This is a genomic window from Pseudomonas sp. Irchel 3A18, assembly GCF_900187465.1.
GTDB lineage: Bacteria > Pseudomonadota > Gammaproteobacteria > Pseudomonadales > Pseudomonadaceae > Aquipseudomonas > Aquipseudomonas cichorii.
Genome location: NZ_FYDI01000006.1, coordinates 287971 through 343751, shown reverse-complemented (window position 1 = coordinate 343751; position 55781 = coordinate 287971). Strand labels below are relative to the sequence as shown.

The window sequence follows — 55781 nt, the reverse complement described above, 5'->3', positions numbered from 1 at the left end:
CTGGATGGCGGAGCAGGCAACGACTCGCTGTATGGCGGCTCGAGCAACGACATCTACCTGTTCCAGCGTGGCGGTGGCCAGGATCAGATCTCGGACCGTGACTGGACCTCCGGCAATATCGACGTGATCAAGCTGGCACAAGGCATCAGCCCGGGCGATATCAAGGCTTCGCGCGTGGGCGACAATCTCGAACTGGCGATCATCGGCACTTCGGACAAAATCACCGTTCGTGACTGGTTCTACTCCACCGACTCGCAGATCGAGCAAGTCCAGTTCGTGGATGGCACGGTCTGGGATGCAACGGCCCTCAAAGCCATGGTCAAAGGCGTGGCGAGCGAAGGCAACGATACCCTGCAAGGTGAAGAGTCCGTTGCCGATGTTCTCAACGGGCTGGGCGGTGACGACAGCCTTTACGGCTTGTCAGGCAACGACACCCTCAACGGTGGCTCTGGCAAAGACAAGCTCTATGGCGGAGCCGGAGCGGACATCCTCGATGGCGGTGCCGGTGACGACAGCTTGTATGGCGATGCAGGCAACGACACCTACCTGTTCTATCGCGGTGCCGGGCAGGACTGGATAAGCGACTACGACAATACGGCCGGCAACCTGGACGTGATCAAGCTTGCGGAAGGCCTCAAACCTGCCGATATCCAGCTCACTCGTAGCCTGAACGATCTGTATGTCGGCATTGCCGGCACAAGCGACAGGCTGACGGTTTCCGGATGGTTCTCCAATACCGCGAACCTGATCGAACAGATCCAGTTCGCCGACGGGACCACCTGGAATGCCAGCACCATCAAGACGATGAGCAACGGCACGTCCACCGAGGGCAATGACGCGCTTTATGGCGATGATGCTGTGGCCGATTCGCTCAGTGGCCTTGCAGGCAACGACAAACTCTATGGTCTTGGCGGCAACGACATACTGTCGGGCGGTGCCGGGGATGATGAGCTGAACGGAGGCGCAGGCGCTGACACTCTCATCGGCGGTACGGGCAATGACCGGCTGTATGGCGACCGTGGTAATGACCTCTACCAGTTCGAGCGCGGTGGTGGCCAGGACGTCATCGACGACTTTGATCCGGATGCCAACACTGACGTGCTGCAGTTTGGGAGCGGTATTGCTGCCGACCAACTGTGGTTCAGCAAGAATGGCTGGGATCTGGAAGTCGGCGTCATCGGCACGAGCGACAAGGTGACGGTATCCAAATGGTCGTTCTGGGGCGAAGGCACTTGGGAGGATGCCCAGCAGATCGAACAATTCCGCACGGCGGATGGCAAGGTCCTGATGGCTAGTCAGGTTGACCAAATGGTACAAGCCATGGCGGCTTTCGCACCTCCTGCACCGGGAGAAGTGAAGCTGTCGGAAAACTACCAGGCCTCGTTGAATGCCGTGATTGCGGCTAACTGGCAGTAAGTCTGGAAGCAGCCGCGCCTTTGGGCGCGGTTGCTCTTGATCCAATCGAAGTAAAAATCGCTGAACGCACGCCATAGCGTGTGTTCATTGACAGGTTTGCGTCCAAAAATGACGGGTATCTCGTATGACCCATCAAGGCCGGAACCTTTCATGAATATCAAAACCTCACCTGTCCGTTACCCGAAACATCGCTTTTCATCCTCGCAAGCCATCTGCAAGAAGTGCGGCTTTCTCCGAAGGCGTCACATGCTTGCCAGCCCACCTCGCCTATCCCATGAGCCACTGAGCGAGCAAAAAATCGTCAGCGCCCTGTACGCCTACCTGATGAACAGTTGGGAAGAACTGCCTGACCAGAACAAGCGTGCGCTGGGTTTTGATTTTGTCGTGGGCAGTGAAGGCGAGGAAGAGGGGCTTAATCATATGGCGCGGTTGTTTGTGGAGTGTGCGGAGATTTCGTTTCGGCGGGCGTTGGTTGCGAGGCGGAGGCGGCTTGGGGTGGATGAGGTTTCCGTCGATAAATAAAAGCTGGTTTGTGGCGATCATTGTCGCCGAATCTGCAATCTAGTGCAGATGAGCGCTTTGCAGCTCACAACCCCAAACCTCGATGAGGGCTACTGGCGTGACTCTTTTCATCTCACCGTTCGCGATTCGACGGAAGGTTTCCTTTGAGCGTGTTCTATGTGCATGAGCAGGGAGGACGCCAAGCTGTTTCTTCACCTTCATGAAATCCTTAAGTCAGATTTTCCGACGGCAATCTGGAGCCACCCCAGTATCTCGCTGGCCAAGCTCAAAGACCGGATGCAAGCCTTGGGTGTTCTATGAGTTCAAATGTCGCTATGAGAGGCCATGATTTCAGCGCAATGACACGGGAAGAGCTCATTCGCTTCATTGAGAGCAAGCTGGGGCATGGCGAAATTACCATGGGCCAGGCTGTAGTGATGCTCCGAACAATGGTGGCCATAATGGATCAGCGCCTCTTTGCGAAAATGTGCAAAATTTCGATTCGTACCTTGGCGCACATTGAGCATGAAGAAGGTAATCAGACGATCAAGTCGATGAATGCGGTGTTCAAGCCGTTTGGTCTTGAGCTTTGTCCGGTGAGGGTGAAGCGGAGTCAGTATGTGGGAAGAATAGGAAATTAGACCGGCAGTGTGAGCTGGTCAAATGGCCAGCCTATTTGCAACAAGTACTATAAGGATCCACCCCACTCCCCTTCCGATATCCTCGATCACATTAAAGCTTTATGACAGGCTGTTTCCAGCCTGTATAAACACTGGGCATCGATTAGCAGTTAACTACTGCCGAGCTGAAGCTACTGGAGGTAAGCCGTTTGAGCGCAATATCAATCGCCTGATCATCGAACAGCTTGCTTTTACGAGCAGCAGCACCAGTTCCGCCATCCCAATGCCGCAACGCTTCGCGCACGGTAGGAACGGTTGGGGAAACTTCTTCCTGACTGAGCAACCAATCAACCGTTGCCAACAGCTCCATGCCGAACGGTGACTCAAAGCCATCGATCAGTTCGGCGGTCAGTTCCAGAGCTTGGGAATACTCCCTAGCTTCTGTTTTGAGATAGGTTTGCAGAAAAGCTTTACGGTCTTGGTCAAACCAGATCACATCACTGATATCTGCATCACTGATGCGTTTGTCGCAATGCAGATAGCTGCCGTCCAGATTGTCGAGCAGGTGTTCCAATCGGTTGGCATACGGCCCGTATTTATGGGCGACGAACTTGAGATCCAGCGGGTTTTTGGTGCCCGGCAGATTTTTAATGGCTCGCTCTAAGAACCAAGCCAGCTTCTGAATCTCAAGCAGGCTGCATTCCATACCTAAAACCCAGTAACGTCGAACCAGTTCGGCAATGAGTGCGCGAGCAGGCGTGAGCTTTTCCACTCCGCTACGTTTGGCGACATTCAGATACTGACTGGATGGCTCGAATACCAGCACATCGACGTCCAGATCACTCAAAGCATCAACGATCTGCTCACGAACTTCTGGCCATTTCAAGCCACCGTTCCCTGCACCTAGCGGAGGAACCGCCACGGACTTAACATGGTTTTCAATCAAAAAGCGACGTAGATCGTGTAAGCCTTCGGTTATCCACTGCATCTGCGAAGGGGATCGCCAGTGACGTTTGGTTGGGAAGTTTACGATCCAGCGAGGGCCTTCCAGCTCATTGACTGCGGTCACGTGAACTTTGCCTGTTTCTACCTCGCCAGCCTTGCAGGCAGCCGAATAGAGGCGGTAATTCTCCGCAAAGCGCTCTTTGAACATCAGGGCGATACCTTTGCCCATTACGCCTACGGTATTCACTGTATTGACGAGGGCTTCGGTTTTGGCTTCCAGAAGGTTGCCTTGAGTGAATCTGATCATTGGAAATACCATCCCGGACGCGCATGAACAGACAACGTCAGGCCTCTAGCGACCACGTCTTGCTCTATGCGTTCTTTCATTGCATCGGTGTAGCACATGATGCCAAGGAGTCCTGTAATCGGTAGGTGGTGGTGAATCAGCGCTTCGGCCTGATAGCGCTCCATCTTTCGAGGGTCATCAGGATCGCGTTTGAAGTCGCGCCGCTGAAGGATAGGCCAGTCGATCTCGCTGAGATGCGCCAGATCGCTGTAATAGTTTGTCCAATCCGGGTAGGCATGTGCGTTTGTGAAGACGAACGGTAGGCCAAGCTGTTCGACGCGGTGCAGGCTGGATACCAGAATCACAATCTCGTCATTGCTGCGCTGCTGAACGCTCCACCCGGAATGAATATTTTTCATCATCACAGAGAAGGGGGTGAAGTAGAAGGGCACGTAGTCAGCCAACACACCCATTGGAGCAATTGGTACATCGCGAGATCGGCGTTTATCGATCAAGTCAGCGTTACCAATATTTACATATTGCGGTGCTTGCACATCCGAACTGGCGCAATGCAGGCCGTTGTCCAGAATCCAAGGCAGGTTATCGCGGTGGACGATACGCCAAATCAGAGCCTTCTCTGGATTCAGACTGGTGTAGTTCATTGATAAAACATTCTCTGATTCGCGCCGGTGAGTACATTAACACCTGCCTCGCGCATTTTAGCCACGCAGAGCGCTTCGATCTCCTCGCTAGGCGTGAATATTTTGAAGAAAGCGTTTGGTTTCACAACGCCAGGCGCCAAACATTCCGCCATGCAGATGCTTTTGCAGTGCGCGTCGTGATACTCGCGACTGTTCATGACTTCCCAGTCGATGGCTTCGAAACCCTCGTCGTAATCGAGTAACTGGATTGAATCGTTTGCCAGAGGGTGGCGAGGAATGACTTTCCAACCGTTTTTTTGCGCCGTGGACCTGTATACGGAGATCAGGACGAATTTCACATCAGGGTTATTGCGTTGCACACTTCCGTCAAATGGATTTGCAGCGAACCAGTGAAAGGGCACATAGCTGTCAAGCTCAAGGGTTTTACGCTTCTTCAGAATCTCACTGTCAGCTACATCTTTGAAATCGGTGAGTTCAGCACGAGGCTTTAAGCCTGCCTGGAAAATGCCATCAAGGTTTTCAACCGAAGTGAGATGGTATAGAAGCTTTTGTTCCTTGATATTTCTGATGTCTGGCATTGTGGCCTCCTTGACCTGCACAACTATCTAAACCCGCTTTAGCCCTATCTCTTCTGCGCGTTAACAGCGACCTTCCAAGTCGGGCGTACTTCGTGATTCTAGTGTGCCATTATTTTGAGCCGAAAGTGTTGCAGAGGCGGTGGCAGGTTTGCCCAAAACCGATCTCTCACGTCGTCAAAATAATCACGATCCAGCGCCAGCAACCGTAACAGCCGCGATGTAACACCTACTTCATGATCCATCATCAGATGCACCAGTCGTGTGTCATCCACCAACACAATCCCCCTGTCCACCGATTTAGCTAAGTCAGCTGCGTGTGCCGTGAAACCTGGTACCCTCCAACCCCCGTTCGCGTGCCTCCAGCAAAAGCTGGAGCAGGGCTTGGTAGCGGGTGTTGTGGATGGTTTTCACTTGGGTGCGCCGTTTGATGGTCCGGAAATCTGAATAACCCGATTCGGGATTAGCCCAAAGCGATTTCTCTGTTCCGCTTTCAAGACGTGCATATCTCTGGACTTTGGCTGCCCGGCGCAGGCGTCTGACTTTTCACAAGCAAATAAAAAGCCGGCTTGTGGCCGGCTTCTCGGGGACGGTCTTGGTTTATTTTTGGTAAACCGCAATCGCCTTCAACAGGTGCAACCGCAAGGGATGCTAAATAGGTAACAAACCGAACGTGTCGTTCGCCTTGTGTGGCACGGGCCGCGCTGGGCGGTCTGTGCCGAATGGTGGCGTTAGGATACTGATGTTTTCCTCCGATGCCCAGTCTTGAAACACTTTCTCATACGTGGCTGTCCCGGTTTAGCGCAGCAGCATGGCGTTTCGGCGGCTGTTGAGGGTGGACCACCAGAATATCCAGCCCAGGATGCGGATGTTTTCCCGCTCGATTTCTTCGGCGCTGAAGAGTTCGTCGGGGTATTCGCTGTTGTTGTGGCTGCGCAGGCGCAGGCCGCCGTTGGGCAGGCGGTAGAGGTATCTGACGCGCAGGATGCCGCCATGTTCGAGGGCGTACATTTCGCCGTCGATGACCTGGGTCAGGTCGCGGTTGACGCCCAGCAGTGAGCCGTCCTGGATCTTGTCGGCCATGCTGTTGCCGATCATGGCGACGCACATGGTGTTCTTGGGGTCGATGTTCATGGTTTGCAGCACGTGCATGGGCAAACGTATTTTCTGACCGGGCGCTTCGGCCAGTACGGTCTTGCCAATGCTGTTGGTGGATTCGATTTCCTTGTAGATCTGAATTTCCACATCGCCGCGCAGCAGGCTTCTGCCCTGGTGAAGCGTAATCGGGGTGTCGCCGCCATTGTTCTCGTTGGCGGAGTCTGTCGGGTGCTTGGGGCCTTCGCCGGTGCGCAGCCAGCGGGCGTTGACGGTCAGTAGTTCAGCCACTTCTTCCAGCCGCGCCATGGGCACGCCGCGTTTGAACCAGTTGTTCACGTGCTGGGGCGTGACTTTGCGGTTGGCTGCAAAGTCCGTCGCAGAAAGATGGCACTCCCGCAGGAGGATGCGTAGTCGATCACCTGATGTATTCATGAGGCCGAGTTTACGGCGGTCGCGAATCCGTTTAAATGAACGGGGTGTTCAAATACTGCTGTTCCCTTATTGCTTACGGTTAGCGACCTACAGGTACAACAGTTGTTGCGTAGGCATGTTCCGCAATCCGTTTATTTTAAATAAACGCTACGTTCTGCTTTAAACCGATTGTGCGGCGCTCACGGTTTGTTTATCGCGTTTTACAATGAGGGATGTATTTTTATACGTTTGTTTATTGATGATGTTCTGGAGGGGGTGCGAGGCAGGAGCAGTGGGGAGGCGAGGGTTTTGCAGAGGGTGTTCGGAACACCCGGTCAGGTGTTCCGAAGCGGGGAAGCGGGTGATCAGCCTTTGTAGGCTTCAACCGATTTCAGGATCTCGGCGCGTGCTGCGTCAGCATTGCCCCAGCCTTCGATCTTCACCCATTTGCCTTTTTCGAGATCCTTGTAGTTCTCGAAGAAGTGCTTGATCTGTTCCAGCAGCAGGGCTGGCAGGTCGGTGTACTCTTTCACGTCGACGTACAGCTGGGACAGCTTGTCGTGTGGTACAGCGATAACCTTGGCATCGCCGCCGCCGTCGTCGGTCATGTTCAGGATGCCAACCGGGCGAGCGCGGATGACCGAACCTGGAGCAACCGGGTACGGGGTTACGACCAGCACGTCGAGGGGGTCACCGTCGTCAGCCAGGGTGTTAGGGATGAAACCGTAGTTGGCCGGGTAGAACATCGGGGTGGCCATGAAACGGTCAACGAACAGGCAATCGGATTCTTTGTCGATTTCGTATTTGATCGGCGCGTGGTTGGCCGGGATTTCGATAGCGACGTAGATGTCGTTCGGCAGGTCTTTACCAGCCGGAATCTTGCTGTAGCTCATTGGGTTTTGCCCCCGTAGTTGACCAGACAGATATTGGCATTAACGCCAAAAAGTGGGCCGGATTATAGGCATATTCTGTTGGCGTTGACACGCATCGCGTTGGATCAGTGCTGGCTTTGAGACGCGGTGTCGCCCTTTTGCAGGGCCTCCAGGCGTGCCAGGGTGTCCTGGCGGTAAAAGGCCTTCAGTTGCTCATAGACCTCGGGGTAGGTGTCGTGCAGCAGGTCGGGCGCGCTGAAAAAGTACTCGCTGGTCACGGCGAAGAATTCGGCAGGGTCTTCGGCGGCGTAAGGGTCGATGACCGTTTCGATGTCTGGATCGTTGTCCAGTTGCCGGTTGAGATCGTCGTAGGCGTTTTGCATGACGCTGGCCCACTCGCTGATGCGCATGTCTGCGTGCAGCGGCGGCAGGCCGTTGGCATCGCCATTGAGCATGTCGAGTTTGTGCGCCAGTTCGTGGATGACCAGGTTATAGGCATCCCAGTCGCCACTGGACAGCACGCCCGGCCATGCCAGAATCACCGGGCCTTGTTGCCAGGCCTCGCCGCTGTGTTCGCCATCCCATTCATGTTCGATGCCGCTGGCATCGCGATGGCGTTGTGGGCTGATGAAGTCGCCGGGGTACAGGACGATTTCATGAAAACCCTGATACCAGTTCAGGTCCTCGAGGTTGAGCAGCGGCAACTGGGCCTGGGCCGCAAGAAACAGCCGCTGTTCATCATCCAGTTCTACGCCGGGCAGGGCCGTCAGGTGTTTGGCTTGCAGGAACAGTACGCAGGCGTTGCGCAGGGCTTGATCCTGCGCGTCGCTCAAACCGTCCAGAATCGGCAGCCGCTGGCGCACCCGTGCCCACATTTCGGGGGCGACGGGGTTTTTGGCCAGCGTGCGCTGCCTGCGCCAGTTACTGAAAGACCACATGGCTCAGCGTGCGTCCGCCGAGCGGCCTGTGCGACTGCGGATCAGGCCGATGATCATGGGCAGCAGGGAAATCAGAATGATCACCAGCACCAGCAGTGTCAGGTTTTGCTTGATAAAAGGCACATTGCCGAAATAGACCCCCAGCGTGACCAGACTGCCGACCCACAGGATCGAGCCCAGCACGCTGAAGCCCAGGAAGCGCAGGTAGTTCATCCGGCCAACGCCCGCGACGAAGGGCGCGAAGGTACGAATGATCGGCAGGAAGCGCGCCAGTGTCACGGTCTTGCCGCCATGGCGTGCGTAGAACACCTGAGTGCGAATCAGGTAGTCGCGGCGGAAGACTTTCGAGTCCGGGTTGTTGAACAGCTTCTCTCCGGCGGTTCGCCCGATGATGTAGTTGGTGCTGTCGCCCAATATGGCTGCCAGCATCAGAAGCCCGCCCAGCAGAACCGGGTCCATGCCGCCACCGGCTGCTACTGCACCCGCGATGAACAGCAGCGAGTCGCCAGGCAGGAAGGGCATGATGACCAACCCTGTCTCACAGAAAATCACCAAGAACAGGATGGCGTAGATCCAGGTGCCGTAGTTGTCTACCAGCATGTCGAGATACACATCGAGGTGCAGGATGAAGTCTAGGGGGTTGAATTCCATTGGTATACCTGAGGCCAGACCCTTGGAACAGGGCACGTGCGGAAGAAACTACTGTGCGGTACGCGCGGCATTATAGAGGGATAAACAGGTGGGAGTGTTTTTCGCGACTGAAGTCCTACCTGAGTGAGGAGTGACTTCAGTCGCGAAGAAAAGACGCAGAGATCAGTTGATCGGCAATACGTAGTTCTTGAACTGGGTATCTTCCTTGAAACCAATGGACTCATAGACCTTGTGTGCCACTTCGTTGTCGCTGCTGGTGGACACACGCATGCGCACGGCATGGGTTTCCTTGGCCATCTGTTTGGCATGCTTCATCAGGTGGTCTGCGACCAGTTGGCGGCGGGAGTCTTCGGCGACGTAGATGTCGTTGAGAATCCACACGCGCTTGAGCGACAGCGACGAGAAGCTTGGGTAGAGCTGGCAGAAGCCCAGCACTTTAGTGTCGTCATCCTTGGCCAGTGCCAGATAGATCACGGACTCATCGCGGCGCAGACGCTTTTCCAGAAAGTCGCGTGACGAATCCGGGAAGGGCAACTCGCCATAAAATTCGCGATATTTGATGAACAGCGGGCAGAGCAGGTCCAGGTGTTCAAGAGTTGCTTTTATGATCCGCATGATTGGGCCTCAACTTCACTATGGGCGAATGCAGTGTGCTCGGGCGACGGTTCGATGCTGCCGACTGGCTTTAGAAAGCGCAATCTAAAGCGGCTCAACCGGGCCTGCGAGCAGGAAGTTACCCTTGTTATCGGCTGCGTTATCCGATTCCACAGTCTTCAATTCGGCTTCATCCTTGAGGTTCACCCCCGAAACCTGTCGCCGGCAGGCTTCACGCATCAGATAAAGCAAGCGATGAGCCGCCATTGCGTAACTCAGGCCCTCCAGTCTCACATTGGAGATGCAGTTTCGATGGGCGTCGTTCAGGCCAACCTTGGGCGCATAGGTAAAATATAGACCCAGACTGTCCGGGGAACTCAGGCCCGGGCGCTCGCCGATCAGGATCACCACCATCTTTGCGCCCAGTAGTTCACCGATTTCATCGGCGATGGCGACGCGGCCCTGCTCCACCAGAATCACGGGGGACAGCGTCCAGCCTTCGGCGGTGGCCTGTTCTTCCATGCGCGCCAGGAACGGGACGGTATGGCGATGAACGGCCAGTGATGACAGACCATCGGCAACCACGATGGCCAGATCGACGCCGCCGGGATGGGCGGCAGCGTAATCCTTCAACTGTTTGGCCGAGTCTTCGTCCAGGCGTCGTCCCAGGTCCGGGCGTTGCAGGTAGCTGTGGCGATCTGCGGCGGCGCTGTGCACCAGCAGCGTTTCACGGCCTTTTTCTGCCAGTTGGGCGCTCAGCCCTGCATGATCGAAGGGTAAGTGCACCGCGTCCCGGGCCTGGGCGTGGGCGAACTGGAAGTCCAGTTGTGCGTTGGTCGGCAGGCTGGTGCCGGTACGGCCCAGGGCAATGCGCGCCGGGGTCAGGCGGCGCAATTCCAGCCATGGGTTGGGAAGTGTGTCGTCGGTCATGGAAAGTTCACTCATGCCAGGTGCGCCAGAGCCTGGCGAAAGGCCGGTGGCAGGCTGTCGCCAAAGCGCACATGGCCATCGGCCTGGGTGAAGATGCCCATTTTTTCCAGCCAGGCCTCGTATTCGGGGGCAGGGCGTAAGCCCAGGCTCTGCCGCGCATAGAGCGCGTCATGGAAAGAGGTGGTCTGGTAATTGAGCATGATGTCGTCCGAGCCGGGGATGCCCATGATGAAGTTGATCCCCGCCACGCCCAGCAGGGTCAGCAAGGTGTCCATGTCGTCCTGATCGGCTTCGGCGTGGTTGGTGTAGCAGATATCGCAGCCCATGGGCACGCCCAGCAGCTTGCCGCAAAAGTGGTCTTCGAGCCCGGCGCGGATGATCTGTTTGCCGTTGTACAGGTATTCCGGGCCAATGAAGCCGACCACTGTGTTGACCAGAAACGGGTTGAAATGCCGGGCCACTGCGTAGGCGCGGGTTTCGCAGGTCTGTTGGTCCACGCCATGGTGAGCGTTGGCCGACAGCGCGCTGCCTTGACCGGTCTCGAAATACATCAGGTTCTGCCCGAGCGTTCCGCGATTGAGGCTCAGGCCTGCTTCGTAGCCTTCCTGCAGCAGCTTCAGGTTGATCCCGAAGCTGGCGTTGGCAGCCTCGGTGCCGGTGATGGATTGAAAAACCAGATCGACCGGTACGCCGCGATTGATCACTTCAATGGAAGTGGTGACGTGAGTCAGCACACAGGATTGAGTCGGGATCTCATAACGCTGAATGATCGCATCCAGCATTTCCAGCAGTGCGACGATGGACGAGGTGCTGTCGGTAGCCGGGTTGATGCCGATCATGGCATCGCCGTTGCCGTACAGCAGGCCGTCCAGCACGCTGGCCGCAATGCCCGATGGCTCGTCGGTCGGGTGATTGGGTTGCAGCCGCGTCGACAGGCGTCCGCGCAGGCCTACGGTGTTGCGAAAGCGTGTTACGACGCGAATCTTCTGCGCCACCAGCACCAGGTCCTGCACGCGCATGATTTTCGAGACGGCGGCGGCCATCTCCGGCGTCAGGCCGGGAGCCAGGGCGCGAAGGCTGGTTTCGTCGGCCTTGTCGCTGAGCAGCCAGTCACGAAAACCGCCCACGGTCAGGTGGCTGACGGTGGCAAAGGCCAGCTTGTCGTGGGTATCGATAATCAGGCGGGTGACTTCGTCTTGTTCGTAAGGGATCAGCGCTTCTTCAAGGAAGTGCTTGAGGGGAATATTGGCCAGCGCCATTTGTGCGGCGACTCGCTCACCATCGTTTTGCGCTGCAACCCCGGCCAGAAAATCGCCGGAGCGGGCTGGACTGGCTTTTGCCATCACGTCCTTGAGGCTGTCGAAACGGTACGTCAGCGCACCGATAGCCTGGGAAAAGCTTGCCATACAGATTCTCCATGACGTCCCGCCGTTGGCGTCGGACGTGGTCTTTCGGTCAAACCGGTGACGTTCCGGTTCAAGCGACTGTGGGAAGCGATGTAAGCAATTAATACTCCATAGTGAATGGAAGTGCGAATTTGTGGGGTGCCGGGGTGTGATTGAGCGGGCGTTGCCTTAACGCGGGGCGTGGGTTGCCCGGGATTGGTGCGTTGGCTTGTTCGCGGATGAATCCGCCCCACACGGATCGGTGGGAGCGAATTCATTCGCGAACAAAAGGCTCGTTAGAAGAACCCCAGCGGATGGGTGTCGTAGCTCACCAGCAGGTTCTTGGTCTGTTGGTAATGCTCCAGCGCCACTTTATGGGTTTCGCGACCTACGCCGGATTTCTTGTAACCACCGAACGCCGCATGCGCCGGATACAGGTGGTAGCAGTTGGTCCAGACGCGACCGGCCTTGATGGCACGACCGACGCGGTAAGCGCGGTTGATGTCGCGGGTCCATACCCCGGCACCCAGGCCGAACTCGGTGTCGTTGGCGATGGCCAGGGCTTCTGCTTCGTCCTTGAAGGTCGTGACGCTTACCACCGGGCCGAAGATCTCTTCCTGGAAGACGCGCATCTTGTTGTTGCCTTTGAGCAGCGTCGGCTGGATGTAGTAGCCGGTCGCCAGATCGCCTTCCAGTTTTTCCACCTTGCCGCCGGTCAGCAGCTCGGCGCCTTCGGACTGGGCAATTTCAAGGTACGAGAGGATCTTGTCGAACTGCTGCTGCGAGGCCTGCGCGCCGACCATGGTGTCGGTGTCCAGCGGGTCGCCGCGTTTGATCTTCAGGACCTTCTTCAGTACCGCTTCCATGAACTGTGGATAAATGGATTCCTGAACCAGCGCACGGGAAGGGCAGGTGCAGACTTCGCCCTGGTTGAAGAACGCCAGGACCACGCCTTCGGCGGCCTTTTCGATGAACTCCGGCTCGGCGCTCATGATGTCTTCAAAGAAGATGTTCGGCGACTTGCCGCCCAGCTCCACGGTGGACGGAATGATGTTGTCCGCCGCCAGTTTCATGATGTGCGAACCCACAGGTGTCGAGCCGGTAAAGGCGATCTTGGCGATGCGCTTGCTGCTGGCCAGCGCTTCACCGGCTTCGCGGCCATAACCCTGGACGATGTTCAGCACGCCGGGTGGCAGCAGGTCGCCGATCATTTCGACCAGCACGCTGATGCCCAGTGGCGTTTGCTCGGCGGGTTTGAGGACGACGCAGTTGCCGGCGGCCAGGGCTGGCGCGAGTTTCCAGGCGGCCATCAGGATCGGGAAGTTCCACGGGATGATCTGGCCGACCACACCCAGCGGCTCGTGGATGTGATACGCCACGGTATTGCCGTCGATTTCTGCCGCGCTGCCTTCCTGGGCTCGCAGGACGCCCGCGAAGTAACGGAAGTGGTCGACGGCCAGAGGGATGTCGGCGTTCAGGGTTTCACGAACCGCCTTGCCGTTGTCCCAGGTTTCGGTGATGGCCAGTTTTTCGAGGTTGGCTTCGATACGATCTGCAATTTTCAGCAGCGTCAGCGAACGCTCTTGCACTGAGGTCGTGCCCCAGCCTGGCGCGGCGGCGTGGGCGGCATCCAGCGCCTTGTCGATATCCTCGGCGGTGGAGCGGGGGAATTCTGCGATGGGTTTGCCGGTGATAGGTGAGGTGTTGGTGAAGTATTGGCCTTTGACCGGAGCGACGAACTCGCCGCCGATGTAGTTACCGTAGCGTTCCCTGAAGTTGATGAGAGCGCCTTCGGTACCGGGATGTGCGTAACGCATGGTGAAGTCTCCTGATTCTTGTTGTGGGGAATTCAGCGTGGTCAAACCTGTGGCAGAGAGTAGCCAAGAGTAGGCCATTTATACCCGGTTCGGGAATGAAATTCAGGCACGGGCTTTCGCACTACCGGACAAAGACTGGGTGCCATTTCAGCGGTCCTGAGCTACCCTGCGCGGATGTTATAAGAGGTCATCATGCATATTCATATCCTTGGTATCTGCGGCACGTTCATGGGCTCGCTGGCGGTACTCGCCAAAGAGCTGGGGCATCGCGTCACGGGCTCCGACGCCAACGTCTACCCGCCGATGAGCACCCAGCTGGAGGCTCAGGGCATCGAGTTGACTCAGGGCTATGATCCTGCCCAACTCGACCCGGCACCGGATCTGGTGGTGGTCGGCAATGCGCTGTCGCGTGGCAACCCTGCAGTCGAATATGTGCTGAATAAAGGTTTGCCTTATGTTTCCGGCCCGCAGTGGCTGGCCGACCATGTATTGCAGGGCCGCTGGGTGCTGGCCGTTGCCGGTACTCACGGCAAGACCACCACCAGCAGCATGCTGGCCTGGGTGCTTGAGCATGCGGGCATGAGTCCTGGCTTCCTGATCGGCGGCATTCCACAGAACTTCGCGGTGTCGGCGCGTCTGGGCGGCACGCCGTTTTTCGTGGTCGAAGCTGACGAATACGACAGCGCCTTTTTCGACAAACGCTCCAAGTTCGTCCATTACCGCCCGCGTACCGCGATCCTCAATAACCTTGAGTTCGATCACGCGGATATCTTCCCTGATCTGCCAGCCATCGAGCGACAGTTCCACCATCTGGTGCGCACCATCCCGAGCGAAGGGCTGGTCATTCACCCGACCACCGAGCCTGCCTTGCAGCGCGTCGTTGAAATGGGGTGCTGGACGCCAGTACAAACCACAGGCCAGAACGGCCAGTGGCAGGCGCGTCTGTTGAGTGAAGACGGCTCGCGTTTTGAAGTGCTGTTCGAGGGGCAGTTGCAAGGTGTGGTCGAGTGGGACATGACCGGGCAGCACAACGTGGCCAATGCCCTGGCGACCCTGGCGGCAGCGCGACACGTCGGTGTGGTGCCTGCGCAGGGCGTCGAGGCGCTGAGTGCTTTCAAGAGCGTGAAACGCCGCATGGAGAAAGTCGCAGAGGTTCGCGGCATCACTATCTATGACGACTTCGCTCACCACCCGACGGCCATCGCCACCACCCTCGATGGCCTGCGCAAGAAAGTCGCCGATGCGCCGGTGATCGCCATTATCGAACCGCGCTCCAACTCCATGAAGCTTGGCGCGCACCGCGATGGTCTGCCGGAAAGCGTGCAGCAGGCCGATCAGGTGGTCTGGTATGCACCGGCCAATCTGGGCTGGGATCTGGCCGCGACCGCTGCGCAATGTTCGGTGCCTTCGATCGTCAGCGATTCCCTTGAGGGGATCATCGAGCGAGTCAAAAGCCAGGCTCAGCCAGGGACCCATGTGGTGATCATGAGCAACGGCGGCTTTGGCGGCCTGCACGGCAAACTGGCCGAGGCGCTGAAATGAGCGGCCCCGAGCGTATTACGCTGGCCATGACCGGTGCCTCGGGCGCCCAGTACGGCTTGCGCCTGCTGGATTGCCTGGTGCGTGAAGACCGGGAAGTCCACTTCCTGATCTCCAAGGCCGCGCAACTGGTGATGGCGACTGAAACCGACGTGAGACTGCCGCCCAAGCCCGCAATGATGCAGGCGTTTCTGACTGAGTACACCGGCGCGACGGCCGGACAGATTCGCGTCTATGGTCGCGATGACTGGATGTCGCCGGTGGCCTCGGGCTCGGGCTCGCCCAGTGCCATGGTGGTGGTGCCGTGTTCAACGGGGTCTTTGTCGGCCATTGCCAGCGGTGCTTGCAACAACCTGATCGAGCGTGCAGCGGATGTCACTTTGAAGGAGCGCCGCCAGTTGATTCTGGTGCCGCGTGAAGCACCCTTCTCCAGCATTCATCTGGAGAACATGCTCAAACTGTCGAACATGGGGGCGGTGATCCTGCCTGCCTCTCCGGGCTTCTATCATCAACCGCAGACCATCGACGATCTGGTGGATTTCGTGGTTGCACGGATCCTCAACCTGTTGAACATCCCTCAGGACATGCTGCCGCGTTGGGGTGAGCATCATATGGGGAGTGATGAATAAGCTCCTGCTGATCGCCGTCGCGCTGCTCATGACGGGCTGCGCCACGGTCAGGACGCTGGATGCGGCCCAGCCGGGCGCGCCTGTCGTGTATGCCGGTACACGACTTGATCTGTATGCGATGCAAGGCGGTTGCTGCGAGAAGGACCGCTTCGGCGCCGAAGCGCCCGAGTACCCGGCCCTGGATTTACCCGCCAGCGCATTGCTCGATACCCTGTTGTTGCCGTTGTCTCTGCTGACTGCGCTGGGGGTTGGCTATCAGGCCCAGGGAGGGCTCTGATTTTTCGCGAATGACCCCTGTGGGAGCGAATTCATTCGCGAACAACTTCGTCACTTCCCCAACTTGCGCAACTCATCCGACTCAACAATCCGCACACCATCCTGCTCTTCCAGAGCCAGCCGCCACATGGCGCGAGCCAGGCTGCAGGCTTCGATAGCGCCGTATTTGCCGGGCAGCAGTTTGGCAATCGGTGCGGCGAGCTGTTCGGCCCAGCGGGTTTCCGTGCGGTTGCCTACCAGCAGGGCCGGACGGGCGATGGTCAGTTGCGGCCAGTCCTGCGCTCGCAGGGCTTCTTCCATTTCACCCTTGGTGCGGTTGTAGAACACGCTGGACCGGGCATCGGCGCCAATGGCGCTGATCACCAGAAAATGCCGCGCACCCAGTGCGCGGGCACGTTCACCCACGGCCAGTACCATATTCAGGTCGATGGCGCGGAAGGCCTCTTGCGAGCCTGCCTGTTTGATGGTGGTGCCCAGGCAGCAGAACGCGATATCCACTTTGCCGCCGAGGGTGGGTAAAAGACTGTGCAGTTCGCCCACCGGGTTTTCCAGGCGGGAGTGGGCGGCCAATGGGCGACGGGTAGGTGCCAGCACGCGGCTGACGGTAGGTTCGTTGAGCAGACGATCCAGCAAGTGTTCGCCTGTGAGTCCGGTTGCCCCTGCAAGCAGGATGTGTTGCGGCGTCAAGTACATAGTGTTTCTCCCTTGATACTGAATAGCCTAGCGGCTAGTGGAGGTCTTCGCTTCCTTGCGATTCAACGTCGTATTCAGCGCTCGTTCTGCCTGATTCTTGCGTAAGAGTTGCCAGCGGGCAATGACGCCCTTGGGGGCCCATATCTGCGGTTCTGAAGCCTCGAAATCATCTTCGATTTCACGTTGTGCGACATACGCTTTTGCATCGTTGAAAGCTTGTTGCAGGTCATCGGTTTCGACCAGTGCCCTGGCAAATAGTGCATCACCGAAATAGGTGAAGTCAGCTTCCTCCGAACAGCCGAACGATACACGGTCCGCTCGCGAAGCTGTCATGACCAGGGTTCGTTCGTCCTTGAGGTCCGGGATGAACCCACCTGAATAGCAGGAAGAAATCACGATGACCTTGTCGCGGTCTTTCAGCGGTGCCAGTGCGGCGGCCAGTGCATCGGCAGGCAAATCCGCCAGTGACAGACGCGGCTGATCGAGCACCAGTTCATGATCCTGAGTCCCATGGCTGGTCAGGTAAATGAACACCAGGTCTTCCGGACCGCTGCGTTGCGCCAGGGTCTGGGCAGCGCGGCTGATGGATTCGCGGGTCGCCAGTGGACGGTCGATCATGTGGTCGCGATGATTGACCAGGCTGATTTGCCCTGAAGCGCCAAACCGCGACGCCAACAGGTTGTTGACGTAATCGGCCTCGCGCATGAACACGCTCTGCTTGCCGTCACCGGCCACCACCAGGCTGTACAGTTCCAGGCCGGGTGTCGAGGCGGGTACGGCGGCCAGTGCTTTATCCAGCAACGGGCCCTGGGCGAGCAGACCAGCTTCCAGTGGATCGGGCAGCAACTTGCCCTGGGCGTCACGAATCCGCTGACCGTTGGCCCAGACTCCGCGCAGTTCGGTACCGTCGGCGGACGTCAGCACGCCGGGGCCTTGGTAGGTGTCATTGGCGAACTGGCCGACGTAGTGGCTGCCATCAGCCAGTTGCAGATGGCCTTCGCCGGAAAACTGCCAATTGTTGAAGTGGCCTTTGTAGCGGCTGCCGTCCGATCCGATCAGTTCGCCCTGGCCGGTCAGCGCTCCTTCCTTGAACTGGCCGTTCCAGACATCGCCGTCGCTGTTCTCGTAGCGGCCATCGCCGTCGAGCAGGTTGTTGCGAAAGCCGCCGATGTAGTGATCGCCATCGGCACTTGCGAAGCTGCCGTTACCCTGGAGCTGACCGTTGACGAACGGGCCGCTGAACTGATTGCCGCTGGCATCGGTGCGCACGCCTTCGCCGTTGGGTTTGCCCTGGGCGAACTGGCCCTGGAACTGGCTGCCGTCTTCCAGCTCCAGACGTCCAGGTCCATCGTATTGACCGGCCTTGAAATGACCTCGGTAGAGCGTGCCCTTTTCCTGCCAGGTGCCTTCGCCATCCCGACGGCCGAGCTTGAAGCTGCCGACGTAAGTCCCGCCAGCGCTGGTCAGCTTGCCCTGACCCTGAAACAGGCCGTGCTCGAACTGACCTGTGTAAATGTCGCCGTTGCTGGCATGCCATTCGCCACGGCCGTGGCGCAGACCATTCTCGAACTGGCCGGCGTACCAACTGCCATTGGGATAGTCGATACGGCCTTCGCCCTGTAAGCGGCCATTGACCAGATCGCCACGGTAGCGTCCGCCATCGGGCAGCAGGCCATCGGGAGGCAACAGGGATTCGCTGTCGCCGCAGCCAGCGATCAGGAGGGTCAGAGCCAGAGGAGCAAGCGCGCGCATTTAAGATCCCAAGAGAGTTGGTCCGTGACTCTGCTTGAGCAGATGTTCGTGTCACACTGGTGGGAGTATGCCGCAGCGAGTAATAGGGGTGAAACAGTCTGTTACGACTGTTTCATGTTTCAGCGGGATTACACAAAGCACAGGGTCAAAGGCTCTGCAACAAAGGCCGGCTTTTCCTGCCCATCGATCTCCATGGTGGCCGTGGCCTTGAGCAGCCATTGCCCCGGTTTTTTCTCCGTGGCGTCAGTGAGTTCCACTTTCAGGCGCACCCGTGAGTCGACCTTCACCGGCTGAACGAAACGCACGCTGTCCAGGCCATAGTTGACCACCATCTTCAGGCCTTCGGGCACCACCAGCAGGTCGCCCATCAGTTTGGGGATCAGCGATAGCGATAGCAGGCCGTGGGCGATGGTGCCGCCAAAAGGAGTTTGCGCTGCCTTGACCGGATCGACATGAATGAACTGGAAGTCGCCGGTGGCTTCAGCGAACAGATTGATGCGTTCCTGGTCGATGGTCAGCCATTCGGAACGTCCCAGTTCCTTGCCGATGTAGTTCTTGAGCTCTGTAGCAGGTACAAAAGGCATGTCATTCTCCTTGATCTTTCGGTTTTATACCTTGGTGCCCATACCCGTGAGGGATATTGCCTGTCGGGCGAGTGACAAGATCAGCAGAGGGTTGCCGGTTGGTCAAGTGACTCCTTGCAGGCGAATACCTGTCCATAGCGTTGAACGCAGCGTGTTTATAATGGCGCCGTGAATTCACTGGGTTCATTTATCTATTGGAGTTCCCATGCTGTTACGGGGTCTGACATGGCTGGTGCTGTTCCAACTGCTGGGGACGGCGCTCAATCATCTGTTCTTGTCGATACTGCCGGGGCCGATCATCGGGCTGGTCTTCATGATCGTGTACCTGATCTGGCGCGGTGAAGTGAGCGAGCCCATCAGCGTCGCAGCCAGCAGCCTGTTGCGTTACCTGCCGCTGCTGCTGGTGCCGCCTGCGGTGGGCGTGATGGTTTATGCCTCGGCCATTGCCGAAGACTTCTGGGCCATCTTCGGCACCCTCTTTTTGTCGCTGATCATCTCGCTGACCTTTGTCGGCTGGCTGATGCAGAAACTCATCGAGCGTCAGTCGCGCCGTCAGGAGCAGCCATGAACCTGGATTGGCACGGGGCCTGGATGTCGGTGATTCATCACCCTCTGTTCGGCATCGCTATCACGTTGGGCGCTTATCAGCTGGCGATGGCTGCTTATGAGAAAACCCGCTGGCTGTTTCTGCAGCCGGTGCTGGTTTCGATGGTGGTTGTGATCGGCATCCTGTTCAGTTGCGGCCTGGATTACACCGAATACCGCAAAAGCACCGAGATCCTGGGCATTCTCCTTGGGCCTGCCACGGTGGCGCTGGCAGTGCCGCTTTATCTGAATCTACGGCGGATTCGTCAGTTGTTGTGGCCAACCTTAACTACGCTGGTGATTGGTGGTGTTTTTGCCACCGGCCTGTGCCTGTCCCTGGGTTGGTTGCTGGGCGCCGATCACATGATCCTGATGACCATGGCGCCCAAGTCGGTTACGTCTCCGATTGCGATGCTGGTGGCCGAGCAGATCGGTGGCGTTGCGGCGCTGGCGGCGGTGTTCGTCTTGATTACCGGTGTGTTCGGTGCCATTTTCGGACCGGGCCTGCTGTCACTGGCGCGGGTGCACAATCATGCGGCTCGCGGCATGGCGCTGGGTCTTACCGCTCATGCGGTGGGAACCTCGCTGGCCTTGCAGGAAGGAGAAGAGGCGGGCGCTTTTGCTGCTCTGGCAATGAGCCTGATGGGTGTTGCAACTGCATTGTTTCTGCCGTTGGCCGTGTCTTTGGCTGTTTAAGGGTACTTATTTATGACGTTGCCGCTGTTTCCACTCAATGCTGTGCTGTTCCCCGGTTGCGTGCTCGACCTGCAGTTGTTCGAGGCGCGCTATCTGGACATGGTTAGCCGCTGCATGAAACAGGGAGAGGGCTTCGGCGTGGTGTGCATCACCCATGGCAGCGAAGTCGGCCTGGCCCCTGAAGGTTATTCGCTGATCGGTTGTGAAGCGCTGGTCACCGATTTCCAGCAGCAGGAAAACGGCCTGCTGGGGATTCGTGTCGTCGGTGGGCGGCGTTTCCGGGTGACCGACGCCACTGTGCAGCGTGACCAGTCGTTGCTGGCCGAAATCCAGTGGCTGGACGAGCAACAGGAGCGGCCGTTGCAGGAAGAGGACGCCGATCTGGTCGCCTTGCTCGAAGCCTTGGGCGAGCACCCGATGGTCGCGTCCCTGAACATGGGGCTTGAGGCCAGCGGTCAGCAATCACTGGCCAACCAACTGGCCTACCTGCTGCCCTTCACCGAGCAGGACAAGATCGAACTCCTGGAAATCGACGACCCCGAAGAGCGCCTGGATGCGATCCAGGAACTGCTCGACGAGATGCAAGGCGATTTACAGGCCTGATGTTGTGGGAGCGAATTCATTCGCGAAAGCCACTCCCTCAATACTGATACCGCAATGTTGCATGGGCCAATGCATTGACTGCAAACAGGCCCAGCAGACCGGTGATGGCCGGTACGATCAGCCACCATACTTTTGCCGACATCGCTGGCAACGGCGTCTGATGCTGGATCAGGGTCAGGCTTGCGGCGCAGATACAGAACGCCAGCATCATCCCGGCCAGGATATCCGTTGGCCAGTGGACACCCAGATAAACCCGTGACAAGGCAATCGCCAGCGCCGGAACGCCGCCCAGCAGCAGCCAGGTCAGGCGCAGTCTGACGGGCTGCCCGCGTCCGGCCAGCACCGCCAGAGTCATGAACAGTGCAAATGCCGCCGAACTGTGTCCGCTGGGCATGCTGTAGGTGGTCAGCGGGTCGAGCAAAACCTCAGGCCGGGCGCGGCCAAAGAATGCCTTGAGCGTGCCGTTCGCCACGGCTGTGCCCAGTGTGGTGGCGAGTGCGAAGGCTGCATGGCGCCATTGCCGGGCGATCAGCAGGACAATGATCAGCAGCGCCGCAGCCAGCAGTTGTGCCTTGAAGTCGCCAATGCTGGTGACCAGCAGGACGATATTCTGTGCGGTCGCGCTGCGATGTTCCTGGACCAGCGTCATCAGGCCCTGGTCGAAATGGTTCAGGTACGGCCAGCCGATCAGCAAGGCCGCCAGCATCACCACGCTCAGACCTGCAATCACCTTGGTCGCATGACGCTGTTTGCGCATGCTGGCCTGGATGCTCAGCCCGAACAGGATGGCCAGGCCTGCACCGACGAAGGCCGCTTCGCTCCAGAACCCTTCAGGCAAAGGCAGGCGAATGGCGGCGCCCGCAGCCCAGCCCGGCATCAGGTAAACGATCGACCAGCCGGCGGCGGCGATGATGCTGACAATGGCAAAGCGCGGGAAGGGCATGTCGAACATGCCGGCAATCATCGGCAGCATCGGGCGCAGCGGGCCGATGAAGCGGCCCACCAGCAGGCTCGCGATGCCATAGCGATGGAAATAGGTTTCTGCACCCGTCAGCCATTCCGGGTGCTGACGCAGGCCCGGCAACTGGCGGATATTCTGATGGAAGTGCTTGCCGATGAAGTACGACACCGCATCCCCCAGCAGGCCGCCCAGAAAGCCCAGCAGCAGGACTTCGCTCAACGACAGAATGCCGCTGCCTGCCAGGGCCGCGATGGCGAACATTAGAACGGTGCCTGGCACGACGATCCCGGCAATGGCGACACATTCGATGAATGCCACCACGAATATCGCTATCGCCACCCAGGACGGGTTAGCAGTCAACCAGCCGGTAATGCCATCGAGCAGTTCGCCCATGGATCAGTTTCCTTGAGGGATTAGAAAATAGTCGCGGCCTTCGACCTGACCGCGACGTAGTGGGTTCCGCGTGCAGAAGCGGGCGTATTCGGCATCGACGAAGCGGTACATCAAGTGCTCGTCGCGGCCATGGGGAATCCCCAGACGTGTTGTTTGAACGATGAGTTTCGGTGTCGGGCCAACGTCTTCGACCAGCAGCTTTTGCGGATCGAAGCGCTTGGCGTCCCACACAGGTACTTTCAGGCCCAGCGCTTTGCACAGCAAGGTCTGGCCCGCACACAGACGCTCCTGCGGGCGAATGGTCCCGCTGGCATCCGGGTTGTTGAGTTGCATCTGTGCCAGGGCATTGGCATCGCTGAGTTCATCGACCCAGGCAAAACCGGACTTGATCAGCACCGCATTGCCCGGTCCGTGGGCGCTGAAATTCAGCGAGTCCCCGCCACGGGCGTAATACATGTAGATGTGCCCACCGTCCAGAAACAGCGCCTTGCGTTTTTCGGTGTAGCCCAGCGAAGCGTGGCTGCCCTTGTCGGCGCAGTAATAGGCTTCAGTCTCAATGATCCGCGCTGCCAGCCATAGCTCACCGACCTTGTGCCGGATGACCTTGCCCAGCAGGTCGCGGGCCAGGACCTGGGCATCTCGGTTGAAAAAGCTGTCGGCAAGAGCAACGGGCATAGGCGGACACAGGAAGTGAGAGGGCGCAAATCATAGCAAGCGCTGTCTTAAAAGCACCTTAATGTCATTTGGCTGCCAACTTTGTTGTTTCTGGACATGACAAAAATACAGGCTCACTCGCAATCTTTCATCCTGAGAGGCACTGTGCTGGCGAAATGGGCGCTGCATGGTCATTTTTTGCACTGTTATCGACCATCCGCTTGTCTGCGCTGTCGTTCGGGCGGCGCGACAGCTATAATCGGCCGCTTTCTTCTCTGCCAAGACCTCTGAGACCATGACTGAGTCCGTTCTTGACTACATGACCCGCCTGGGTCGCGCCGCCCGCGAAGCTTCGCGAGTGATCGGTCGTGCCAGCACCGCGCAGAAAAACCGCGCCCTGCAGGCCATTGCCGCCGCTCTGGACGAAGCCCGTACCGAGCTGTCCGCCGCCAATGAGCTTGACCTGAACGCAGGTCGCACCAATGGCCTGGCCCCCGCCATGCTCGAACGCCTGGCCCTGACCCCCGCACGTATCGACAGCATGATCGTCGGGTTGCGTCAGGTTGCCAGTCTGCCCGACCCGGTAGGTGCAATCCGCGACATGAGCTACCGGCCTTCAGGTATTCAGGTCGGCAAGATGCGCGTGCCGCTGGGCGTGGTCGGGATCATCTATGAGTCGCGCCCGAACGTGACCATCGATGCCGCAAGCCTGTGCCTCAAGTCCGGGAACGCCACTATCCTGCGCGGCGGCTCCGAAGCCATTCATTCCAACCGTGCGGTGGCTGCCTGCATCCAGCGCGGTCTGGCCGAGTCCGGGTTGCCTTCCGGTGTGGTACAGGTTGTCGAAACCACCGATCGCGATGCCGTGGGCGCGCTGATCACCATGCCTGAATACGTGGACGTCATCGTTCCGCGTGGCGGCAAGGGGCTGGTGGAGCGGGTCAGCCGTGATGCCCGGGTGCCGGTCATCAAGCATCTGGACGGCATCTGCCACGTGTATGTCAGCGCTTACGCCGATTTGCCCAAGGCCCAGAACATCGCCTTCAATGCCAAGACCTACCGTTACGGTATCTGTGGTTCGATGGAAACCCTGCTGGTGGATCAGGCCGTGGCGGCCGAGTTCCTGCCTGCAATGGCCGCCCGCTTTCATGAAAAGGGCGTCGAGTTGCGTGGCTGCGAGCGTACCCGCGAGCTGATCGACGCGATTCCTGCGACCGAAGAAGACTGGCACACCGAGTACCTGGCGGCGATCCTGTCGATTCGTGTAGTGACCGGGCTGGATGAAGCCATCGAGCACATCAATCACTATGGCTCGCATCACAGCGACGCCATCGTTTCCGAGCAGCAGGGCCAGATTCGCCGCTTCATGGCGGAAGTCGACTCCAGCTCGGTGATGATCAATGCCCCGACCTGCTTTGCCGATGGCTTCGAGTACGGTCTGGGTGCCGAGATCGGCATTTCTACTGATAAGCTGCACGCCCGTGGCCCTGTCGGCCTGGAAGGCCTGACCTGCGAGAAGTACATCGTGGTCGGTGACGGTCAATTGCGCGGCCAGGAGCCAGCCTGACTTGAGCGAGCCCGTAGCAGCCTTGCCCAGACGTATCGGCATGCTGGGGGGAACGTTCGACCCGGTACATATAGGTCATTTGCGCGGCGCACTGGAAGTGGCCGAGCTGCTTGAACTCGATGAGTTGCGCCTGACGCCCAGCGCCAGGCCTCCCCATCGCGACATGCCCAGCGTGACTGCGCAGGACCGTCTGGCGATGGTTCAGTGTGCGGTGGCTGGTGTGTCACCCTTGACGGTGGATGACCGTGAGCTGAAACGGGATAAACCGTCGTACACCATCGACACCCTGGAATCGATGCGGGCCGAACTGGCCGCAGAGGACCAGTTGTTTCTGTTATTGGGCTGGGATGCCTTTTGCGGGCTGCCCACCTGGTATCGGTGGGAAGAACTGCTGGAGCACTGCCATATCGTGGTGCTGCAACGCCCGGACGCGGACAGCGAGTCGCCGGATGCCATGCGCAACCTGCTGGCGGCACGCTCGGTCAGCGACCCCAAGGCCCTGAAAGGGCCGGGCGGACACATTACATTCGTCTGGCAGACGCCGTTATCGGTGTCTGCCACCCAGATCCGTCAACTGCTGGCCAGCGGTAAGTCGGTACGTTTTCTGGTGCCAGACGCGGTACTGGCCTATATCGATGTGCACGGACTGTACTGTGCGCCGAAAACTGATGGATCGCCCTGAAGCTGCTTTTATAGATAAGCGTTTGGGCGTTTCCACACATATGAGTTGAATGAGTTTTTTATGACAAAGCAGAAAATGAGTAGTGAAGAAGTCGTGGCATTGGCAACGGCTGCACTGGAAGACGTCAAAGGGTCGGACATCCTGGCGCTCGACGTGCGTGACAAGACCAGCATCGCCGATTACATGCTGATCTGCACCGGTACCTCCAACCGCCAGCTCAACGCGCTGGTCGATAACGTTCGCGAGAAGGTCAAGGCTGCCGGCCTGATGCCGCTGAGCGAAGAAGGCAAGGGCGACAGCGACTGGGTTCTGCTGGACCTGGGCGATGTCGTGGTTCATGTAATGACCGCTGCTGCACGCCAGTTCTACGACCTGGAGCGTCTGTGGCAAGGCGCAGAGCAGAGCCGCGCTGCCAGCGCTGCGCACCACACTCCGGGCCACGAATAAGGCATCGTTGTGCGTCTGCGTCTGATCGCCGTTGGTTCGCGTATGCCCAAGTGGGTGGAAGAGGGGTGGCATGAGTACGCCAAGCGTCTTCCTTCCGAACTTGCGCTTGAACTCGTGGAAATTCCGCTCAATACCCGCGGCAAGAATGCCGACGTGGCACGCCTGATCCGTCAGGAAGGCGAAGCCATGCTGGCCAAGGTGCAACCGGGTGAGCGGATCGTCACGCTTGAAGTGCAGGGCAAGCCCTGGAGCACCGAACAACTGGCGAGCGAGCTTGATCGCTGGCGTCTGGACTCGCGCACGGTAAACCTCATGGTCGGAGGGCCGGAAGGCCTTGCACCCGAGGTTTGCGCGCGCAGCGAGCAGCGCTGGTCGCTGTCACCACTGACCTTGCCGCACCCGCTGGTGCGGATCCTGATCGGTGAGCAGATCTATCGCGCCTGGACAGTTCTGTCCGGGCACCCTTATCACAAGTAGCCTTGTCTTTACTGTGAACGCGCCCTAGATGCCTCAGCCGATCCGCCTAAAAGACCATGAAAAAGACGCACGCCTTGTGCGCAGCAGGGTCGTGTTCGGGGCAGTGGCCGTCATGTTGCTGGTGTGCGTCCTGATTGCGCGCCTGTATTTCCTGCAAGTCATTCAATACGACTACCACTCGACCCTGTCGGAAAACAACCGGGTTCACGTCCAGCCGATTCCGCCAAGTCGTGGCCTGATTTTCGACCGCAACGGCGTTGTGGTGGCCGACAACCGGCCAAGCTTCAGCCTCAGCGTGACCCGCGAGCGCTCCGGCAACTGGTCCCAGGTGCTCGATACGATTGTCGAAGTGCTGCAGCTTACGCCCGATGACCGCATCATCTTCGAGAAACGCATGAAACAGGGGCGTCGGCCATTCGAGCCGGTGCCGATCCTGTTCGAGCTGACCGAAGAGCAGATTGCCCTGATCGCTGTTAACCAGTTCCGCCTGCCCGGCGTCGAAGTGGTTGCGCAACTGGTCCGTCACTATCCACAGGGGCCGCACTTTGCCCACTCGGTCGGTTACATGGGCCGCATCAACGAGAAAGAGCTCAAAGGCCTCGATCCCGTCAATTACAGCGGCACGCACCACATCGGCAAGACCGGTATCGAGCGTTTCTACGAAGATGAGCTGCATGGTCAGGTCGGCTACGAAGAAGTCGAAACCAATGCACGGGGCCGCGTATTGCGTGTGCTCAAGCGCACCGATCCGATTCCCGGCAAGGATATTGTCCTGAGCCTGGACATCAATCTTCAGGAAGCCGCCGAAGCTGCACTGGGCGGTCGTCGCGGTGCTGTCGTGGCGCTGGACCCGAATACAGGCGAAGTGCTGGCGATGGTCAGCGCACCGAGTTTCGACCCGAATCTGTTCGTGACGGGGATCAGCTTCAAGGCTTACGCCGAGCTGCGCGATTCCATCGACCGGCCACTGTTCAACCGTATTCTGCGCGGCCTTTATCCGCCGGGCTCCACCATCAAGCCTGCGGTCGCCGTTGCCGGGCTGGATGCTGGCGTCGTGACGCCGTCTTCCCGGGTGTTCGACCCCGGTTACTACCAGTTGCCGAACTATGACCATAAATACCGCAACTGGAACCGCACCGGCGATGGCTGGGTGGACCTTGATGTGGCGATCATGCGTTCAAACGATACCTACTTCTACGATCTTGCGCACAAGCTCGGCATCGACCGGCTGTCCACATACATGAACAAGTTCGGCCTTGGGCAGAAGGTGTCTCTGGACATGTTCGAGGAATCTCCCGGCTTGATGCCGTCCCGGGACTGGAAGCGGGCCACCCGGCGTCAGGCGTGGTTCCCCGGCGAAACCCTGATTCTCGGGATCGGCCAAGGTTATATGCAGGCCACGCCGCTGCAACTGGCGCAGGCCACGGCCTTGGTCGCCAACAAGGGCAAGTGGAACCGGCCGCACCTGGCCAAGAGCATCGAAGGCAAGGCGCCGGTTGACGAGAATCCGATGCCGGACATCATCCTGCGCGACCCGTCCAACTGGGCCAGGGTGAACCACGGCATGCAGGAAGTGATGCACGGCGCCCGTGGTACGGCGCGCAAGGCTTCCATCGGTGCGCAATACCGGATCGCCGGTAAAAGCGGTACCGCCCAGGTTGTTGCCATCAAGCAGGGCGAGAAGTACGACCGCACCAAGGTTCAGGAGCGCCATCGTGACCACGCCCTGTTCGTGGGCTTTGCGCCAGCCGACAACCCCAAGATCGTCGTGGCTGTGATGGTGGAGAACGGTGAGTCCGGCTCTGGTGTTGCGGCTCCCGTGGTCCGTCAGGTGATGGATGCCTGGCTGCTCGACCAGAATGGCGCACTCAAACCTGAGTACGCCGGCTCCCTGAATCCGGAGGCTGCGGCCCGTGAAGAGTAATTTCGACCGCATCCTTTCTAGCGAAGACGTGATGCGTCGTCGTGCGACGTTCCTGCAGCGCATCCACATCGATGGCCCGTTGCTTATCCTGTTGCTGACTCTGGCGGCGGGTAGCCTGTTTGTCCTGTATTCGGCCAGTGGCAAGAACTGGGACCTGCTGCTCAAGCAGGCCAGCTCTTTCGGCATCGGCCTGACGGCAATGCTGGTCATTGCCCAGTTCGAGCCGCGATTCATGGCGCGCTGGGTGCCGGTCATGTACGTCATGGGCGTGCTGTTACTGGTGGTGGTGGATGTGATGGGCCACAACGCCATGGGGGCCACACGCTGGATCAACATTCCCGGGGTCATCCGTTTCCAGCCTTCGGAGTTCCTGAAAATCATCATGCCGGCGACCATCGCCTGGTATCTGTCCAAGCGCACCTTGCCGCCGCAGCTCAAGCATGTGGCGGTCAGCCTTGCGTTGATCGGCGTGCCCTTCGTGCTGATCGTGCGCCAGCCTGACCTGGGCACATCCCTGCTGATCCTGGCTTCCGGAGCCTTCGTTCTGTTCATGGCCGGGCTGCGCTGGCGCTGGATCATCAGCGTGCTGGCTGCTGCGGTACCAGCGGCTGTCGCCATGTGGTTCTTCTTCATGCACGACTACCAGAAACAACGGGTGCTGACCTTTCTCGATCCGGAAAGCGACCCGCTGGGCACCGGCTGGAACATCATCCAGTCCAAGGCGGCCATCGGTTCGGGTGGCGTCTTCGGCAAGGGCTGGCTGCTGGGCACCCAGTCGCACCTGGACTTCCTGCCTGAAAGCCACACGGACTTCATCATTGCGGTATTGGGTGAGGAATTCGGGCTGGTGGGAATCTGTGCGCTGCTGGTCATTTACCTGCTACTGATCGGTCGTGGCCTTGTCATCACCGCGCAAGCCCAGACCCTGTTCGGCAAGTTGCTGGCCGGGGCGCTGACAATGACATTTTTTGTTTATGTATTCGTCAATATCGGTATGGTCAGTGGCCTTTTGCCGGTTGTAGGCGTACCACTGCCTTTCATTAGCTATGGCGGAACTTCGCTCGTGACGCTGCTGTCAGCGTTTGGGGTTTTGATGTCGATCCATACGCATCGTAAATGGATCGCTCAGGTTTGATTAAGGTGAAGAATTCAATGCAGGTAGTGCGAAACTGGGCTCGATATGCTCCGGTGGTCGGTCTGGTCAGCATCCTTGGATCTGTACAAGAGACTATCGCCGGCGACTACGAAGGTTCTCCTCAAGTGGCCGAATTTGTCGGTGAGATGACCCGTGAGTACGGTTTTGCCGGCGAGCAATTGATGGACGTGTTTCGCGAAGTCGAGCGCAAGCAGGCGATCCTCGATGCTATTTCCCGCCCGGCCGAACGGGTCAAGCAGTGGAAAGAATATCGCCCGATGTTCATTACCGATGCCCGTATCGCTCGCGGCGTCGATTTCTGGCGTCAGCATGAAGCGGCCCTGGCTCGTGCCGAGCAGGAATATGGCGTGCCTGCGCAGATCATCGTGTCGATCATCGGCGTCGAAACCTTCTTCGGTCGCAATACCGGGAACTACCGGGTGATCGATGCGTTGTCCACGCTGGGCTTCGACTATCCGCCTCGCGCCCCGTTCTTCCGCAAGGAGCTGCGCGAGTTCCTGCTGCTGGCCCGTGAACAGCAGGTCGATCCTATGACCCTCAAGGGTTCATACGCCGGTGCGATGGGACTGCCGCAGTTCATGCCGAGCAGCTTTCGCGCCTATGCCGTGGATTTCGACGGTGACGGGCACATCAATATCTGGACCGATCCGGACGATGCCATCGGCAGTGTCGCCAGCTACTTCAAGCGCCATGGCTGGGTGGCCGGGCAGCGTGTCGTCAGTCGTGCCTCTGCACGCGGCAGTCGGGTCGATGAGGGTTTGAGCCCTGGTCTGGACCCGGTCATGTCGGTCGGGGAGTTGCGAGGCCTGGGCTGGGCGAGTCATGATGCGCTGCGCGACGACCTGCCCGTCACGGCATTTCGCCTTGAGGGCGATCAAGGTCCGGAATACTGGCTGGGATTGAATAACTTTTATGCAGTCACCCGATATAACCGCAGTGTGATGTACGCCATGGCCGTGTATCAGCTGTCTGAATCGTTGGTTCAAGCACGAGGCGTTAAGTAATGCGGCCATTGCCGATTCGTACACCTTTGAAAGTGCTGGCTTGTGCGGGGCTGGCATTGTTGATGGCAAGCTGCTCGTCCACCTCGCGTTCGCCACAACAGCAGAGCGGCACCGCCGTGCGCTCTGCTCCGGGGCTCGATATCAACCGTGCGCACAAGGACGGGGCTCCCTGGTGGGATGTGGATATCTCGCGCATTCCAGATGCCACGCCGACTGTCCACACAGGTCCCTACAAGGCCAACCCTTATACGGTGCTGGGCAAGAGCTACTTCCCGATGAGCGAATCCAAGCGCTATGTCGCCACGGGTACGGCTTCCTGGTACGGCACCAAGTTTCATGGTCAGAACACCGCCAATGGCGAGGTCTATGACCTGTACGGCATGAGCGCAGCCCACAAGACCCTGCCATTGCCCAGCTATGTGCGTGTGACGAACCTCGACAACAACCGTACCGTGATTCTGCGCGTCAACGACCGTGGTCCGTTTTACTCCGACCGGATCATCGACCTGTCCTATGCGGCTGCCAAGAAACTCGGTTATGCCGAAAGCGGCACGGCGCGGGTCAAGGTCGAAGGTATCGATCCGCAGGAATGGTGGGCACAACGGGGTCGCCCGGCGCCATTGGCCCTGGACCAGCCACAAGTGGTGGCCCAGGCGGCCACGCCGGCGTTCACGACCTCCACCGGGACGGTCGAGCAATACACGCCACCCCCTCAGCAGCATGCCGCTCCGCCTGTACCCTTGCAGGTTGACGCAAAAAAAAACGCTTCAGGACAAGCCTCTGGGCTATTTCTCCAGGTGGGAGCCTTCGCGAATCCGGACGCTGCAGAGCTCCTGAGATCGAAGTTGAGCGCGATGGTCCGGGCACCGGTTTTCGTGAGTTCGATAGCCCGCAACCAACAGACGCTCTATCGGGTTCGTATGGGGCCGATAGGCACTCAGGGTGAAGCCCAGCAATTGCAGGATAGTGTCAGATCGGCCAACCTTGGTCAGCCGAGCCTTGTAACACTGGATTGAATCAACAGTCGTTCTTGGCGGTATGAAGAACGATATGCAGTGGCCCGCAATGCGGACTTGCCGTCAGAGCAAGTGTTGCAGGCACTGCCCGCAGGATCGTGTGTTGAACAGGCGATCTTGTCAGCCAGGGTTTTAGCCTGGCGCCACGAGCCGCGGTGAAGTGCATGCGCTTCGCCGGCTTGTTCCGCTTTGCCCGTGAGGGCATGTTTGCCCATTAGCAATTTCGAGAGACGGATGAACATCACCACCTTTGCAAAACGTTTGTGCCTGCTTGTGCCACTGGTCATCGCCCCGGCTGCCTGGGCTGCCGAACAGATGACGCCTGCTGCGCCGCAACTGGCCGCCAAGTCCTACGTGCTGATGGATGCCTCCAGCGGCAACGTTCTGGTTGAAAACAACGGTGACCAGCGTCTGGCTCCTGCGAGCCTGACCAAACTGATGACGGCCTACATCGCGACACTGGAAATCCGTCGCGGCCAGATCGGCGAGAACGATCCGGTCACCGTCAGCGAAAATGCCTGGCGTACCGGCGGTTCGCGGATGTTCATCAAGGTGGGTAGCCAGGTGACGGTCAGCGACCTGCTGCACGGCATCATCATCCAGTCGGGTAACGACGCCAGCGTTGCAGTTGCCGAGCACATTGCCGGCAGCGAAGACGCTTTCGCCGACATGATGAACAAGACGGCCGGCGACCTGGGCATGACCAACAGTCACTTCATGAACCCGACCGGCCTGCCGAACCCTGAGCACTACTCGTCGGCTCATGACATGGCCATTCTGGCACGTGCCATCATCCACGAAGACCCGGCTCACTACGCGATCTACTCGCAGAAAGAGTTCTTCTGGAACGGTATCAAGCAGCCTAACCGCAACCTGCTGCTGTGGCGCGACAAGACCGTTGACGGTCTGAAAACCGGCCACACCGAAGAAGCCGGCTACTGCATGGTGTCCTCGGCAGTGCGTGATGGTATGCGTCTGATCGCCGTGGTGTTTGGCACCAACAGTGAGCAGGCCCGTGCAGCCGAAACCCAGAAGCTGCTGACCTACGGTTTCCGTTTCTTCGAAACCCAGAACTTCTACCAGAAGGGCACCGAGCTGGCCCAGGCGTCCGTCTGGAAAGGCACCACCCGTCAGGTCAAGGCTGGTCTGGCAGAAGACCTGAGCATGACCATGCCCAAAGGCGACATGAAGAAGCTCAGCGCCAGCATGACCATGAACCCGCAACTGGTTGCGCCAATTGCCAAGGGTGACGTGATCGGCAAGGTTGAAGTGAAGAAGGAAGACAAGGTTGTGCACACTGCCAACCTCATCGCACTGGAAGCTGTCGAGGAAGGTGGTATTTTCCGCCGCGTGTGGGATAGCATTCGCCTGTTCTTCTACGGCTTGTTCAACTGACCTTCTAGTAATCAATGCCGACCTTCTCGCGGCCTGCTTCATGAGCAGGCCGCGTGTCCGTCGTCACGGCTTGTGAGACCTTTACTGCCATGACCGATACCGACGTCAAGTCGCACAAAATCGAATTCCCCTGCGATGACTACCCGATCAAAGTGATCGGCGACACCAGCGTGGGGTTTACTGCTGCAGTGATCGAGATTCTCGGCAAACACGCCAAGATCGACGTCTCCACGCTCGCCGAGCGTCAGAGCAGCAACGGCAAGTACACCACCGTACAACTGCATATCGTCGCCACCGGCGAAGACCAGTTGCGTGATATCAATAGTGCCCTTCGCGCTACGGGTGTCGTGCATATGGTGCTCTGATGGGCGACATCCTGGGCTTTCGTGATCTTGGCTTGATCGATTACGAAAGCGCCTGGCATGCCATGCAGCGCTTCACCGACGGGCGTGACCGTGACACCGCAGACGAGATCTGGCTGGTGCAGCATCCCCCGGTCTTTACCCAGGGACAGTCCGGCAAGGCAGAACATTTGCTGTTGCCGGGTAATATTCCTGTCGTACAGGTCGATCGTGGCGGCCAAGTGACCTATCATGGCCCCGGCCAATTGGTTGCCTATCTGTTGCTCGATGTCAGGCGCCTTGGATTTGGGGTTCGCGATCTGGTTACCCGGATCGAAAACACCCTTATTGCCTTGCTGGACAGTTATGGGGTGACGGCGGCGGCCAAGGCCGATGCCCCTGGCGTATATGTCGACGGCGCGAAAATCGCGTCTCTCGGCCTGCGCATTCGTAACGGTTGCTCATTTCATGGACTGGCGTTGAACGTCGACATGGACCTGGAGCCGTTCCGCCGCATCAACCCCTGTGGATATGCCGGACTGGCAATGACCCAGTTGCGCGATCACGCAGGGAAGACGGAATTTTCCGAGGTAAGTGCCCGGCTGCGCGTGCAGCTCGTCAAACACCTCGACTATGCTGAGCAGGCGACCCTTACGGGCGGAATAGAACGATATGACTGACACCGTGCAAACCCTGATCCCGACGCTGGATGTTTCCGAGCGCGCTCCCCGTCCGAAAGTCGAAGCGGGCGTAAAGCTGCGCGGTGCCGAAAAAGTCGCACGCATCCCGGTCAAGATCATCCCGACGGTCGAGCTGCCCAAGAAGCCGGACTGGATTCGCGTGCGAATCCCGGTTTCCCCGGAAGTCGACCGTATCAAGCAACTGCTGCGCAAGCACAAGCTGCACAGCGTCTGCGAAGAGGCATCCTGCCCGAACCTGGGCGAATGTTTCTCCGGCGGCACCGCGACCTTCATGATCATGGGTGACATCTGCACCCGTCGCTGCCCGTTCTGCGACGTCGGCCATGGCCGTCCGAAGCCTCTGGATACCGAAGAACCGCATAACCTGGCAGTGGCGATTGCCGACCTGCGCCTCAAGTACGTGGTCATCACCTCGGTCGACCGTGACGACCTGCGCGACGGCGGTGCCCAGCACTTTGCTGACTGCATCCGTGAAATCCGTGCCTTGTCGCCGAATGTCCAGCTCGAAACTCTGGTCCCGGACTACCGCGGCCGCATGGACGTTGCGCTGGAAATCACCGCAGCCGAGCCGCCTGATGTGTTCAACCACAACCTGGAAACCGTACCGCGCCTGTACAAGGCTGCGCGTCCGGGTTCGGACTATCAGTGGTCGCTGACCCTCTTGCAACGCTTCAAGCAGATGGTGCCGCACGTTCCGACCAAATCCGGCCTGATGCTGGGCCTGGGCGAAACCGACGACGAAGTCATCGAAGTCATGCAGCGCATGCGCGAACACGACATCGACATGCTGACCCTTGGTCAGTACCTGCAACCTTCGCGCAGCCACTTGCCGGTCCAGCGCTTCGTGCACCCGGACACCTTCGCCTGGTTCGCCGAGGAAGGTTACAAGATGGGCTTCAAGAACGTGGCTTCCGGGCCGCTGGTGCGTTCGTCGTACCATGCCGACGAACAGGCCAAGATTGCCAAGAATCTGCTCTGAGGAGAATTTGACGGGTAATGAAAAACGGGCCGGATAGTGATATCCGGCCCGTTTTTTTATGGCGGTCTGTCAGGGCTTGCGCAGGTTGTTCAGCAGCTCATGAGTCGGATAGCCATCGGCTGGCCAGCCAAAGGACTGCTGGGCACTGCGAATCGCCTTGCGGGTATTGGCACCGATAATGCCGTCTGGTGCGCCTGCATCGTACTTGCGGGCCGACAGCAGGGTCTGCAGCTCGATCCGCTCTGAGCGGCTCAGAGGCAGGTCTGTACGAGGCCAGTTGCCTACGATGTAACCGGCCCCTTTGAAGCGGTCGGAAAGCAGGCTGATGGCCAGGGCATAGGACGACGAGTTGTTGTAGCGCAGAATGGCGCGGAAGTTGTCCAGCACCAGGAAGGCCGGGCCGCGATAGCCCGCAGGCAGAAGCAGGGCCGCTTGCTGCTGGCTGGAGGCCAGAGGCAGTGCCGAGCCGTCGGGAAGCTTCAGGCCAAGCTTTTGCCATTCAGTCAGGCTCTTGCGGGTCGAAGCGTCAGCCAGGGCGTAGTCGAAATCCGAACTCAATACCACTTCGAAGCCCCACGGCTGGCCACGCTGCCATCCCGAGCTTTGCAAGTAATGAGCGGTGGATGCCAGGGCGTCGGCCGGTGTGTTCCAGATATCCCGACGACCATCTCCGTTGAAGTCCACTGCATGGGTGTTGTAGGTGGTCGGTATGAACTGGGTCTGCCCCATGGCGCCAGCCCATGAGCCAAGCATTTTCTCAGGCGTTATATCGCCTTGCTGGAGGATTTCCAGCGCCGCCAGCAACTGGCTCTGGGCGAAGTCCGGGCGACGGCCTTCATAGGCCAGTGTGGCCAGGGAGCGGATTACCGACTGCGAACCCTGGAACTGTCCGAAGTTACTCTCCATGCCCCACACCGCGACCAGTGCCTGACGGTCGACGCCATAGCGTTGCTCGATGTTCTGCAGGTCGGTGCTGTACTGGGAAAGCAGGGCCTGGCCCTTGCGTACCCGTGCGGCAGAAATCGCGCCGTCCAGGTATTCCCACACCGGGCGGCTGAACTCTGGTTGGCTGCGGTCGGCCTTCACCACGCTCATGTCCGGCGTCACGCCGCTGAATGCACGGTCGAAGACGTCTGCGCGAATACCGGCCTTCAGTGCCTGATTGCGAAAGCCAGCCTGCCATTCCGCAAAGCTGATGGCGGGCTGGATGGTGAGGTTTTCATCCACGACCAGAGCCGGTGTCGGCACCGCTACGGGCGCAACAGGCAGGGTCTTGCTGGCTTGAAGAGGGGTGGCATCGGCAGCAGTGGGTTTTTCTGCACAAGCTACCAGAGCAATAAGACTGGAGGCGGCGATGAGTTGGCGCAACTGCCAGGGATGGGTAAAACAAGAAGGCATGCTTGGGTCCAAAGGGATTACCGATAGATGCAGACCTTAACACGGCTTGGCGGTTGAAATCGCCTGGAGGCTTGTTGCTCTTTATCACGCAGCCAGAAAGCAAGAAGCCTCCCAGCTTTTAGACTGGAAGGCTTCTCGGCGGTAGCTGCCTTTGCCCTTGGCGGGTCGTTCCTGACGACTGCGGAACAATGGCTGGGCAATGATGGACTTGGCCTTGTTCGGCCGCTTCGATTTGCTCATGGCGGGGTGCTCTCGGCTGGGTGTTGAACGGTGTGCATGATCAGGCAGGGCGGGGCTTGTGTCTAATAGTTGTGTGCTATGGCGAACTTGTTCGCGAATGAATTCGCGAAACACACTCACTCAGCAGGCAACGGCAGTTTCTGACCGGCCATCAACAGGGCCAACCGACTCAGGCTGCTCCAGGGTGAACCGGCGGCCTGGCCTTTGATCTGGGCGTCGATGCGTTGGGCGTCCATCAGCAGTTGAGCCCAGCGCTTGGCGGAGTAGCGTTGCAGGGCTTTGCTCATCAGGGGTTTGCGCTTGTCCCATATCGGCGGCCTTGCCGAGCTGAAGACTTTATCCAGCGGGATGCCCTGGCTGTACTGCAATGACATGTTGGCCAGTACCCGAAGCTCCCGGGTCAGCGCCCAGAGAATCACCGGCGTCTCGACGCCTTCACCGCGCAGTCCTTCCAGAATGCGCAGGGCATGGGCGGCTTCGCCATTGAGTACCGCGTCGGTCAGGCCGAAAACATCGAAGCGTGCACTGTCAGCCACGGCCGCCTGCACGGTGTCGACGGTGATCTGGCCTTCCTCGGCCATCAGCTTGAGCTTTTCGACTTCCTGGGCGGCAGCCAGCAGGTTGCCTTCGACACGGGCGGCAATCAGCTCGACGGCATCCTGAGTGGCAGACAGTCCGGCCTGGGAAAGACGCTGGCGAATCCATTGCGGTAGCTGGCCGATATCCACCGGCCAGATCTGCAGGAACTGGGTCTGCGGGCCTTCGATCAGCGCCTTGCCCCATTTGGTCTTCTGGGCGCTGCCGTCCAGCTTGGGCAGGCTGATCAGCAGCAGCGTGTCTTCGGCAGGGTTGGCGCAGTACTCCATCAGCGCGGCAGCGCCTTTGTCGCCGGGTTTCCCCGACGGCAGGCGCAGCTCCAGCAGGCGGCGTTCAGCAAACAGCGACATGCTGGCGCCTGCCTGCAGCAGCGTGCCCCAGTCAAAGCTGGCATCGGCGCTGAATACCTGGCGTTCGTCGAAACCTTGCTGGCGGGCGGCCGTGCGGATGGCGTCGGCAGCCTCCTGGCAGAGCAGCGGATCGTCGCCGCTGATGACATACACAGGCGCGAGCGCGCCTTGCAGATGCTTGCTGAGTTGGGCGGGGGCGAGTTTCATGGTTCTGATGATACCGGGGCCAGCAAGCTGGCCCCGGACACTTACCTGGCTGGTATTTCGAGAGGCGACTGCTGAGGCGTCTCGTCGCGTACCCGCTGGGCCGCTTCCAGGGCGTCCGCTTCAGCCTTGGCAACATCGTTGGCTTTCTTCTGCAGTTGCTCCAGACGCTCCGGGGTCAATTGTTGCAAGCGAGCCATCATCTTCTGGACCAGCTCGCTACGCATTTCATTGCGCACTTGCTGGGCTTCGTTATCCGAAGCGGTCAGGTTGTTGCCGTCATGGTTGTAGATTTTCTCTACGCTGACTTTATCGCCAAGCAGGACGAGGTCTTTCTCGCCACGCATTTCGTAGTTGAGCGTAACGGTTAACTGGTACTCGGCCGAGCGACCGGAGCCCGAATAGCTGGCAGTGCGCTGTGTTTCGGATTCGTTGGTCAGGATCAGCTTGTAGGGCGCGCCGGTGTAGATCTTGACGCCCGAGTTGGTCAGTGTGCGATTGAGCTGGGTGACTGTTTCGCCGTACTGATTGCGTGCACTCAGATCCAGTTCCTTGATCGCCAGCTCGTTGGTGCCGGTGCCACGCAGCTGGAAGCCACAGGCACTCAACAACACCGCCAGGCCCATCACCAGCAAATTGCGTTTGATCATCTTGATGCTCCCCTTGAATCCGTTTGGGCCGACCTTGCAGCCCTGGAAATATGTCTGGCGCCCGGCCTTTGCCTGGCGCCCGATCCAATCAGCTTGCGACGATATTGACCAGCTTGCCCGGCACGACGATTACTTTGCGGATCGTCAGGCCATCAATGAAGCGCAGCACGTTTTCGTTGACCCGTGCAGCGGCTTCGACTTCTTCGCGGCTGGCGCTGGCCGGCATTTCGATCTGGCCACGCAGCTTGCCGTTGACCTGAATCACCAGTTGCAGGCTGTCCTGTACCAGTGCGCTTTCGTCCAGAACCGGCCAGCCGGCATCGATAACCGCGTTGTCATGCCCCAACTGTTTCCACAGCTCGTGGCTGATGTGCGGCGTGATCGGTGCCAGCAGCAGGGCGACGGTTTCCAGACCTTCCTGAAGCAGTGCGCGATCCTGAGCAGTAGCCTGAGGGACCTTTTCCAGCACGTTCATCAAGGTCATCACCTGGGCGACGGCCGTGTTGAATTTCTGGTTCTGACCAATATCCTGGCTCGCCTGCTTGATCGCCTGATGAATGGAGCGGCGGATGGCCTTCTGGTCATCGCTCAGGGTTGCCAGATCAAGGCTGCCCGGCAGGCCCTGGCCGACGTGGGCCTGAGCCAGACGCCATACGCGGCGAAGGAAGCGGTGCGAACCTTCGACGCCGGAGTCGGACCACTCCAGGCTCATGTCAGGCGGCGAGGCGAACATCATGAACAGACGGCAGGTGTCGGCGCCGTACTGATCGATCATGGTTTGCGGGTCGATGCCGTTTTTCTTCGACTTCGACATCTTTTCGGTGCCACCGATTTCCACTGGCAGGCCGTCGCTGGTCAGGACTGCACTGATGACCTTGGCCTTGGCGTCACGCTCCAGGGTTACATCGGCAGGGTTGATCCAGGTCTTCTTGCCGCTGGTTTCCATGCGGAAGTAGGTTTCGGCGTTGACCATGCCTTGAGTCAGCAGGTTCTTGAACGGCTCGTTGGACGTTACCAGACCTTCATCGCGCATCAGTTTGTGGAAGAAGCGCGCATAGAGCAGGTGCAGGATTGCGTGTTCGATACCGCCGATGTATTGATCCACCGGCAGCCAGTGTTTGGCAGCGTTCGGCTCGACCAGGCCACCTTCGTAGTGCGGGGAAGCGTAACGTGCGTAGTACCAGGACGATTCCACGAAGGTGTCCATGGTGTCGGTTTCACGCTTGGCCGGTGCGCCACATTTCGGGCAACTGCACTCGTAGAACTCAGGCATGCGCGCCAGTGGCGAGCCTGCACCGTCGGGTACGACGTCTTCCGGCAGTACGACCGGCAGTTGATCTTCCGGAACCGGTACGTCGCCGCACGTGGCGCAGTGGACGATCGGGATCGGGCAGCCCCAGTAGCGCTGGCGGCTGATGCCCCAGTCGCGCAGGCGGAACTGAGTGCGGGACTGGCCCAGGTTTTTCTTGAGAAGGGCGGCTTCGATGGCGTCGAACGCGCCCTGGAAATCCAGGCCGTCGAATTCGCCGGAATTGATCAGCACGCCATGCTCGCCGTAGGCTTCCTGCCATGGTGCCGGGGTTTCGTCGCCCGCGCTGGTACGCACAACGGCCTTGATCGGCAGGTTGTACTTGGTGGCGAACTCGTAATCGCGCTCGTCGTGAGCCGGTACGGCCATGACCGCGCCGTCGCCGTAGTGCATCAGCACGTAGTTGGCGACCCACACCGGCAGCTTTTCACCGGTCAGTGGATGCTCGACGAACAGCGAGGTCGGCAGGCCTTTCTTTTCCTGGGTGGCGACGTCGGCTTCGGCAACGCTGCCGCCCTTGCACTCATCGATGAACGCTTGCAGCTCGGCATTGCCTTGGGCTGCCTGGGTCGCCAGCGGATGCTCGGCGGCCACGGCCACGTAGGTGGCGCCCATCAAGGTGTCGGGGCGTGTGGTGAAGACTTTCAGCGCGCCGGCTTCGCCAATGGAGGCTTCGTGGTAAGGGAACTGGACTTCCATGCCACGGGACTTGCCGATCCAGTTGCGTTGCATGGTCTTGACCTGTTCAGGCCAGCCCGGCAACTCGTCGAGGCTTTGCAGCAGCTCATCGGCGTAGGCCGTGATCTTGAAGTAGTACATCGGGATTTCGCGCTTCTCGATCAGCGCGCCCGAACGCCAGCCACGGCCGTCGATGACTTGCTCGTTGGCCAGTACGGTCTGGTCGATCGGGTCCCAGTTGACGGTGCCGTTCTTGCGGTAGATCACACCTTTCTCGAACAGGCGAGTGAACAGCCATTGTTCCCAGCGGTAGTAGTCTGGCTTGCAGGTGGTCACTTCACGGGACCAGTCGATGGCCAGGCCCAGGCTCTTGAGCTGGTCCTTCATGTAAGCGATGTTTTCGTAAGTCCACTTGGCCGGCGCGACATTGTTGTCGATTGCGGCGTTTTCCGCAGGCATGCCGAAAGCATCCCAGCCCAGGGGCTGCAGGACGTTCTTGCCCTGCATGCGCTGGTAGCGAGAGATCACGTCGCCAATGGTGTAGTTGCGCACATGACCCATGTGCAGCTTGCCGCTCGGATAAGGGAACATCGACAGGCAGTAGAATGTTTCCTTGCCTGGCTGCTCACTGACTTCAAAAGACTTTTGCTCTTCCCAAAAGGCTTGGGCGGCGGCTTCGATTTCGCGGGGCTGATAGAGTTCGTGCATGGCTACTTTTTACTAAAGATTGGTGACCCTTGACCTCTTCATTGCTTCGCCGAGTCAGCTTGGCACCCTTTGCCGGACAATCGTGACTGTCTTTGCGGTGCGTACAGGCTCTTGGAGAGCGGAAGTGGAATTACAGGAAGCGCCGTAGCATACATGAGCGCTGTCTACCGAGGGAAACGCTGATTGTTACACCGCCCCTCCAAAGACCGTTCAGACGGCTCTATCTGGCCGTTGGTCGCAGTATCTCGCCTGTTTTTACAGCAGCGCTAAGCTCAATAGCGAGGGTATGTTCTTATCTTCAAAGAGGTGAGCGGATGACAGAGTTGCAGCACACAGTAAGCACTCCTGAGCTGTATGAACGTTTGATCCATCGTCTGGGGCTTGCTCTGGAAACGGCAGATACCGCGGTTCGACTCCGTAACGAGTCGCCCGTCGAGCTTGAACTTGCAGGTTTGAGCAGTGCCGAACTCGAATTTATCGAGGCTTATCTTGAGAAAGATACGATGGGTGTGAGCGGGGCTGTTAAGGGTAAGTCTGAGGGCAGTTTCATTGTTTCGCCGGAGCAGACACATTCGATAATGCCGCCCAAAGAGTCCGCCAGAATCATCTGGCTCAAGGACAGGAGGCGGGCCAGGGTATCGGGTGGGTTGAGCCGTTACACGTCAAATACCACGTTCAAGCTCTAACCGTAGCGGGCTGCGTGTCCGCCTTATAAGCATTGCTGCTTAGTGTCAAAAAACTTAGGCTTCGGGCATCTCTGGAGATGCTCGATGCCTATACGTTATCTGCTTAAAGCCCTTCTTCTGCCTCCGGGCATTTTCTTTGTATTGCTGATCAGCGCCTGGTGGCTGCGTCGCACCCGTCCGCGTATCGCGGCTGTGTGTTTCACGCTGGGCCTGGGCGGCTTCTGGCTGATGACCCTGCCTGTGGTGGTGGAGTGGGCTGCGCGGGGGCTTGAAAGCGAGCAGCCCTTGTCGCGCCAGCAGTGGTCGACGCTTGCGCAGCAGGCCGATGCCATTGTGGTGCTTGGGGCAGGGCGCGAGCGCAATGACCCGGCCTGGGGCACGGATACCCCGACGGGGCCAGGACTTGAGCGGTTGCGCTTTGCTGCACAACTGTCGAAGGCTTCAGGGCTGCCGATCCTGACAACCGGTGGCCTGCATTTTGGCGAGCCGCCAAGCGAGGCAGCGATCATGGCTCAATCGCTGCAAGATGACTTCGGTGTCACGGTGCGCTGGCAGGAAGGGCTCAGCCGCACCACCTGGGAGAATGCGACCATGACAGCCGAGGTCTTGCAGCCTTTGGGAATCAAGCGGGTTGTGGTGGTCACTCAGGCCTGGCACATGCCTCGCTCACGCTGGAGCTTCGAGGAAGCAGGTTTCACCGTAGTCGCCGCCCCCGTCGGATTCCTGGGAAGCGCCAACGACCAGCCATTGGGTGGCTGGGTACCTGAAGCCAAAGCTTTCATGCAGAACATGTGGTTGATCAATGAAGCGTTGGGGCAGTTGTTTTATAGGGTTGTGTATTGAGCTGCAAGCCGCAAGCTTTAAGCTTCACGTCAAAAGCTTGTAGCTCCCTTCCCTATACCGTCTTTGCAATTCGCGCCGCCAGCAATGCCCAGCCAAACAACAGCCCGCAGACGATGATCAGCGGCCATGAGCGCCAGTGCAGGTAGGGTGTCAGTTCCTGCATCGGGACCACTTCGCCATACAGCACGCCGCGTTCAAATTGCGGTATCTGCACGGTGATCTTGCCGAACGGGTCGATCAGGCCGGTGACGCCGTTGTTGGTGGCACGGATCATCCAGCGACCGGCCTCCAGGGCGCGCATCTGTGCCATCTGCAGGTGTTGCAGCGGGCCAATGGAGGTGCCGAACCAGGTGTCGTTGCTGATGGTCAGCAGCACGTCGCTTTGTGCCGCAAGGCTGGCCGCGAATTCCGGGTAGACCACTTCATAGCAAATGAACGGCGCAACCTGATAACCCTTGGCCTGCAGCATGCTCTGGTCGCTCGGGCCGCGGGCGAAGTCTGACATTGGCAGATCGAAGAAGGCGATCAGCCCGCGAAGAATGTCCTGCAGCGGCACGTATTCGCCAAACGGAACAAGCTTCTGCTTCAGATAGGTGCCATCACCTTCCCCAGTGACCGTGATGCCGTTGTAGTAACGGGACTCGCCGCGCTCGGTCACTTCGCGCACCGGTACGCCGGTAATGAGCGCCGAGCCTCGTTGGGCGGCAAACTTGCCCATCATCGTCAGATAACCTTCCGCCGACTCCTTGAGCACCGGCACAGCTGTTTCCGGCCAGACGATCAGGTCGGCCTGCTGCGAGTTGAATGTCATGTCGCGATAAAGCGCCAGTTGCGCATTCAACTGCTTGGGGTCCCACTTCATGCTTTGTTCGATGTTGCCCTGTATCGCCGCGACTTTCAGCGGTGCGCCTGCCGGTGAAGTCCAGGCGTGGTTTTTGAGGGCGATACCGATAATCCAGGGTGCCAGCAACAGCACGACGCCTGCTACCAGGAAGGACTTGCGTGCCCGCAAGCGGTGCAGATTGCTCAGCAGTGCAACGGTCAGCGCCAGTACGAAGGAGATAAGCCAGATACCACCGACCGGTGCCAGGCCGGCCAGCGGACCATGGAGCTGGCTGTAACCCGAATACAGCCACGGGAAGCCGGTCAGGAACCAGCCGCGGAAGGCTTCCTGAGCGGTCCACAAGGCCGCGAAGGCCAGGGCGTCGGCCAGCGGCGCTTCATTGCGGCGAATCCAGCGTGCCCAGACCCAGGCGGGCAGGGCAAAGAACAGGGCGATCAGGCTGATGAACAACAGCATCAACAAGCCGGCCAGTAGTGGCGAGGCACCACCGTAGGTGTTGATGCTGACGTAGATCCAGCTGGTGCCTGCGCCGAACAGGCCGAAGCCGTAGCACCAGCCCCTGACGAATGCCTGGCGCGGACTCGGCTCGCGCAGGCCCAGGTAGAAAATCGCCACCGCCACCAGGGCCAGAGGCCAGATGTCGAAGGGCGCCAGGGCCAGGGTCGTGAGTCCGCCAGCCGCCACGGCCAGCAGATTACCGGGCCAGCCGGGACGGGTTATCCAGCGCATGTCTATTCCTTGAAGCGTTACGGGCGAGAGATAGGGCTCAGGCGTAGTAAGTGAATGCGACGGCTGTCAGCGCTCAGGACACGGAAACGATAGGCACCGATTTCGGTGATTTCGTTGCGCTTGGGCAAATGACCGAATGCATTCATGACCAGCCCGCCGACCGTATCGAATTCGTCATCGGAGAATTCGCTGTCGAAGAACTCGTTGAAGCTCTCGATGGGAGTCAGGGCCTTGACCAGGAAGTCGCCGCTGGGCAGCGGTTTGATGTAGCTGTCCTCTTCGACGTCATGCTCGTCCTCGATGTCGCCGACGATCTGTTCCAGCACGTCTTCGATGGTCACCAGACCGGCCACACCGCCGTATTCGTCAATGACGATGGCCATGTGGTTGTGGTTGGCGCGGAACTCGCGCAGCAGCACGTTGAGGCGCTTGGACTCGGGGACGAATGTCGCCGGGCGCAGCAGGCTCTTGATGTCGTCGCTGTCGCCGTCGGCCTTGAGGATCAGCGGCAGCAGATCCTTGGCCAGCAGCACGCCGAGCACGTCGTCGTGGCTTTCGCCGATCACCGGATAGCGCGAATGTGCGGCATCGATGACAGCTGGCAGGAATTCGCGGGGTGTCTGGGTCGCCTTGATGCTGATCATCTGCGAGCGCGGCACCATGATGTCGCGTACTTGCAGGTCAGCCACCTGAATGGCCCCTTCGACAATGGCCAGCGCTTCGCTGTCCAGCAGTTTGTTCTGTTGGGCTTCGCGTAGCAGCTCAAGCAGCTCCTGGCGGTTTTTCGGCTCGTGGACAAAAGCCTGGGTCAGTTTACCCAGCCATGACTTTTGTCCGTTGCTCGATCGGTCTTCGCTCATAGCCCTTACTCGTGATCCTTGCTTGTCGTTTCTGAAGGTTGATGTTCGGCGCTTTCGTCGTCTGCATAAGGATCCGGATAGCCCAGTTCCTCAAGCAACGTTCGTTCCAGTGCTTCCATTTCTTCGGCCTCTTCATCGTCGATATGGTCGTAACCAAGCAGATGAAGGCAGCCGTGAATGACCATGTGCGCCCAATGCGCATCAACGGCCTTGCCTTGTTCCTGTGCTTCGCGATTGACCACCGGCACGCAGATGACCAGATCGCCCAGCAGCGGGATGTCCAGCATGTCGTCGGGCACGTCCGCAGGAAAGGAAAGCACGTTGGTGGCGTAATCTTTGTGCCGCCATGTGTGATTAAGTTCGCGCCCTTCGGGTTCGTCGACCAGACGGATGGTCAGCTCCGAATCGGCGCTGCGCTGGCGCAGGCCCATTTCGCACCAGAGGCGGAACTGGGCTTCGCTGGGGGCTTTGGTTTCGCTTGCCAGTTGCAGATCCAGCTCAAGCATCGCGGCGGCTGTCCCGTGAGGAATTGACGCTGCTGCTCTGCGTGTCGCTGAAACGGTCATCGAAGCGCTCATAGGCTTCGACGATGCGCTGCACCAGCGGATGGCGAACCACGTCCTTGGGTTTGAAATGGGTGAAGCTGATGCCCGGTACGTCCTTGAGAACATCGATGACATGAGTCAGGCCCGACTTCGTGCCCTTGGGCAGGTCGACCTGGGTAATGTCACCCGTGATGACGGCGGTAGAGCCAAAGCCAATACGGGTCAGGAACATTTTCATCTGCTCGACGGTGGTGTTCTGACTTTCGTCGAGAATGATGAAGCTGTTATTAAGGGTGCGTCCGCGCATGTAGGCCAGCGGTGCAACTTCAATGACCTGCTTCTCGATCAGCTTGGCGACGTATTCGAAGCCCAGCATTTCGTAGAGGGCGTCGTAGAGCGGGCGCAGATAGGGGTCGATCTTCTGGGCCAGGTCGCCGGGCAGGAAGCCGAGCTTTTCACCCGCTTCCACGGCCGGACGCACCAGCAGGATGCGGCGGATCTGCTCGCGCTCCAGGGCATCCACCGCACAGGCGACGGCCAGATAGGTCTTGCCGGTCCCCGCAGGGCCGATGCCGAAGTTGATGTCGTTCCCGAGTATTTCCTTGACGTAACGCTGCTGATTCAAGCCGCGTGGGCGAATCATGCCTTTCTTGGTGCGCAGGGCCACGCCCACTTCGGCGGCCGGATGGTTGTCCAGCCCGTCGACACCGGATTCCTGCAGGAACAGGTGAACCATGTCTGGCGTCAGGTCCGTACCTTTGGTTTCACGGTACAGGCGGCGCAGAAGGTTTTCAGCCGAGGTGGTTTGCCGGGACTCGCCAATGAGCTCGAATTGATTGCCGCGATTGCGGATCTCGATGTCCAGGCGTTGTTCGATCAAGCGCAGATGCTCGTCGAGTTGCCCGCACAAGTTGGCGAAACGATGGGCCTCGAAAGGTTCGAGGATGAAGCGATGAGGTTCTGTGGGAGCGTTCAAGGTCGTTTTTAGCCGCCCGACGGCAGTTGAGTTGAATTGAAGAATACCCCTAGAGAACTTTGGGCGAAAGGTCTGACGTCGTTCGCAAATGAATTCGCCCCCAGCGGGCCATCCGTAGGAGCGAATTCATTCGCGAAGAAAACCCTACTGCAACAGCGAACCACGCAGCGAATGCGGCTGTGCATCGTCAATGTGCACATCGGCGAATTGCCCGATCAGCTTGGGGTTGTCGCAGCGAAAGTTGACGATCCGGTTGTTTTCGGTGCGCCCTTGCAACTCGCCGGGGTCCTTTTTCGAGTAATCGGTCACCAGGATGCGCTGGGTGCTGCCGACCATTTGTCGGCTGATCTCGAAACCCTGCTGGTTGAGACGATGTTGCAGGGCCGCCAGGCGTTCCTTTTTGAGGGCTTCCGGGGTGTCGTCTTTCAGATCGGCGGCTGGCGTACCAGGGCGCGGGCTGTAGATGAACGAGAACGAAAAATCGAAACCCACGTCCTGGATCAGCTTCATGGTGTTCTCGAAGTCTTTCTCGGTTTCGCCCGGAAAGCCGACGATGAAGTCCGAACTGATGCTGATACCCGGCACGGCAGCCTTGAGTTTGCGCAGCTTGGATTTGTATTCCAGCGTGGTGTGATTGCGCTTCATGGCCGCCAGGACACGGTCGGAGCCTGATTGCACCGGCAGGTGCAGGTGTTTGACCAGTTCCGGCACTTCGGCGTGGGCCTGGATCAGGCTGTCGGAAAACTCCAGAGGGTGTGAAGTGGTGTAGCGGATGCGGTCGATACCATCGACTGCCGCAACCACGCGGATCAGGTCGGCCAGATCGGCGACGCGGCCGTCATGGGTCGTGCCGCGATAGCCGTTGACGTTCTGGCCCAGCAGCGTGATTTCACGCACGCCGTTTTCGGCCAGGTGAATGACTTCTGCCAGTACGTCATCGAACGGACGGCTGACTTCTTCACCACGGGTATAAGGCACGACGCAGAACGTGCAGTACTTGCTGCAACCTTCCATCACCGACACATAGGCACTTGGCCCGTCGATGCGCGGCTCGGGCAGGTGGTCGAATTTCTCGATTTCCGGGAACGACACATCCACCTGAGGCAGGCGGGTGATGCGTGCGGTGTCGATCATTTCCGGCAGGCGGTGCAGGGTTTGCGGGCCGAAGACCACGTCCACGTAAGGAGCGCGATCACGAATGGCCGCGCCTTCCTGACTGGCGACGCAACCACCGACAGCGATGACCATCTCTGGGTTGGCCAGCTTCAGTTCACGCCAGCGACCCAGTTGGGAGTAGACCCGATCCTGGGCTCGCTCGCGAATCGAGCAGGTATTGAGCAGGATCACGTCGGCATCTTCCGCGCGAGCGGTGACTTCCAGGGCTTGATGTTCGCCCAGCAGATCGACCATGCGCGAGCTGTCGTACTCGTTCATCTGGCAACCGTGGGTTTCGATATAAAGCTTCTTGGCCATGCGTGATCATCAGCGGATTCAAAGAACCGCGCATTATAGGGACGATGCTCACGGGTTCCTAGCGTTGGCTGTCCGATGGGCATGCTATAGTTCGTGCCCTTTTTTCAATCCCCGATCGTTATCCGGCTTTTATGACCAAACGCGAAGCTCCAATCTACAAGGTTATTTTCCTCAACCAGGGCCAGGTGTTCGAGATGTACGCCAAGCAGATCTATCAGAGCGATCTGTGGGGATTTCTGGAAGTGGAAGAGTTCGTCTTCGGCGAGCGCACGACTGTCGTGGTTGATCCCAGCGAAGAAAAGCTCAAGGCACAGTTCGAGGGCGTGGTGCGCAGTTTCGTGCCGATGCATTCGATTGTGCGTATCGACGAGGTCGAGCGCATGGGTACGCCAAAGATCAGCGAGGCGCGTGGAGGTGGCAATGTAATGCCGTTTCCGATGCCAATGCCTGAAAAGTAGAAAGCAGTAGAACAGTAAGGAAAGCCTGCCCTGAAGCGATTCGATCAGGGCAGTGGCGAGAACGGGCTGCGCCCTTCAGCGGTTTGCAGTTCCATCAGGTATTTGCGGAAGATCTGGCCCAGCACCTGGGTCGCGACTTCCAGTTCGTCGCGCTTCATCTTGGCCGATACTTCGTCCGCCGCATCCAGCGCTTCTTCCGAGCCATTGACCGCCGCCATCTTCAGCACGATATACGCCTGAATGTTATTGGCCTGCACGCCTTCGCCGCGGGCGAACATCAAGCCCAACTGATACTGCGCCTGCGCATGGCCCAGCAACGACGCCTGCTCGAAATAGTTCAGCGCCTGTGGCAGGTCACGAGGGGTGTTCTGGCCTTCGTAATAGAACTCGCCCAGCTCGTATTGCGCTTGTGCATCCCCCGATTGTGCAGCTTGCTGGCATGCCGAAAGCGCAGCCGGAAGATTCTCGGGCTGAGTATTGAGGGTACAACGACCCACCGCTGGGATTAACAACGAGTTGCTCCCTGCATTGGTCAGCAGGGGATAGACAAGCAACAGGCAGCCCAATGCAAGGGTGCGGCCGGTGCGGTTCATGGGAGTCGACTTACCTCTGAAAAAGGTGCGGGCTTGCCCGTCCAGCGAAACGTGCTGGCTGGCCATTATGAAATAAGCAGGGCCAACCTTACAAAGTCTTTACGGATTTTCTGCTGCACGGGCTGATTTAACACCCCGTAGGAGCGAATTCATTCGCGAAAAAAATTATTCACGAATGAATTCGTTCCTACATTAGCTTATTTCAGCGCAGCGAACGCTTTTTCGGCAGCATCCAGGGTCAGTTTCAGCTCCGCTTCGCCATGAGCGATGGAGGTGAAGCCGGCTTCAAATGCGCTTGGCGCAAGGTATACGCCGCCTTCCAGCATCAGGTGGAAGAAGCGTTTGAAGCGGTCGGCATCGCTGGTCATGACGTCCTGGAAGGTCACGATTTCCTTGGCGTCACTGAAATACAGGCCAAACATGCCGCCCGCCTGAGTGGTCACGAACGGGATACCCGCCGCGTCGGCACGTTGCTGCAAGCCTTCGAGCAGGCGGCGCGTGTAGTCGCTCAGCTCATCGTGGAAGCCTTCGCGGCTGATCAGGCGCAACGTTGTCAGGCCTGCGGCCATGGCCAGCGGGTTGCCCGACAGCGTACCGGCCTGATAGACCGGACCCAGCGGTGCGATATGCGACATGATTTCGCGTTTGCCGCCAAAGCAGCCTACAGGCATGCCGCCGCCAATGATTTTGCCGAAGGTGCTCAGGTCCGGTGTCACGCCGTAGTAAGCCTGGGCGCCGCCGAGTGCCACGCGGAAACCGGTCATCACTTCGTCGAAGATCAGCACCACGCCATGTTCGTCGCACAGGGCGCGCAGGCCTTGCAGGTAGCCCGGTGCAGGCGGAACACAGTTCATGTTGCCCGCGACCGGCTCGACGATGATGCACGCCACTTCCTGACCGACATCGGCCAGCAACTGGCGGACGGCTTCCAGGTCATTGAACGGTACGGTCAGGGTGTGTTTGGCGAACGCTGCCGGAACGCCGGGCGAGCTGGGCACGCCCAGGGTCAGTGCGCCGGAGCCAGCTTTTACCAGCAGGCTGTCGGAGTGGCCGTGGTAGCAGCCTTCAAACTTGATGATGCTGTCGCGGCCGGTGTAGCCACGGGCCAGGCGAATCGCGCTCATGGTCGCTTCGGTGCCGGAGCTGACCATGCGTACCATTTCCATGGAAGGCACGAGTGAGCAGACCAGGTCGGCCATTTCGGTTTCCATGGCGGTCGGTGCACCATAGGACAGGCCGTGTTCCAGTTGGCTGCGCACGGCGTCGAGCACTTGCGGATGGCTGTGGCCCAGAATCATCGGTCCCCAGGAGCCGACGTAATCGACATAACGCTTGTCGTCTTCGTCAGTCACGTAAGCGCCGGCAGCATGTTTGAAGAACAGGGGCGTGCCGCCAACGCTCTTGAATGCGCGGACCGGCGAGTTGACACCGCCTGGGATGTGTTTCTGGGCGTTGGCGAAGAGTGTTTCGGAACGGGACATGATCGGGTCTCTGCTTTTTAACCTGGAAGTCGTTTCTACGCTGAATGTGCAGCTCTGTGCATGGCTGCTTCGGTGACGTCACGAGGCCTGAAGGCGTAGGGAGCCGCACTATAGCAAATGCCACATGGCTGCCGGATGCACATGTCCGAATTCAGCCAGACTTTTTCCCGGCGCAGGAGTAGGGTCAGCCTCATGAAAACTCTTGATCCAGATGTGTGCTATGCGGCCTTTATCGCCCGGGACCGCCGTTTTGACGGTTGGTTTTTCATGGGCGTATCGACGACCGGGATCTATTGTCGGCCCATGTGCCCGGTGCGTAAGCCACTGGCCAGAAATTGCAGTTTCTATGCAACGGCAGCGGCTGCCGAGCAGGCGGGCTTTCGTCCGTGCCTGCGCTGCCGCCCGGAACTGGCACCCGGCCACGGCTTGCTGGATGTCTCCAGTCGCTTGGCCCAGGCTGCCGCACGCTTGATAGACGAAGGCTTTTTAAGCGGCAGAAGCCTCGATGCCCTGTCTGATCGGGTTGGCGTGACCTCGCGGCATCTGCGGCGGATCTTCGAGGCCGAGTTTGGTGTGTCGATGATCGATTATTCCCAGACCCAGCGGCTGCTGATCGCCAAGCGTTTATTAACCGATACGGGGATGTCCATGGCCGAAGTGGCGCTGGCTTCCGGGTTCGGCAGCGTCAGGCGTTTCAATGATGTGTTTCAGGAACGCTATGGTCTTAACCCGCTGCGCTTGAGAAAGGCCACGCACCGCTCCGGTGAGGCCAGCATGCGTTTCGAGTTGTCGTACCGACCGCCTTTTTCATGGGATGGTGTGCTGGAGTTTCTGGCTCATCGCTGTATTGCAGGGGTTGAGCATGTCGCTGAAGACGCCTACACCCGGGTGCTCACCATCGAGCATGCGGGGCGTCGTCTGGCCGGTTGGGTGACCGTGAGCCATGCGCCGTTGCGTCATGCCTTGGTGGTGAGTGTATCGGCGTCTCTTCAGTCGGGTATTGCCCAGGTGTTGGGACGAGTGCGGCGGGTTTTCGACACCGGCTGCCGGCCCGATCTGGTGGATGCGCACCTTGGAGCACTGGTTGCCGAGTTGCCGGGCATGCGTGTACCGGGTGCGTTTGACGGTTTCGAGATTGCGGTCCGGGCGGTGGTCGGCCAGCAGATATCGGTGACTCAGGCCCGGTTGATTCTTGGCCGTATTGCCGAGCGTTTCGGTACGGCGGTGGATGAGGCACCTTTCGGGCTGCATCATGCGTTCCCGACGGCCGAAGTGATGGCTTGCCTGAGTCCTGAAGAGATTATTGCAACGGGTATTATCCGTATTCGCGCCGAGGCCATCATCGCGGTAGCCCAGGAGGTGGCAGCAGGACGCATCATGCTTGAGCCCTTGGTGCCTCTGGATGAAACCCTGTCGGCCTTGCGGCATATTCGGGGGATCGGTGAGTGGACCGTGCAATATATCGCCATGCGCGCCTTGGGCTGGCCCAATGCATTTCCGGAGGGCGATGCGGTACTTAAAAAACATCTAGGCTGTGCAACGGTCGCCCAGCTCAATGAATACGCAAGCCAGTGGGCACCCTGGCGCGCTTATGCGACGGTGCATGTCTGGCGTCAACGTGAGGAGGCCAAAAAATGATTCATGGCTATCTGCTTTCCAGCCCGCTGGGCGATGTTGCCTTGCGAGCCGAGGACGATGCGCTGACGGGCGTGTACTTCGTCGGCCAGAAATACTTTCCGCAACTGATATTGCTGCCCAACGATCATGCTGTCCCCAAGGTGATTCGCCAGGCTCAGGAGCAACTGACCGAGTTCTTCAATGGCCAGCGCCGGGTATTCGAGGTGCCGCTGCGTTTTCGTGGCACTTCCTTTCAGGAGCAGGTCTGGCGCGAACTGGCGCGCATTCCCTATGGCGAGGTACTGTCCTACGGTGCCATGGCCCGGAAAATGGGCCTCAGCCCAGGGCATTCCCGAGCGGTAGGCACGGCCAATGGCAAGAACCCGATTTCGATCATTGTGCCTTGCCATCGGGTCATCGGTTCAGGCGGGGATTTGACAGGCTATGCCGGTGGCGTTGATCGCAAGCGAGCGTTACTGGCGCTGGAGAATGCCAACGGGATGCCTGATTTTGAACTGAAGGTTATTGGAGTCGTGTAGCGGCTTTCGCGAATGAATTCACTCTCATCAAACATAAACACAACATCATGAATTAAAAAGTTTTTCTGTAGGAGCGCGCTTGCCCTGGGCGGCGGGTGATCTCCTGCAGTGGGAGCGAATTCATTCGCGAAAAGGTATTTCACTCACGAAAAAGATCATTGAACGCCTTCGCCCGTCGCGTCACTTCCTGCGGATTCTCTGCCCCGAACAACCCGTGTACCACTGCCAGCAGATCAGCTCCGCGGGCCAGTAGTTGCGGTGCGTTTTCCAGAGTGATGCCGCCAATCACGGCAATCGGCAAAGACACTTTGGCGCGTACCTGATCCAGCAGATCGAAAGGCACGGCAGGCGCATCGGGTTTGGTCTGGGAGTTGAAGAACCGCCCGAACGCCACGTAGGTGGCACCGTCGGCACGCGCTTTTTCCGCCAGCTCAAGCTTGCCGTGGCAAGTCGCACCGACAATCGCCTTATGACCCAGCAGTGCCCTGGCATCCGGCAGCGAGCCATCGGTTTGTCCCAGGTGAACACCAACGCCCAGACGGGCTGCCAGTTCGGCGTCGTCGTTGATGATCAGCCGGGTCTTGTATTGCTCGCATAGCTTGAGCAGTTCAGTGGCTTCGCGCAGGCGGCGCGATTCGTCGTTGGTCTTGTCCCGGTATTGCAGCAAGGTCACGCCGCCATCGAGTGCGGCTTTGACGTAAGGCAGGAATTTACCGGCCAACAGTGCGCTGTCGGTAATGGCATACAGGCCACGTAGTTTCATCGAATGGGCCTCATGTCAGGCGTTACGAACAAAAGTCCAGGGGGAGACGGCGAGGAACGAATTGTCCCTTGCCCAACTGCTCAGCGTCCCGCAACGTTCGCCAAGTGTAGTCGAGCGCTGTCTGCACAGCGCTGATCAGTGCTTCTCCCTGAGCCAGTCGTCCGGCGAGGGCGCTGGCCAGTGTGCAGCCCGAACCGTGATAACTGCCAGGCAGGCGCTGGCAGATAAAGGTATGGGACTGGCCGCCACGGATGTACAGGCGGTTATGGACTTCCTGTTCATCGCCATGACCGCCGGTGATCAGCAGGTTTTCACAGAACGGCAGCAGCTTTTGCGCACATTCGTCTGCCGTGCCTTCAGGCAATTCGGCCAGAATCCGGGCTTCCGGCAGATTGGGGGTGGCAATGGTCGACAGTGGCAACAGCCGTTCACGCATCGCGTAGCCGACCTCATCCTTGCCCAGCCGGCCACCGCCGCCAGCGCGCAGAACCGGGTCGCAGACCACTGGCAGGCCGGGATGCGCCATCAGCAATTGCGCTACGGTATCGACCATTTCCAATGAACCCAACATACCCAGCTTGACTGCTGCTACGCTCGAATCATTGAAGACAGCATTGGCTTGAGCCAGGACCCATTCACGGTCCAGCACGCGAAAGTCGCTGACATTGACGGTGTCCTGCACGGTCAGGGCCGTTACGGCCGGTGCGGCATGACAGCCTTGGGCAAGCAGGGCTTCGATATCAGCCTGCAGACCGGCACCACCGCTGGGGTCGTGGCCGCTGAGGCAGAGGACTACGGGACGGGAGCTATAAATATTCATGGTGCGCGAGCTTATCACTAAACCTTTCCCGAGCCGCCGGTCGTTCCGGGTTTTTCTGGGGGGGGCTGAAAAATCAACGACCCTTGCAAGGGTAAAAAATTTTCAGTTTGCCCGGTGATGGCCGAGATAGAGCCATTGCTTAAATTTTAAAGTGGTAGTGACTAAAAGCCATTAACCGCTATGCTTGGTTATTCCTGAAGCCTTTTTACCGCTGGTGATTTTTATTGCCACGAGTCAGGCATATCAGCGTAAGCAAGGTCCACACTGACATATCTGTTTTTGAACTATTGCCTGTTTCAAGGAAAGAAATTGCGGGGCGTCGTCATCAACGGATGAAATGACAGCGACGTTCTACCTTGGGGCTTTATGCGCTATTTGCTGATAATGCTGGTTGTCTGGTTTCCATTGCTGGCCCATGCCGTCGAGTTTGATGAAAACATTCGCAGCTTGCCGTTGGGGCGCGAGATTCAGGTTTTTGAAGACGTGAGTGGCAAGGCGAATATCGACAGGGTCCTCTCCGAGGCGGGAGCCTTTCGTGTGCTCGACAGTGAAACACTCAACGCGGGCTATTCGCGCTCGGCGTTCTGGCTGAAGGTCGATCTGTTCTACAAACCCAATCCCCGTGCACCGCATTCCGACTGGCTGCTGGAACTGGCCTATCCACCGATGGACCATGTGGATGTCTATCTACCGGACGGCAACGGGCGCTATCAACTGGCCTGGAAGACCGGCGACATGCTGCCGTTTTCAAGCCGCGACGTTAAGCAGGGCAACTTCGTGTTCGGGGTAGACCTGCAGCCGGGCAAGCAGACTACGGTTTATATGCGCATCGCCAGCAAGGGGCCGATCCAGGCACCGCTCAATCTGTGGGCCAGCCACGCCTACATGGAAGAACAGCCCGCCAAGGTCTATATCCTGGGGCTGATCTATGGCGTGTTGACGGGCATGCTGGTCTACAACCTGTTCATCTATATCAGCGTGCGCGACCCCGGTTATCTGTATTACATCCTCTATATCGCCTCGTTCGGCCTGTATCAGCTCTCTATCAATGGCGTCGCTATTGAGTATCTCTGGCCGAACAGCCCGGTGTGGGCCAACACCGCTACGCCTTTGCTGATGGCGATCTCGGTGTTTTTCGTCAGCCAGTTTTCACGCAGCTTTCTGCAGACCAGAGCCCTGGCGCGCTGGCTGGATTTTCTGTTGATTGCAGTGATGGGCGGTGCCGTGGTGGCAGTGCTGCTGGCCCTGTTTGCCAATTACGGCCTGGCATTGCGCAGCGTGACGATGCTGGTGCTGGCGTGTTTCCTGGCGATGCTGACAGCCGGGATCACAGCGGTGCTCAAAGGCGTACGAATCGCTCGCTACTTCCTGGCGGCCTGGGTTGTGTTTCTGATGGGCGGACTGGTCAACGCCGTGATGCTGTTCGGTTATATCCCCAATACCTTTCTTAGCCTGTACGCCAGCCAGATCAGTTCAGTGCTGGAAATGGCGCTGCTGTCGCTGGCGCTGGCTGACCGAGTCAACCATATCCGCGAGCAACAGGCGCAGACCCTGCTGGAAGCCGGCAAGGACATGGAACGCCTGAACCGCCAGCTGGCCACCAGCAACCGGCTCAAGGACGAGTTTCTGGCCACGTTGACCCATGAGCTTCGAACCCCGATGAAT

57 protein-coding genes (2 of these 57 only partly in view) are annotated in these 55781 nt (G+C 58.9%); 27 read left to right on the top strand and 30 right to left on the bottom strand.

Annotated features, from left to right (window positions below; genetic code table 11):
* The 3 genes from CKW23_RS26955 to CKW23_RS14850 form a co-directional block, all read left to right on the top strand.
* Positions 1-1416, top strand: partial view of a calcium-binding protein gene (locus CKW23_RS26955; RefSeq protein WP_159918430.1) — the 3' portion only. The gene continues 7854 nt to the left of window position 1, outside the view; the window shows 1416 of its 9270 coding nt (coding positions 7855-9270); its start codon lies off the left edge, out of view; it ends in the stop codon at positions 1414-1416.
* Positions 1417-1566: 150 nt separating this feature from the next.
* Positions 1567-1938 carry a hypothetical protein gene (locus tag CKW23_RS26950; RefSeq protein ID WP_025262000.1) on the top strand — a complete coding sequence of 124 codons (372 nt, stop codon included), beginning with the start codon at positions 1567-1569 and terminating at the stop codon, positions 1936-1938.
* A 296-nt stretch (positions 1939-2234) separates the two neighbouring features.
* The gene (locus CKW23_RS14850) at positions 2235-2558 is read left to right on the top strand and encodes a transcriptional regulator (protein ID WP_236250086.1); all 324 of its coding nucleotides are present in this window, start codon (positions 2235-2237) and stop codon (positions 2556-2558) included.
* Positions 2559-2700: 142 nt separating this feature from the next.
* On the opposite strand, the gene CKW23_RS14845 is transcribed toward CKW23_RS14850, so the two are convergent.
* The 11 genes from CKW23_RS14845 to CKW23_RS14785 all read right to left on the bottom strand — a co-directional run bounded on the left by CKW23_RS14845 (position 2701) and on the right by CKW23_RS14785 (position 13701).
* Positions 2701-3789: a macro domain-containing protein gene (locus CKW23_RS14845; RefSeq protein ID WP_025261998.1), complete on the bottom strand. Its 1089-nt coding sequence runs from the start codon at positions 3787-3789 to the stop codon at positions 2701-2703.
* On the bottom strand, positions 3786-4430 hold the full coding sequence (locus CKW23_RS14840; protein ID WP_025261997.1) for a DUF4433 domain-containing protein: 645 nt from the start codon (positions 4428-4430) through the stop codon (positions 3786-3788). The genes CKW23_RS14845 and CKW23_RS14840 overlap by 4 nt, the downstream gene beginning before the upstream one ends.
* Positions 4427-5008, bottom strand: coding sequence for a DarT ssDNA thymidine ADP-ribosyltransferase family protein (locus CKW23_RS14835; protein ID WP_025261996.1), 582 nt, complete (start codon positions 5006-5008; stop codon positions 4427-4429). The genes CKW23_RS14840 and CKW23_RS14835 overlap by 4 nt, the downstream gene beginning before the upstream one ends.
* Before the next feature lie 795 nt (positions 5009-5803).
* The gene (locus CKW23_RS14820) at positions 5804-6535 is read right to left on the bottom strand and encodes an XRE family transcriptional regulator (RefSeq protein WP_025261995.1); all 732 of its coding nucleotides are present in this window, start codon (positions 6533-6535) and stop codon (positions 5804-5806) included.
* A gap of 344 nt (positions 6536-6879) precedes the next feature.
* Positions 6880-7407 (bottom strand): inorganic diphosphatase, encoded by a 528-nt coding sequence (gene ppa, locus CKW23_RS14815; protein WP_025261994.1) that lies wholly within the window; start codon positions 7405-7407, stop codon positions 6880-6882.
* Positions 7408-7511: 104 nt separating this feature from the next.
* Positions 7512-8324 carry a zinc-dependent peptidase gene (locus CKW23_RS14810; RefSeq protein WP_025261993.1) on the bottom strand — a complete coding sequence of 271 codons (813 nt, stop codon included), beginning with the start codon at positions 8322-8324 and terminating at the stop codon, positions 7512-7514.
* 3 nt (positions 8325-8327) lie between these two features.
* On the bottom strand, positions 8328-8975 hold the full coding sequence (locus CKW23_RS14805) for a DedA family protein (RefSeq protein ID WP_025261992.1): 648 nt from the start codon (positions 8973-8975) through the stop codon (positions 8328-8330).
* Positions 8976-9137: 162 nt separating this feature from the next.
* The gene (locus CKW23_RS14800; protein ID WP_025261991.1) at positions 9138-9590 is read right to left on the bottom strand and encodes a GNAT family N-acetyltransferase; all 453 of its coding nucleotides are present in this window, start codon (positions 9588-9590) and stop codon (positions 9138-9140) included.
* Positions 9591-9674: 84 nt separating this feature from the next.
* Positions 9675-10514 (bottom strand): ethanolamine ammonia-lyase subunit EutC, encoded by an 840-nt coding sequence (gene eutC / locus CKW23_RS14795; RefSeq protein WP_025261990.1) that lies wholly within the window; start codon positions 10512-10514, stop codon positions 9675-9677.
* Positions 10511-11905: an ethanolamine ammonia-lyase subunit EutB gene (locus tag CKW23_RS14790; protein ID WP_025261989.1), complete on the bottom strand. Its 1395-nt coding sequence runs from the start codon at positions 11903-11905 to the stop codon at positions 10511-10513. Before CKW23_RS14790 ends, eutC begins: the two co-directional genes overlap by 4 nt.
* A 275-nt stretch (positions 11906-12180) precedes the next feature.
* Positions 12181-13701 (bottom strand): aldehyde dehydrogenase family protein, encoded by a 1521-nt coding sequence (locus CKW23_RS14785; RefSeq protein WP_025261988.1) that lies wholly within the window; start codon positions 13699-13701, stop codon positions 12181-12183.
* A gap of 192 nt (positions 13702-13893) precedes the next feature.
* On the opposite strand from CKW23_RS14785, the gene mpl reads away from it, so the two are divergent.
* Genes mpl through CKW23_RS14770 form a run of 3 tightly spaced genes read left to right on the top strand, consistent with a single transcriptional unit; the run spans position 13894 to position 16146 of the window.
* Positions 13894-15243: a UDP-N-acetylmuramate:L-alanyl-gamma-D-glutamyl-meso-diaminopimelate ligase gene (gene mpl / locus CKW23_RS14780; protein ID WP_095067790.1), complete on the top strand. Its 1350-nt coding sequence runs from the start codon at positions 13894-13896 to the stop codon at positions 15241-15243.
* Positions 15240-15869, top strand: a complete 630-nt coding sequence (ubiX, locus tag CKW23_RS14775) for a flavin prenyltransferase UbiX (RefSeq protein ID WP_025261986.1) — start codon at positions 15240-15242, stop codon at positions 15867-15869. The genes mpl and ubiX overlap by 4 nt, the downstream gene beginning before the upstream one ends.
* Positions 15862-16146 (top strand): YceK/YidQ family lipoprotein, encoded by a 285-nt coding sequence (locus CKW23_RS14770; RefSeq protein WP_025261985.1) that lies wholly within the window; start codon positions 15862-15864, stop codon positions 16144-16146. Before ubiX ends, CKW23_RS14770 begins: the two co-directional genes overlap by 8 nt.
* A 50-nt stretch (positions 16147-16196) precedes the next feature.
* Here the strand turns inward: CKW23_RS14770 and CKW23_RS14765 are convergent, their stop codons facing one another.
* From CKW23_RS14765 to CKW23_RS14755, 3 genes are all read right to left on the bottom strand, one after another.
* On the bottom strand, positions 16197-16838 hold the full coding sequence (locus CKW23_RS14765; RefSeq protein WP_025261984.1) for an oxidoreductase: 642 nt from the start codon (positions 16836-16838) through the stop codon (positions 16197-16199).
* 27 nt (positions 16839-16865) lie between these two features.
* On the bottom strand, positions 16866-18590 hold the full coding sequence (locus tag CKW23_RS14760) for a C13 family peptidase (RefSeq protein WP_025261983.1): 1725 nt from the start codon (positions 18588-18590) through the stop codon (positions 16866-16868).
* A gap of 128 nt (positions 18591-18718) precedes the next feature.
* Complete coding sequence (locus CKW23_RS14755) at positions 18719-19174, bottom strand: MaoC family dehydratase (RefSeq protein WP_025261982.1); 456 nt, start codon at positions 19172-19174, stop codon at positions 18719-18721.
* Between the two features lie 205 nt (positions 19175-19379).
* Between CKW23_RS14755 and CKW23_RS14750 the strand changes: the two genes are divergently transcribed.
* Genes CKW23_RS14750 through CKW23_RS14740 form a run of 3 tightly spaced genes read left to right on the top strand, consistent with a single transcriptional unit; the run spans position 19380 to position 21058 of the window.
* On the top strand, positions 19380-19742 hold the full coding sequence (locus tag CKW23_RS14750; protein WP_025261981.1) for a CidA/LrgA family protein: 363 nt from the start codon (positions 19380-19382) through the stop codon (positions 19740-19742).
* Positions 19739-20455, top strand: coding sequence for an LrgB family protein (locus CKW23_RS14745; protein ID WP_025261980.1), 717 nt, complete (start codon positions 19739-19741; stop codon positions 20453-20455). The genes CKW23_RS14750 and CKW23_RS14745 overlap by 4 nt, the downstream gene beginning before the upstream one ends.
* A gap of 12 nt (positions 20456-20467) precedes the next feature.
* Positions 20468-21058 (top strand): LON peptidase substrate-binding domain-containing protein, encoded by a 591-nt coding sequence (locus CKW23_RS14740; RefSeq protein WP_025261979.1) that lies wholly within the window; start codon positions 20468-20470, stop codon positions 21056-21058.
* 37 nt (positions 21059-21095) lie between these two features.
* Here the strand turns inward: CKW23_RS14740 and CKW23_RS14735 are convergent, their stop codons facing one another.
* Positions 21096-22412, bottom strand: coding sequence for a bifunctional DedA family/phosphatase PAP2 family protein (locus tag CKW23_RS14735; RefSeq protein WP_025261978.1), 1317 nt, complete (start codon positions 22410-22412; stop codon positions 21096-21098).
* 3 nt (positions 22413-22415) lie between these two features.
* Entirely contained in the window at positions 22416-23087 is a 672-nt protein-coding gene (locus tag CKW23_RS14730) for a DNA-3-methyladenine glycosylase (protein WP_025261977.1), read from the bottom strand.
* A 274-nt stretch (positions 23088-23361) separates the two neighbouring features.
* On the opposite strand from CKW23_RS14730, the gene CKW23_RS14725 reads away from it, so the two are divergent.
* The 12 genes from CKW23_RS14725 (at position 23362) to lipA (ending at position 34755) form a co-directional block, all read left to right on the top strand.
* Complete coding sequence (locus tag CKW23_RS14725) at positions 23362-24633, top strand: glutamate-5-semialdehyde dehydrogenase (RefSeq protein WP_095067789.1); 1272 nt, start codon at positions 23362-23364, stop codon at positions 24631-24633.
* A 22-nt stretch (positions 24634-24655) separates the two neighbouring features.
* Positions 24656-25315 (top strand): nicotinate-nucleotide adenylyltransferase, encoded by a 660-nt coding sequence (gene nadD / locus CKW23_RS14720; protein ID WP_162883684.1) that lies wholly within the window; start codon positions 24656-24658, stop codon positions 25313-25315.
* Positions 25316-25375: 60 nt separating this feature from the next.
* Positions 25376-25762: a ribosome silencing factor gene (gene rsfS / locus CKW23_RS14715; protein WP_025261973.1), complete on the top strand. Its 387-nt coding sequence runs from the start codon at positions 25376-25378 to the stop codon at positions 25760-25762.
* Positions 25763-25771: 9 nt separating this feature from the next.
* Positions 25772-26239, top strand: a complete 468-nt coding sequence (gene rlmH / locus CKW23_RS14710; protein ID WP_025261972.1) for a 23S rRNA (pseudouridine(1915)-N(3))-methyltransferase RlmH — start codon at positions 25772-25774, stop codon at positions 26237-26239.
* A gap of 28 nt (positions 26240-26267) precedes the next feature.
* Positions 26268-28163: a penicillin-binding protein 2 gene (gene mrdA / locus CKW23_RS14705; protein ID WP_025261971.1), complete on the top strand. Its 1896-nt coding sequence runs from the start codon at positions 26268-26270 to the stop codon at positions 28161-28163.
* Positions 28164-28194: 31 nt separating this feature from the next.
* A complete protein-coding gene (rodA, locus tag CKW23_RS14700; RefSeq protein ID WP_051427793.1) occupies positions 28195-29298 on the top strand; it encodes a rod shape-determining protein RodA in 1104 nt (367 codons plus the stop codon).
* 17 nt (positions 29299-29315) lie between these two features.
* Positions 29316-30323 carry a lytic murein transglycosylase B gene (mltB, locus tag CKW23_RS14695; RefSeq protein ID WP_095067788.1) on the top strand — a complete coding sequence of 336 codons (1008 nt, stop codon included), beginning with the start codon at positions 29316-29318 and terminating at the stop codon, positions 30321-30323.
* The gene (locus tag CKW23_RS14690) at positions 30323-31339 is read left to right on the top strand and encodes a septal ring lytic transglycosylase RlpA family protein (RefSeq protein ID WP_025261968.1); all 1017 of its coding nucleotides are present in this window, start codon (positions 30323-30325) and stop codon (positions 31337-31339) included. The genes mltB and CKW23_RS14690 overlap by 1 nt, the downstream gene beginning before the upstream one ends.
* Before the next feature lie 234 nt (positions 31340-31573).
* Complete coding sequence (locus tag CKW23_RS14680; RefSeq protein ID WP_025261967.1) at positions 31574-32734, top strand: D-alanyl-D-alanine carboxypeptidase family protein; 1161 nt, start codon at positions 31574-31576, stop codon at positions 32732-32734.
* An 89-nt stretch (positions 32735-32823) separates the two neighbouring features.
* Entirely contained in the window at positions 32824-33099 is a 276-nt protein-coding gene (locus tag CKW23_RS14675; RefSeq protein ID WP_025261966.1) for a DUF493 domain-containing protein, read from the top strand.
* Positions 33099-33755: a lipoyl(octanoyl) transferase LipB gene (gene lipB, locus CKW23_RS14670; protein ID WP_025261965.1), complete on the top strand. Its 657-nt coding sequence runs from the start codon at positions 33099-33101 to the stop codon at positions 33753-33755. Before CKW23_RS14675 ends, lipB begins: the two co-directional genes overlap by 1 nt.
* Complete coding sequence (lipA, locus tag CKW23_RS14665; protein WP_025261964.1) at positions 33748-34755, top strand: lipoyl synthase; 1008 nt, start codon at positions 33748-33750, stop codon at positions 34753-34755. Before lipB ends, lipA begins: the two co-directional genes overlap by 8 nt.
* A 69-nt stretch (positions 34756-34824) precedes the next feature.
* Here lipA and CKW23_RS14660 read toward each other — a convergent pair whose 3' ends face one another.
* The 5 genes from CKW23_RS14660 to leuS form a co-directional block, all read right to left on the bottom strand.
* Positions 34825-36153: a lytic murein transglycosylase gene (locus tag CKW23_RS14660; protein ID WP_025261963.1), complete on the bottom strand. Its 1329-nt coding sequence runs from the start codon at positions 36151-36153 to the stop codon at positions 34825-34827.
* A gap of 84 nt (positions 36154-36237) precedes the next feature.
* Positions 36238-36393 (bottom strand): alternative ribosome rescue factor ArfA, encoded by a 156-nt coding sequence (gene arfA, locus CKW23_RS14655; protein ID WP_025261962.1) that lies wholly within the window; start codon positions 36391-36393, stop codon positions 36238-36240.
* A 116-nt stretch (positions 36394-36509) separates the two neighbouring features.
* The gene (holA, locus tag CKW23_RS14650; protein ID WP_025261961.1) at positions 36510-37547 is read right to left on the bottom strand and encodes a DNA polymerase III subunit delta; all 1038 of its coding nucleotides are present in this window, start codon (positions 37545-37547) and stop codon (positions 36510-36512) included.
* A gap of 41 nt (positions 37548-37588) precedes the next feature.
* Positions 37589-38194 carry an LPS assembly lipoprotein LptE gene (gene lptE, locus CKW23_RS14645; RefSeq protein ID WP_025261960.1) on the bottom strand — a complete coding sequence of 202 codons (606 nt, stop codon included), beginning with the start codon at positions 38192-38194 and terminating at the stop codon, positions 37589-37591.
* 88 nt (positions 38195-38282) lie between these two features.
* Complete coding sequence (gene leuS / locus CKW23_RS14640) at positions 38283-40889, bottom strand: leucine--tRNA ligase (protein WP_095067787.1); 2607 nt, start codon at positions 40887-40889, stop codon at positions 38283-38285.
* A gap of 314 nt (positions 40890-41203) precedes the next feature.
* Between leuS and CKW23_RS14635 the strand changes: the two genes are divergently transcribed.
* Together CKW23_RS14635 and CKW23_RS14630 are read left to right on the top strand one after the other, a co-directional pair.
* Positions 41204-41575: a hypothetical protein gene (locus tag CKW23_RS14635; RefSeq protein WP_025261958.1), complete on the top strand. Its 372-nt coding sequence runs from the start codon at positions 41204-41206 to the stop codon at positions 41573-41575.
* An 84-nt stretch (positions 41576-41659) separates the two neighbouring features.
* Positions 41660-42418: a YdcF family protein gene (locus CKW23_RS14630; protein ID WP_025261957.1), complete on the top strand. Its 759-nt coding sequence runs from the start codon at positions 41660-41662 to the stop codon at positions 42416-42418.
* A 52-nt stretch (positions 42419-42470) separates the two neighbouring features.
* Here CKW23_RS14630 and lnt read toward each other — a convergent pair whose 3' ends face one another.
* From lnt to miaB, 5 genes are all read right to left on the bottom strand, one after another.
* A complete protein-coding gene (gene lnt / locus CKW23_RS14625) occupies positions 42471-43991 on the bottom strand; it encodes an apolipoprotein N-acyltransferase (RefSeq protein WP_095067786.1) in 1521 nt (506 codons plus the stop codon).
* Between the two features lie 17 nt (positions 43992-44008).
* The gene (locus CKW23_RS14620) at positions 44009-44851 is read right to left on the bottom strand and encodes an HlyC/CorC family transporter (protein ID WP_025261955.1); all 843 of its coding nucleotides are present in this window, start codon (positions 44849-44851) and stop codon (positions 44009-44011) included.
* Positions 44852-44856: 5 nt separating this feature from the next.
* The gene (gene ybeY, locus CKW23_RS14615) at positions 44857-45357 is read right to left on the bottom strand and encodes an rRNA maturation RNase YbeY (RefSeq protein ID WP_025261954.1); all 501 of its coding nucleotides are present in this window, start codon (positions 45355-45357) and stop codon (positions 44857-44859) included.
* Positions 45350-46372: a PhoH family protein gene (locus CKW23_RS14610; protein WP_025261953.1), complete on the bottom strand. Its 1023-nt coding sequence runs from the start codon at positions 46370-46372 to the stop codon at positions 45350-45352. Before CKW23_RS14610 ends, ybeY begins: the two co-directional genes overlap by 8 nt.
* A 144-nt stretch (positions 46373-46516) precedes the next feature.
* Positions 46517-47845, bottom strand: a complete 1329-nt coding sequence (miaB, locus tag CKW23_RS14605) for a tRNA (N6-isopentenyl adenosine(37)-C2)-methylthiotransferase MiaB (protein ID WP_025261952.1) — start codon at positions 47843-47845, stop codon at positions 46517-46519.
* Between the two features lie 131 nt (positions 47846-47976).
* On the opposite strand from miaB, the gene CKW23_RS14600 reads away from it, so the two are divergent.
* Positions 47977-48303, top strand: a complete 327-nt coding sequence (locus CKW23_RS14600; protein ID WP_025261951.1) for a DUF1820 family protein — start codon at positions 47977-47979, stop codon at positions 48301-48303.
* A 44-nt stretch (positions 48304-48347) separates the two neighbouring features.
* Here CKW23_RS14600 and CKW23_RS14595 read toward each other — a convergent pair whose 3' ends face one another.
* On the bottom strand, positions 48348-48896 hold the full coding sequence (locus CKW23_RS14595; protein WP_025261950.1) for a tetratricopeptide repeat protein: 549 nt from the start codon (positions 48894-48896) through the stop codon (positions 48348-48350).
* A gap of 197 nt (positions 48897-49093) precedes the next feature.
* On the bottom strand, positions 49094-50377 hold the full coding sequence (gene hemL / locus CKW23_RS14590; protein WP_025261949.1) for a glutamate-1-semialdehyde 2,1-aminomutase: 1284 nt from the start codon (positions 50375-50377) through the stop codon (positions 49094-49096).
* 192 nt (positions 50378-50569) lie between these two features.
* Here hemL and CKW23_RS14585 point away from each other — a divergent pair, with 192 nt between their 5' ends.
* Positions 50570-52015 carry an AlkA N-terminal domain-containing protein gene (locus CKW23_RS14585; protein ID WP_095067785.1) on the top strand — a complete coding sequence of 482 codons (1446 nt, stop codon included), beginning with the start codon at positions 50570-50572 and terminating at the stop codon, positions 52013-52015.
* Positions 52012-52533, top strand: a complete 522-nt coding sequence (locus tag CKW23_RS14580) for a methylated-DNA--[protein]-cysteine S-methyltransferase (RefSeq protein WP_095067784.1) — start codon at positions 52012-52014, stop codon at positions 52531-52533. Before CKW23_RS14585 ends, CKW23_RS14580 begins: the two co-directional genes overlap by 4 nt.
* Positions 52534-52672: 139 nt before the next feature.
* Here the strand turns inward: CKW23_RS14580 and thiE are convergent, their stop codons facing one another.
* Complete coding sequence (thiE, locus tag CKW23_RS14575) at positions 52673-53296, bottom strand: thiamine phosphate synthase (RefSeq protein ID WP_095067783.1); 624 nt, start codon at positions 53294-53296, stop codon at positions 52673-52675.
* Positions 53297-53318: 22 nt separating this feature from the next.
* Entirely contained in the window at positions 53319-54116 is a 798-nt protein-coding gene (locus CKW23_RS14570; protein WP_095067782.1) for a hydroxymethylpyrimidine/phosphomethylpyrimidine kinase, read from the bottom strand.
* Positions 54117-54482: 366 nt separating this feature from the next.
* Here CKW23_RS14570 and CKW23_RS14565 point away from each other — a divergent pair, with 366 nt between their 5' ends.
* A protein-coding gene (locus CKW23_RS14565) for a 7TM diverse intracellular signaling domain-containing protein (RefSeq protein ID WP_095067781.1) crosses the window boundary here: on the top strand, positions 54483-55781 show its 5' portion. It continues 690 nt past the right edge of the window; the window shows 1299 of its 1989 coding nt (coding positions 1-1299); the start codon lies at positions 54483-54485; the stop codon falls past the right edge of the window.

Excerpts from the sequence above, each read along its gene's own strand:
- CKW23_RS26950 (WP_025262000.1), top strand. The coding sequence starts at position 1,567 with ATGAATATCAAAACCTCACCTGTCCGTTACCCGAAACATCGCTTTTCA.
- CKW23_RS14850 (WP_236250086.1), top strand. The coding sequence starts at position 2,235 with ATGAGTTCAAATGTCGCTATGAGAGGCCATGATTTCAGCGCAATGACA.
- CKW23_RS14845 (WP_025261998.1), bottom strand. The coding sequence starts at position 3,789 with ATGATCAGATTCACTCAAGGCAACCTTCTGGAAGCCAAAACCGAAGCC.
- CKW23_RS14840 (WP_025261997.1), bottom strand. The coding sequence starts at position 4,430 with ATGAACTACACCAGTCTGAATCCAGAGAAGGCTCTGATTTGGCGTATC.
- CKW23_RS14835 (WP_025261996.1), bottom strand. The coding sequence starts at position 5,008 with ATGCCAGACATCAGAAATATCAAGGAACAAAAGCTTCTATACCATCTC.
- CKW23_RS14820 (WP_025261995.1), bottom strand. The coding sequence starts at position 6,535 with ATGAATACATCAGGTGATCGACTACGCATCCTCCTGCGGGAGTGCCAT.
- ppa (WP_025261994.1), bottom strand. The coding sequence starts at position 7,407 with ATGAGCTACAGCAAGATTCCGGCTGGTAAAGACCTGCCGAACGACATC.
- CKW23_RS14810 (WP_025261993.1), bottom strand. The coding sequence starts at position 8,324 with ATGTGGTCTTTCAGTAACTGGCGCAGGCAGCGCACGCTGGCCAAAAAC.
- CKW23_RS14805 (WP_025261992.1), bottom strand. The coding sequence starts at position 8,975 with ATGGAATTCAACCCCCTAGACTTCATCCTGCACCTCGATGTGTATCTC.
- CKW23_RS14800 (WP_025261991.1), bottom strand. The coding sequence starts at position 9,590 with ATGCGGATCATAAAAGCAACTCTTGAACACCTGGACCTGCTCTGCCCG.
- eutC (WP_025261990.1), bottom strand. The coding sequence starts at position 10,514 with ATGAGTGAACTTTCCATGACCGACGACACACTTCCCAACCCATGGCTG.
- CKW23_RS14790 (WP_025261989.1), bottom strand. The coding sequence starts at position 11,905 with ATGGCAAGCTTTTCCCAGGCTATCGGTGCGCTGACGTACCGTTTCGAC.
- CKW23_RS14785 (WP_025261988.1), bottom strand. The coding sequence starts at position 13,701 with ATGCGTTACGCACATCCCGGTACCGAAGGCGCTCTCATCAACTTCAGG.
- mpl (WP_095067790.1), top strand. The coding sequence starts at position 13,894 with ATGCATATTCATATCCTTGGTATCTGCGGCACGTTCATGGGCTCGCTG.
- ubiX (WP_025261986.1), top strand. The coding sequence starts at position 15,240 with ATGAGCGGCCCCGAGCGTATTACGCTGGCCATGACCGGTGCCTCGGGC.
- CKW23_RS14770 (WP_025261985.1), top strand. The coding sequence starts at position 15,862 with ATGAATAAGCTCCTGCTGATCGCCGTCGCGCTGCTCATGACGGGCTGC.
- CKW23_RS14765 (WP_025261984.1), bottom strand. The coding sequence starts at position 16,838 with ATGTACTTGACGCCGCAACACATCCTGCTTGCAGGGGCAACCGGACTC.
- CKW23_RS14760 (WP_025261983.1), bottom strand. The coding sequence starts at position 18,590 with ATGCGCGCGCTTGCTCCTCTGGCTCTGACCCTCCTGATCGCTGGCTGC.
- CKW23_RS14755 (WP_025261982.1), bottom strand. The coding sequence starts at position 19,174 with ATGCCTTTTGTACCTGCTACAGAGCTCAAGAACTACATCGGCAAGGAA.
- CKW23_RS14750 (WP_025261981.1), top strand. The coding sequence starts at position 19,380 with ATGCTGTTACGGGGTCTGACATGGCTGGTGCTGTTCCAACTGCTGGGG.
- CKW23_RS14745 (WP_025261980.1), top strand. The coding sequence starts at position 19,739 with ATGAACCTGGATTGGCACGGGGCCTGGATGTCGGTGATTCATCACCCT.
- CKW23_RS14740 (WP_025261979.1), top strand. The coding sequence starts at position 20,468 with ATGACGTTGCCGCTGTTTCCACTCAATGCTGTGCTGTTCCCCGGTTGC.
- CKW23_RS14735 (WP_025261978.1), bottom strand. The coding sequence starts at position 22,412 with ATGGGCGAACTGCTCGATGGCATTACCGGCTGGTTGACTGCTAACCCG.
- CKW23_RS14730 (WP_025261977.1), bottom strand. The coding sequence starts at position 23,087 with ATGCCCGTTGCTCTTGCCGACAGCTTTTTCAACCGAGATGCCCAGGTC.
- CKW23_RS14725 (WP_095067789.1), top strand. The coding sequence starts at position 23,362 with ATGACTGAGTCCGTTCTTGACTACATGACCCGCCTGGGTCGCGCCGCC.
- rsfS (WP_025261973.1), top strand. The coding sequence starts at position 25,376 with ATGACAAAGCAGAAAATGAGTAGTGAAGAAGTCGTGGCATTGGCAACG.
- mrdA (WP_025261971.1), top strand. The coding sequence starts at position 26,268 with ATGCCTCAGCCGATCCGCCTAAAAGACCATGAAAAAGACGCACGCCTT.
- rodA (WP_051427793.1), top strand. The coding sequence starts at position 28,195 with ATGCGTCGTCGTGCGACGTTCCTGCAGCGCATCCACATCGATGGCCCG.
- mltB (WP_095067788.1), top strand. The coding sequence starts at position 29,316 with ATGCAGGTAGTGCGAAACTGGGCTCGATATGCTCCGGTGGTCGGTCTG.
- CKW23_RS14690 (WP_025261968.1), top strand. The coding sequence starts at position 30,323 with ATGCGGCCATTGCCGATTCGTACACCTTTGAAAGTGCTGGCTTGTGCG.
- CKW23_RS14680 (WP_025261967.1), top strand. The coding sequence starts at position 31,574 with ATGAACATCACCACCTTTGCAAAACGTTTGTGCCTGCTTGTGCCACTG.
- CKW23_RS14675 (WP_025261966.1), top strand. The coding sequence starts at position 32,824 with ATGACCGATACCGACGTCAAGTCGCACAAAATCGAATTCCCCTGCGAT.
- lipB (WP_025261965.1), top strand. The coding sequence starts at position 33,099 with ATGGGCGACATCCTGGGCTTTCGTGATCTTGGCTTGATCGATTACGAA.
- lipA (WP_025261964.1), top strand. The coding sequence starts at position 33,748 with ATGACTGACACCGTGCAAACCCTGATCCCGACGCTGGATGTTTCCGAG.
- CKW23_RS14660 (WP_025261963.1), bottom strand. The coding sequence starts at position 36,153 with ATGCCTTCTTGTTTTACCCATCCCTGGCAGTTGCGCCAACTCATCGCC.
- arfA (WP_025261962.1), bottom strand. The coding sequence starts at position 36,393 with ATGAGCAAATCGAAGCGGCCGAACAAGGCCAAGTCCATCATTGCCCAG.
- holA (WP_025261961.1), bottom strand. The coding sequence starts at position 37,547 with ATGAAACTCGCCCCCGCCCAACTCAGCAAGCATCTGCAAGGCGCGCTC.
- lptE (WP_025261960.1), bottom strand. The coding sequence starts at position 38,194 with ATGATCAAACGCAATTTGCTGGTGATGGGCCTGGCGGTGTTGTTGAGT.
- leuS (WP_095067787.1), bottom strand. The coding sequence starts at position 40,889 with ATGCACGAACTCTATCAGCCCCGCGAAATCGAAGCCGCCGCCCAAGCC.
- CKW23_RS14635 (WP_025261958.1), top strand. The coding sequence starts at position 41,204 with ATGACAGAGTTGCAGCACACAGTAAGCACTCCTGAGCTGTATGAACGT.
- CKW23_RS14630 (WP_025261957.1), top strand. The coding sequence starts at position 41,660 with ATGCCTATACGTTATCTGCTTAAAGCCCTTCTTCTGCCTCCGGGCATT.
- lnt (WP_095067786.1), bottom strand. The coding sequence starts at position 43,991 with ATGCGCTGGATAACCCGTCCCGGCTGGCCCGGTAATCTGCTGGCCGTG.
- CKW23_RS14620 (WP_025261955.1), bottom strand. The coding sequence starts at position 44,851 with ATGAGCGAAGACCGATCGAGCAACGGACAAAAGTCATGGCTGGGTAAA.
- ybeY (WP_025261954.1), bottom strand. The coding sequence starts at position 45,357 with ATGCTTGAGCTGGATCTGCAACTGGCAAGCGAAACCAAAGCCCCCAGC.
- miaB (WP_025261952.1), bottom strand. The coding sequence starts at position 47,845 with ATGGCCAAGAAGCTTTATATCGAAACCCACGGTTGCCAGATGAACGAG.
- CKW23_RS14600 (WP_025261951.1), top strand. The coding sequence starts at position 47,977 with ATGACCAAACGCGAAGCTCCAATCTACAAGGTTATTTTCCTCAACCAG.
- CKW23_RS14595 (WP_025261950.1), bottom strand. The coding sequence starts at position 48,896 with ATGAACCGCACCGGCCGCACCCTTGCATTGGGCTGCCTGTTGCTTGTC.
- hemL (WP_025261949.1), bottom strand. The coding sequence starts at position 50,377 with ATGTCCCGTTCCGAAACACTCTTCGCCAACGCCCAGAAACACATCCCA.
- CKW23_RS14585 (WP_095067785.1), top strand. The coding sequence starts at position 50,570 with ATGAAAACTCTTGATCCAGATGTGTGCTATGCGGCCTTTATCGCCCGG.
- CKW23_RS14580 (WP_095067784.1), top strand. The coding sequence starts at position 52,012 with ATGATTCATGGCTATCTGCTTTCCAGCCCGCTGGGCGATGTTGCCTTG.
- thiE (WP_095067783.1), bottom strand. The coding sequence starts at position 53,296 with ATGAAACTACGTGGCCTGTATGCCATTACCGACAGCGCACTGTTGGCC.
- CKW23_RS14570 (WP_095067782.1), bottom strand. The coding sequence starts at position 54,116 with ATGAATATTTATAGCTCCCGTCCCGTAGTCCTCTGCCTCAGCGGCCAC.